46 protein-coding genes (1 of these 46 cut by a window edge) are annotated in these 42,567 nt (G+C 66.6%); 18 read left to right on the top strand and 28 right to left on the bottom strand.

What is annotated here, in order from left to right; genetic code table 11:
* Positions 1 to 343: 343 nt before the first annotated feature.
* Entirely contained in the window at positions 344 to 751 is a 408-nt protein-coding gene (locus H5393_RS05305) for an HNH endonuclease (protein WP_370585932.1), read from the bottom strand.
* A 147-nt stretch (positions 752 to 898) separates the two neighbouring features.
* Between H5393_RS05305 and H5393_RS05300 the strand changes: the two genes are divergently transcribed.
* Positions 899 to 1,282 (top strand): nuclear transport factor 2 family protein, encoded by a 384-nt coding sequence (locus H5393_RS05300; protein WP_182765722.1) that lies wholly within the window; start codon positions 899 to 901, stop codon positions 1,280 to 1,282.
* Positions 1,283 to 1,312: 30 nt separating this feature from the next.
* Here the strand turns inward: H5393_RS05300 and H5393_RS05295 are convergent, their stop codons facing one another.
* On the bottom strand, positions 1,313 to 2,626 hold the full coding sequence (locus H5393_RS05295) for an APC family permease (protein WP_182765721.1): 1,314 nt from the start codon (positions 2,624 to 2,626) through the stop codon (positions 1,313 to 1,315).
* A 140-nt stretch (positions 2,627 to 2,766) separates the two neighbouring features.
* Here H5393_RS05295 and H5393_RS05290 point away from each other — a divergent pair, with 140 nt between their 5' ends.
* Positions 2,767 to 3,636: a hypothetical protein gene (locus H5393_RS05290; RefSeq protein ID WP_182765720.1), complete on the top strand. Its 870-nt coding sequence runs from the start codon at positions 2,767 to 2,769 to the stop codon at positions 3,634 to 3,636.
* 4 nt (positions 3,637 to 3,640) lie between these two features.
* Here the strand turns inward: H5393_RS05290 and H5393_RS05285 are convergent, their stop codons facing one another.
* Positions 3,641 to 4,045 carry a four-helix bundle copper-binding protein gene (locus H5393_RS05285; RefSeq protein WP_220488165.1) on the bottom strand — a complete coding sequence of 135 codons (405 nt, stop codon included), beginning with the start codon at positions 4,043 to 4,045 and terminating at the stop codon, positions 3,641 to 3,643.
* Positions 4,046 to 4,293: 248 nt separating this feature from the next.
* Positions 4,294 to 4,794 carry a ferritin-like domain-containing protein gene (locus tag H5393_RS05280; RefSeq protein WP_182764656.1) on the bottom strand — a complete coding sequence of 167 codons (501 nt, stop codon included), beginning with the start codon at positions 4,792 to 4,794 and terminating at the stop codon, positions 4,294 to 4,296.
* A 395-nt stretch (positions 4,795 to 5,189) separates the two neighbouring features.
* Between H5393_RS05280 and H5393_RS14500 the strand changes: the two genes are divergently transcribed.
* Entirely contained in the window at positions 5,190 to 5,756 is a 567-nt protein-coding gene (locus H5393_RS14500; RefSeq protein ID WP_076058886.1) for an HNH endonuclease, read from the top strand.
* Here H5393_RS14500 and H5393_RS05270 read toward each other — a convergent pair.
* The gene (locus H5393_RS05270) at positions 5,750 to 6,256 is read right to left on the bottom strand and encodes an O-acetyl-ADP-ribose deacetylase (RefSeq protein ID WP_182765719.1); all 507 of its coding nucleotides are present in this window, start codon (positions 6,254 to 6,256) and stop codon (positions 5,750 to 5,752) included. The genes H5393_RS14500 and H5393_RS05270 overlap by 7 nt on opposite strands.
* Positions 6,257 to 6,320: 64 nt before the next feature.
* On the opposite strand from H5393_RS05270, the gene H5393_RS05265 reads away from it, so the two are divergent.
* The gene (locus tag H5393_RS05265) at positions 6,321 to 7,025 is read left to right on the top strand and encodes an alpha/beta fold hydrolase (protein ID WP_182765718.1); all 705 of its coding nucleotides are present in this window, start codon (positions 6,321 to 6,323) and stop codon (positions 7,023 to 7,025) included.
* 74 nt (positions 7,026 to 7,099) lie between these two features.
* On the opposite strand, the gene H5393_RS05260 is transcribed toward H5393_RS05265, so the two are convergent.
* The 3 genes from H5393_RS05260 to H5393_RS05250 all read right to left on the bottom strand — a co-directional run bounded on the left by H5393_RS05260 (position 7,100) and on the right by H5393_RS05250 (position 12,870).
* A complete protein-coding gene (locus H5393_RS05260) occupies positions 7,100 to 10,675 on the bottom strand; it encodes a family 20 glycosylhydrolase (protein WP_182765717.1) in 3,576 nt (1,191 codons plus the stop codon).
* A 192-nt stretch (positions 10,676 to 10,867) separates the two neighbouring features.
* A complete protein-coding gene (locus tag H5393_RS05255; protein WP_182765716.1) occupies positions 10,868 to 12,682 on the bottom strand; it encodes a putative Ig domain-containing protein in 1,815 nt (604 codons plus the stop codon).
* Complete coding sequence (locus H5393_RS05250; protein ID WP_182765715.1) at positions 12,658 to 12,870, bottom strand: hypothetical protein; 213 nt, start codon at positions 12,868 to 12,870, stop codon at positions 12,658 to 12,660. Before H5393_RS05250 ends, H5393_RS05255 begins: the two co-directional genes overlap by 25 nt.
* Positions 12,871 to 13,191: 321 nt before the next feature.
* Here H5393_RS05250 and H5393_RS05245 point away from each other — a divergent pair, with 321 nt between their 5' ends.
* Positions 13,192 to 14,472 carry an O-acetylhomoserine aminocarboxypropyltransferase/cysteine synthase family protein gene (locus H5393_RS05245; protein ID WP_182765714.1) on the top strand — a complete coding sequence of 427 codons (1,281 nt, stop codon included), beginning with the start codon at positions 13,192 to 13,194 and terminating at the stop codon, positions 14,470 to 14,472.
* On the opposite strand, the gene H5393_RS05240 is transcribed toward H5393_RS05245, so the two are convergent.
* Positions 14,469 to 14,663 carry a hypothetical protein gene (locus tag H5393_RS05240; RefSeq protein WP_182764652.1) on the bottom strand — a complete coding sequence of 65 codons (195 nt, stop codon included), beginning with the start codon at positions 14,661 to 14,663 and terminating at the stop codon, positions 14,469 to 14,471. The two genes, H5393_RS05245 and H5393_RS05240, sit on opposite strands and share 4 nt — an antisense overlap.
* Before the next feature lie 127 nt (positions 14,664 to 14,790).
* On the opposite strand from H5393_RS05240, the gene H5393_RS05235 reads away from it, so the two are divergent.
* Positions 14,791 to 15,921 carry a homoserine O-acetyltransferase gene (locus tag H5393_RS05235; protein ID WP_182765713.1) on the top strand — a complete coding sequence of 377 codons (1,131 nt, stop codon included), beginning with the start codon at positions 14,791 to 14,793 and terminating at the stop codon, positions 15,919 to 15,921.
* Complete coding sequence (gene metW / locus H5393_RS05230; protein WP_182765712.1) at positions 15,918 to 16,523, top strand: methionine biosynthesis protein MetW; 606 nt, start codon at positions 15,918 to 15,920, stop codon at positions 16,521 to 16,523. The genes H5393_RS05235 and metW overlap by 4 nt, the downstream gene beginning before the upstream one ends.
* Here metW and H5393_RS05225 read toward each other — a convergent pair.
* Complete coding sequence (locus H5393_RS05225; RefSeq protein ID WP_370585931.1) at positions 16,520 to 17,419, bottom strand: 5'-3' exonuclease H3TH domain-containing protein; 900 nt, start codon at positions 17,417 to 17,419, stop codon at positions 16,520 to 16,522. The genes metW and H5393_RS05225 overlap by 4 nt on opposite strands.
* A gap of 52 nt (positions 17,420 to 17,471) precedes the next feature.
* Here H5393_RS05225 and lnt point away from each other — a divergent pair, with 52 nt between their 5' ends.
* Genes lnt through H5393_RS05210 form a run of 3 tightly spaced genes read left to right on the top strand, consistent with a single transcriptional unit; the run spans position 17,472 to position 20,349 of the window.
* Entirely contained in the window at positions 17,472 to 19,037 is a 1,566-nt protein-coding gene (lnt, locus tag H5393_RS05220; protein WP_182765711.1) for an apolipoprotein N-acyltransferase, read from the top strand.
* On the top strand, positions 19,024 to 19,809 hold the full coding sequence (locus tag H5393_RS05215; RefSeq protein WP_182765710.1) for a polyprenol monophosphomannose synthase: 786 nt from the start codon (positions 19,024 to 19,026) through the stop codon (positions 19,807 to 19,809). Before lnt ends, H5393_RS05215 begins: the two co-directional genes overlap by 14 nt.
* Positions 19,810 to 20,349 (top strand): FxsA family protein, encoded by a 540-nt coding sequence (locus H5393_RS05210; protein WP_182765709.1) that lies wholly within the window; start codon positions 19,810 to 19,812, stop codon positions 20,347 to 20,349. It abuts the gene before it with no gap.
* 2 nt (positions 20,350 to 20,351) lie between these two features.
* Here the strand turns inward: H5393_RS05210 and H5393_RS05205 are convergent, their stop codons facing one another.
* Positions 20,352 to 20,693 carry an RNA polymerase-binding protein RbpA gene (locus H5393_RS05205; RefSeq protein ID WP_182764647.1) on the bottom strand — a complete coding sequence of 114 codons (342 nt, stop codon included), beginning with the start codon at positions 20,691 to 20,693 and terminating at the stop codon, positions 20,352 to 20,354.
* A 54-nt stretch (positions 20,694 to 20,747) separates the two neighbouring features.
* Positions 20,748 to 21,473 carry a glycerophosphodiester phosphodiesterase gene (locus H5393_RS05200; RefSeq protein ID WP_255436343.1) on the bottom strand — a complete coding sequence of 242 codons (726 nt, stop codon included), beginning with the start codon at positions 21,471 to 21,473 and terminating at the stop codon, positions 20,748 to 20,750.
* Positions 21,474 to 21,625: 152 nt separating this feature from the next.
* Between H5393_RS05200 and pdxY the strand changes: the two genes are divergently transcribed.
* Positions 21,626 to 22,477, top strand: a complete 852-nt coding sequence (gene pdxY / locus H5393_RS05195) for a pyridoxal kinase PdxY (protein ID WP_076058855.1) — start codon at positions 21,626 to 21,628, stop codon at positions 22,475 to 22,477.
* 65 nt (positions 22,478 to 22,542) lie between these two features.
* On the opposite strand, the gene H5393_RS05190 is transcribed toward pdxY, so the two are convergent.
* A complete protein-coding gene (locus tag H5393_RS05190) occupies positions 22,543 to 24,081 on the bottom strand; it encodes a UDP-N-acetylglucosamine 1-carboxyvinyltransferase (protein WP_182765707.1) in 1,539 nt (512 codons plus the stop codon).
* A 91-nt stretch (positions 24,082 to 24,172) separates the two neighbouring features.
* Here H5393_RS05190 and lpdA point away from each other — a divergent pair, with 91 nt between their 5' ends.
* Positions 24,173 to 25,573: a dihydrolipoyl dehydrogenase gene (gene lpdA / locus H5393_RS05185; protein WP_182765706.1), complete on the top strand. Its 1,401-nt coding sequence runs from the start codon at positions 24,173 to 24,175 to the stop codon at positions 25,571 to 25,573.
* Between the two features lie 106 nt (positions 25,574 to 25,679).
* Entirely contained in the window at positions 25,680 to 26,450 is a 771-nt protein-coding gene (locus H5393_RS05180; protein ID WP_182765705.1) for an SDR family oxidoreductase, read from the top strand.
* Between the two features lie 7 nt (positions 26,451 to 26,457).
* Here H5393_RS05180 and H5393_RS05175 read toward each other — a convergent pair whose 3' ends face one another.
* Positions 26,458 to 26,901 carry a PTS glucose transporter subunit IIA gene (locus tag H5393_RS05175; protein ID WP_182764641.1) on the bottom strand — a complete coding sequence of 148 codons (444 nt, stop codon included), beginning with the start codon at positions 26,899 to 26,901 and terminating at the stop codon, positions 26,458 to 26,460.
* Between the two features lie 92 nt (positions 26,902 to 26,993).
* Here H5393_RS05175 and H5393_RS05170 point away from each other — a divergent pair, with 92 nt between their 5' ends.
* The 4 genes from H5393_RS05170 (at position 26,994) to H5393_RS14830 (ending at position 32,347) form a co-directional block, all read left to right on the top strand.
* Positions 26,994 to 27,416: an HIT family protein gene (locus H5393_RS05170; RefSeq protein ID WP_182764640.1), complete on the top strand. Its 423-nt coding sequence runs from the start codon at positions 26,994 to 26,996 to the stop codon at positions 27,414 to 27,416.
* A gap of 263 nt (positions 27,417 to 27,679) precedes the next feature.
* Positions 27,680 to 30,745: a putative mucin/carbohydrate-binding domain-containing protein gene (locus H5393_RS14835; RefSeq protein ID WP_182765704.1), complete on the top strand. Its 3,066-nt coding sequence runs from the start codon at positions 27,680 to 27,682 to the stop codon at positions 30,743 to 30,745.
* A gap of 169 nt (positions 30,746 to 30,914) precedes the next feature.
* Positions 30,915 to 31,622: a DUF937 domain-containing protein gene (locus H5393_RS05160; protein WP_182765703.1), complete on the top strand. Its 708-nt coding sequence runs from the start codon at positions 30,915 to 30,917 to the stop codon at positions 31,620 to 31,622.
* Positions 31,623 to 31,780: 158 nt separating this feature from the next.
* Positions 31,781 to 32,347, top strand: a complete 567-nt coding sequence (locus H5393_RS14830) for a DUF4870 domain-containing protein (RefSeq protein ID WP_182765702.1) — start codon at positions 31,781 to 31,783, stop codon at positions 32,345 to 32,347.
* A gap of 4 nt (positions 32,348 to 32,351) precedes the next feature.
* On the opposite strand, the gene H5393_RS05150 is transcribed toward H5393_RS14830, so the two are convergent.
* The 4 genes from H5393_RS05150 to H5393_RS05135 are packed head-to-tail and all read right to left on the bottom strand — an operon-like array spanning position 32,352 to position 34,670.
* Positions 32,352 to 32,975 carry an L-threonylcarbamoyladenylate synthase gene (locus H5393_RS05150; RefSeq protein WP_076058839.1) on the bottom strand — a complete coding sequence of 208 codons (624 nt, stop codon included), beginning with the start codon at positions 32,973 to 32,975 and terminating at the stop codon, positions 32,352 to 32,354.
* A gap of 9 nt (positions 32,976 to 32,984) precedes the next feature.
* Positions 32,985 to 33,872, bottom strand: a complete 888-nt coding sequence (locus H5393_RS05145; protein ID WP_182765701.1) for an aldo/keto reductase — start codon at positions 33,870 to 33,872, stop codon at positions 32,985 to 32,987.
* Positions 33,873 to 33,882: 10 nt separating this feature from the next.
* Positions 33,883 to 34,305 (bottom strand): TadE/TadG family type IV pilus assembly protein, encoded by a 423-nt coding sequence (locus tag H5393_RS05140; RefSeq protein WP_182764634.1) that lies wholly within the window; start codon positions 34,303 to 34,305, stop codon positions 33,883 to 33,885.
* Positions 34,302 to 34,670: a TadE/TadG family type IV pilus assembly protein gene (locus H5393_RS05135; protein ID WP_182765700.1), complete on the bottom strand. Its 369-nt coding sequence runs from the start codon at positions 34,668 to 34,670 to the stop codon at positions 34,302 to 34,304. The genes H5393_RS05140 and H5393_RS05135 overlap by 4 nt, the downstream gene beginning before the upstream one ends.
* A 143-nt stretch (positions 34,671 to 34,813) precedes the next feature.
* Between H5393_RS05135 and H5393_RS05130 the strand changes: the two genes are divergently transcribed.
* On the top strand, positions 34,814 to 36,034 hold the full coding sequence (locus tag H5393_RS05130; protein WP_182765699.1) for a pyrophosphate--fructose-6-phosphate 1-phosphotransferase: 1,221 nt from the start codon (positions 34,814 to 34,816) through the stop codon (positions 36,032 to 36,034).
* An 84-nt stretch (positions 36,035 to 36,118) separates the two neighbouring features.
* Here the strand turns inward: H5393_RS05130 and H5393_RS05125 are convergent, their stop codons facing one another.
* The 10 genes from H5393_RS05125 to H5393_RS05080 form a co-directional block, all read right to left on the bottom strand.
* Positions 36,119 to 37,300 carry a YihY/virulence factor BrkB family protein gene (locus tag H5393_RS05125; RefSeq protein ID WP_182765698.1) on the bottom strand — a complete coding sequence of 394 codons (1,182 nt, stop codon included), beginning with the start codon at positions 37,298 to 37,300 and terminating at the stop codon, positions 36,119 to 36,121.
* A 58-nt stretch (positions 37,301 to 37,358) separates the two neighbouring features.
* Positions 37,359 to 37,907 carry a MerR family transcriptional regulator gene (locus H5393_RS05120; RefSeq protein WP_305791384.1) on the bottom strand — a complete coding sequence of 183 codons (549 nt, stop codon included), beginning with the start codon at positions 37,905 to 37,907 and terminating at the stop codon, positions 37,359 to 37,361.
* A gap of 153 nt (positions 37,908 to 38,060) precedes the next feature.
* Positions 38,061 to 38,540 (bottom strand): bifunctional nuclease family protein, encoded by a 480-nt coding sequence (locus H5393_RS05115; protein ID WP_182764630.1) that lies wholly within the window; start codon positions 38,538 to 38,540, stop codon positions 38,061 to 38,063.
* A gap of 14 nt (positions 38,541 to 38,554) precedes the next feature.
* Positions 38,555 to 39,229 carry a MerR family transcriptional regulator gene (locus H5393_RS05110; RefSeq protein ID WP_182764629.1) on the bottom strand — a complete coding sequence of 225 codons (675 nt, stop codon included), beginning with the start codon at positions 39,227 to 39,229 and terminating at the stop codon, positions 38,555 to 38,557.
* Positions 39,229 to 39,720 carry an FHA domain-containing protein gene (locus H5393_RS14825; RefSeq protein WP_182764628.1) on the bottom strand — a complete coding sequence of 164 codons (492 nt, stop codon included), beginning with the start codon at positions 39,718 to 39,720 and terminating at the stop codon, positions 39,229 to 39,231. The genes H5393_RS05110 and H5393_RS14825 overlap by 1 nt, the downstream gene beginning before the upstream one ends.
* Positions 39,721 to 39,817: 97 nt before the next feature.
* Complete coding sequence (locus tag H5393_RS05100; protein ID WP_182765697.1) at positions 39,818 to 40,597, bottom strand: DUF881 domain-containing protein; 780 nt, start codon at positions 40,595 to 40,597, stop codon at positions 39,818 to 39,820.
* The gene (locus H5393_RS05095) at positions 40,590 to 40,922 is read right to left on the bottom strand and encodes a small basic family protein (protein ID WP_076058817.1); all 333 of its coding nucleotides are present in this window, start codon (positions 40,920 to 40,922) and stop codon (positions 40,590 to 40,592) included. The genes H5393_RS05100 and H5393_RS05095 overlap by 8 nt, the downstream gene beginning before the upstream one ends.
* Before the next feature lie 10 nt (positions 40,923 to 40,932).
* Positions 40,933 to 41,679 (bottom strand): DUF881 domain-containing protein, encoded by a 747-nt coding sequence (locus H5393_RS05090; RefSeq protein ID WP_255436256.1) that lies wholly within the window; start codon positions 41,677 to 41,679, stop codon positions 40,933 to 40,935.
* A gap of 20 nt (positions 41,680 to 41,699) precedes the next feature.
* Positions 41,700 to 42,290 (bottom strand): CDP-alcohol phosphatidyltransferase family protein, encoded by a 591-nt coding sequence (locus tag H5393_RS05085; protein WP_182765695.1) that lies wholly within the window; start codon positions 42,288 to 42,290, stop codon positions 41,700 to 41,702.
* A gap of 52 nt (positions 42,291 to 42,342) precedes the next feature.
* Positions 42,343 to 42,567, bottom strand: the end of a protein-coding gene (locus tag H5393_RS05080; RefSeq protein WP_182765694.1) for a glycosyltransferase family 4 protein. The gene runs 798 nt beyond the window's last position; only the last 225 of its 1,023 coding nucleotides appear in the window; its start codon lies beyond the right edge, outside the window — the gene reads right to left on this strand; its stop codon occupies positions 42,343 to 42,345.

Below are 42,567 nucleotides of genomic sequence, written 5' to 3'. Positions count from 1 at the left end.
CCCGCCAAGACCGCCTCAATCACCAATCTGCGCTTCGCTGCTGCCATCCACGCAGACTCGCAGAGCCATTCCGATGACCTGAGACAGGGGTATTCCGATGACCCGAGACACCCTATTCCGATGTCCTGAGATCACACACTGTCAGCCCGACCAGCAAAGGGCCTTGTCAGACCGGAAATCCGGTGGACAAGGCCCTTTTACGTGCCTGTTGCTCACAGGGCCAAGCACGCCGGGCGTGTGAAGAGGACAGGCGCGATCGGCCACCGTTGGACCTGAGCCCGCCAAGGTGCGCCCACCCCGGTAAGGCCCCGCCCGCGGTGTGGTCAGAGCCCGTGCGAAAGTACTACTCCGGCATTTCTGAAGGCGGCGGTACGGGCGTGGGTTCGGCAAGGAGCGCGGCGCGGATCGTTGCGAGCCGGAGCAGGAATGTGCGCTCGTCGTACTTCTTCCGCCTGAGCCAACTCGTCACTTCACTGTGGTGTTTGCTCGCGTTGCAGGATCCGCACGCCGGGACCACGTTGTCGAGCGTATAGCGGCCGCCGCGTGAGATCGGGTGGATGCAGTCTCGCTGCAGCGGCACTCCGTGCTGTCCGCAATAGGCACAGCCTCCCCATGCGTCGACGAGATCGGCCCACTGGGCGGGAGTGAGGTCGTTGTCGACGCGGTCCAGCCTGCGCTGTCGTCTCTTCGCATAGCGTGCTCGGTTGGCCGCCGACCGTCGTGCGGCTGAGAACTTGTGGCGTGCGGGCACCGTCCAACGGTACTGCGACCACATGATTTGCGTCGGATTGCCCCGCGCGATCCGCGGATCACGGGGTGTGGCGCAATGGCTGGTATCGGCGGACCCTTGAAGAAACAGATCGCGACTCAGGCGATCACATGGAAGTAGGGAGGCGCTGTGTCCCACGAGTCACAGGTGGCGGCGTTGCATGAGGTTCTCGACGCGTTCAACAGGCACGATCTCGACGCCATCATGGGCCACTTCGCAGAGGACTGCGTCTTCGAGTCGCCCCGTGGAGAGGATCCCTGGGGGAGTCGGTTCGTCGGACGCGACGAGGTCCGGCGCGGCCTCGCAGCCCGCTTCGAAGGCATTCCTGATGTGCGGTACAGCGGCGGCAGCCATTTCGTCGCCGGCCATCGGGGCGCCTCCGAATGGACGATCACGGGCACAACCGTGTCGGGTGAGCGCATCGAGGTGCGGGGTTGTGACCTCTGGACGTTCGACGACGAGGGGCTCATCGTCCGTAAGGACAGCTTCTGGAAGTTGCGGCAGCAGGCTTAGCTGCCGTGCGGAGCCACGCGTGAGGGGCTGTCAGGCCTCGGCACGAGCGGTCGCACGCACGTTCCTCCGCGCGAAGAGGGCCAGCAGCCCACCGAGGGCGAGCATGGGGAGGCCGAACAACCATGTCTCTCCCTCCACCTGTGTGGCGAGCAGGACGCAACTGGCTATGCCCAGGACTGGCAGCACGCGCGGCACGCGGTAGTGCTTGTGCGCCACCGCGTCCTTGCGCAGCACCAGGACGGCCGCGTTGACGGCGGTGAACACCACCAGCAACAACAACACCAGCGTCGAGGCCAGCACCTCGATGGAACCGAGCAGCGCCAACACCACCGACAAGCCTGTGGTGACGACGATGGCGAGCCACGGCGTCTTCCGGCCGGGAAGCACCTTCGACAGGAACGACGGCAACAACCTGTCGCGGCTCATGCCGTAGGCCAGCCGCGAGCCCATGATGCCGGTCAACAACGCGCCGTTCGCGACGGCGACCAGGGCGATCACAGAGAACAGCACCGGAGGCACCCCGCCTGCAGCGCGCACCACCTCCAGCAGAGGACCGGTCGATGCCGCGAGCCGGTCGGTGGGCACGATCGCACTGGCGGCGACGCCGACGCCCACGTACACGAGGCCCGCCACCAGCAACGCCCCGAACAGTGCGCGCGGGTAGGAGCGCGCGGGGTCCTTGGTCTCCTCGGCGACGTTGACTGAGGTCTCGAAACCCACGTACGAGTAGTACGCCAGCACGGTTCCTGCGAGAACAGCAGCGAGCGGGCCGTTCTCGGTGGTGCCGAGCTGAGTGAGTCTCGACGGGTCCGCATCACCGCGGGCGATGACCATGAATCCCAGGACAACCACCAGCACCAGGCCGCCCACCTCGATGATGGTGGCGAGGATATTCGCGAAGAGGGACTGCTTGATGCCGAATGCGTTCAGGGCGGCGAGCAGCGCGAGGAACACGATGACGGTCAAGGGCACGGGCAGGGTCAGGAACTCCCCGAGATAGTCTCCAGCGAAGCCCAGCGCCAGCGCACCGACCGAGACGATCCCCGCCGCGAGCATGCAGTAGCCGATGAGGAAGCCCGCGAACGGTCCGAAAGCACGGTTGGCGTAGTGGGACGATCCGCCCGCCCTTGGGTACTTGGTGGCCAGCTCGGCGTAGGATCCGGCGGTCAGCAACGCCATGACCAGCGCAACCAGGAGCGGCACCCAGACCGCACCGCCGGAAGCGGCCGCGATAACGCCGACGAGAACGTAGACCCCTGCTCCGAGGACGTCCCCGAGGATGAACGCGAACAGTGCGGGGGTGGTGACGGAGCGGTTGAGCGCCGTGTGCGTGACGTTCGACATCCCCTGAGGCTAGCCACGGAGGGGGCCAACGATGGCGGCGTCGATGCAGAGTTGGCACCTGCCGCCCCTTGCTTCGCAGGCTCACCCGAGTTCTAGAATGTGGAGTGAAGGGCAATGTCGCCCTCATACGGGAGTCCACCATGGAAAGACCCAGACCGTCGTCCGCGACAGCGGAACCTGCGCTTGAAACAGCACTCCTGACAGGGGCGATTGAGAAGCGGACCCCACCCTCCGGGACGGCCCGCGTCGACCTGTCCTGGCGCCGCCTGTACAGCATCGGCGGCTACGCGGCACTGCTGTTCGTGGTGTTGGTGCTGGTCCCCATCGTCCTCGTCTTCGTGGCGCCCTTGCCGCCCAGCCAGGGGCGGCCTCTTCTGGAGTACATCGCCGAGCACAAGGCCGTCTATCTGGTCGAGCTGGTGTCTTTCGTCGGCTTGGCGGTGCCTGCGCTCCTGGTGTTCGCCGCATTGGGCGTCGCGCTGTCCACCGTCAACAAGACCCTGGCTCTGATCGGCGGCCTCCTCGGGATCGTGTCGGAGACCATCGCGTTGGCCTTGGGCAGCAGCCCACAGTCCCTGCATGGGGGCATGGTCGTGCTGAGCGACGCCTACGCCGGCGCGGATCAAGGCGAGCAGGCCGCGCTGGTGGCGGCGGCAGAGGCGTTGATCGCCGCGACGAACGCCGTGTCCTGGGCGGGCATCCTGACCGCCGGCGCGATCCTGGTGTTGTCCGTCGTGATGTGGCAGGGGCAGTGGGGCCGGGCCTTGTCCGTCGTCGGCATGGCAGCCGGGGCGATAGGTGTCCTCAGCGAGGCCCTGCGCCCCATGATCGGCTCCGCCTACCTCGTCTACGGCCTCCTGTTGCCGATCTGGTTCGCCTGGGTGGGCGTGAAGCTCTTCCGGGTTGGCGGCCTCAGCGACGGTCATCCGCAGGCTTGGGGTGAACGGCCTATAGCATCAGCGCACACACGCCCTCGAACAGCCGATGTTGTTCGAGGGCGTGGTGAGTGAGGGATCAGAGGGTGGCGAGGAGGTCCGCGCAGGCCTGTTCGCAGCGACGGCACGACTCCGCGCAGACGCGGCAGTGCTCGTGCATCGAGGCGTGCTTCTCGCACTCGTCAGCGCAGGCCCGGCAGACCGCTTCACATGCTTCGAGCAGGGCTCGGGTCACCTCGGTGTTGCGGGCCGTCTGGCGGGACAGGACCGCCGCTGTCGTCGCGCAGATGTCGGCACAGTCCAGGTTCGTCCGGATGCACTGCCTGAGTTCGGCCACCATGTCCTCGGCCAGGCAGGCGTCAGCGCAGGCCGTGCACGTCTGACCGCACTCCAGACAGGCACGGATGCACTCAACCAACTTCTCCCCGTCGACGCTCGCGAGCTCCTGGGGGTAGGTGTCGAGCATGGCTTCGATGGTCAACATGTCGTCCTCCTTCCGGCGCGCGCCGGGAGTCGCCGGCTGTGGACGCGCCGAGTTGCTCTGGTCTCCACGCTAACTGCGCAGATCGGTCAAGGCAGGCGATCCGCCGTGATCTAGCGTCCGGAGGCGTACTCGAACTCCGCCTCCAACGACGGTCCGTGGCGTGATGATCCGTTGACCGATGTGCTGAAAGACAACGGCCATGGGGCGCCCGGCTCGAGGGTGCCCCATGGCCGCCGATCAGCGGTGGGTCAGCTCTTCCCGCTCTTCGCGCGGGCGTTTGCTTCAGCCTCAGCCAACTTGGTGAGGAGCTCGTCGGTGCGCGACTCCTCGTCGAGCGACTCGCTGAGGAGCGACGCGCCGTCGCTCAGCCCGAGCATCGAGGCCCAGCGACGGAGGGTGCCGTAGCGGGCGATCTCATAGTGCTCGACGGCCTGGGCCGACGAGATGAGGCCGGCGTCAAGGGCCGGGCTCTCCTTGAAATCCTCCATGATTCCGTCGCCCTCGGCGATGAGGCCGTCAATCGCCTCGCAGCGCTTGGACGTGGGCTGACGGTCGATCATCTTGAAGACCTCCTCCAGCCGGGCGATCTGCTGCTCGGTCTCCTTCTGGTGGGTCAGGAAGGCCTCGGTCAACTTGTCCGAAACGGCGCTGTCGGCCAGCTTCGGCAGCGTCTTGGCGATGTGCCGCTCGGCGTAGTACATGTCGCGGAGCGTGTCGAAGAACAGGTTGTCCAGGGTCTTGTCGGCCATGATGGTCACCTTTCACTCAGGGGGATTTCTCCTTCCACCCGACGCTAATCGCTGCTCGGCGGAAGCACCTCACCCCGACGGACCAGAACGGAGCGTTCAGGTGAATTTGTGGCTACGGGTGCATGATTACTGCGCCGAGGACGACCGGGAATTGGGTAGAGGCTGTTATTTTTGTGCTGCACACTCACAGGAGAGGTCGCCCCGAATGATCCACATCGTGCACGCCCGTCACCGGCGCCACAGCGCGCACCCGGGGATAGCGGCCGGCCGAGAGACGATACGACCGTGAGCGATGTGCGAGGCGTGCGCGCCGTGCATCCGAGGCCCCGAGGGATTCCTGTCCCTGGGGCCTCTTTTCATTCCACCGGCAACCCACATGAAAGGAACCGTGTCGCATGGGACTTCGCCTGAGGCATCAGCCGCACCGCTACATCGCCGCCTGCCAGCTCGATGAACACTTCCGCACGGCCTTCGTCGTGGGGCTCGACTACGACGTCAAGGGGGAGGTGGAATGGACCTCGGCCGTGATCGGCATCCTGGAGGGCACCTACTCTCCCTTCAAGGTGCATCCCACCAAACGCGTCCGTTCCGCCGGCGGCACAGTCGACATGTCCTGGCCCATCATCGTGCGGCTCAATTACTGGATCGACATTCCGTGGCGCAAGAGGCCTGAACTGCACCAGCGCGCCACCCGGCTGGAGATCCTGCGCCGGGACGGGTGGACGTGCGCCTACTGTGGCGGGCATGCGCTCACCGTCGATCACGTGCACCCCGCCTCCCGCGGCGGCGGATGGACGTGGGGCAACCTGGTGGCGGCGTGTTCGCTGTGCAACGGACGCAAGGGCAACCGGACCCCGGACGAGGCGCAGATGAAGCTGCTGTGGGACCCGAGTTCCTCCACCCTGGAGTACTCAGGCGTCCAGGCCGAGGTCTGGCGGATCCTCGAGTCCGAAAGCTACTGAGCCTCCGCGACTGCCCGCTCGAGCTGCGCGAAGGTGGCCTCGTCGAAGGCCACCAACCGAACCTCTCCGACGGCGGTGTCAGCCCCGTTGACGGACTCGACGGCGGCCGCGATCGCATCATCCTTGGGCCAGCCGTAGATGCCCGCGCTGATCAACGGAAAGGCGACACTCCGGGCTCCCAGTTCATCGGCCACCTCAAGCGAGCGCCGGTAACAGGAGACCAACAACCCCCGGTCACGCTCGCCCGCGGCGTAGTTGGGACCGACGGTGTGGATCACCCAGCGGGCCGGCATGTCGCCGGCGGTGGTCCAGCCGGCGTCGCCCGTGGCCAGGCCGTGCGGAAACCGTGTGATGCATTCCTCGAGGACCGCCGGGCCGCCCGCGCGGTGAATCGCACCGTCGACCCCGCCGCCACCCCGCATGCGGTTGTTGGCGGCGTTGACCACCGCCTCGACGTCCTGTTGCGTGATATCTCCCCGGATGACCTTCAACTTGACCATGTCGACCATGGTGCCAGCACCTTAGGCTGGAGCTAGCAGGTCACCGAACCCGATGGAGCTCCCCATGGACATCATTCTCATTCCCGGACTCTGGCTGGACGGCTCCTCTTGGGAGCGCGTCACCCCCGCCCTGCTGAAGGCCGGTCACCGCGTGACCGCCATCACACCGCCAGGCCACGATGGCGCGGACCCCCGCCACGTCACCTACGCCGACCTCGTCGCGGCCATCGTCACGGAGATCGACAGCGCCAGCGGTCCCGCCATGCTCGTCGGTCACTCAGCCGCGTGCGCCGCCGCCTGGGCAGCAGCTGATCGCCGGCCTGACCGCACGGCCAGGGTGCTGTTGCTGGGAGGTTTCCCCATCCCGGATGGCATGATGCTGTTGGACGGCTTCGAAACCAACGACGACGGCGTCCTGCCCTTCCCCGGCTGGCAACCATTCGACGGCCCGGACATCGCCGACCTCAGCGAGGGGGACCGGGCCTGGCTCGAGGGCCACATGTCTCCGGCCCCTGCCGATTACGCCCTCGGCACGCAGTCGCTGGGCAACCCGAAGCGCTACGACGTGCCCGTTGTCATGGTGTGCCCCGAGTTCTCGGAGGCCGACGTGCGCAACTGGATCTCGCAGGGCTTCGCGCCCGTGTCGGAGCTGCCCAAGGTCCGGCACCTTGCGTACGTGGAACTGGATTCCGGCCACTGGCCGCAGGCCAGCCGCCCCGATGACCTGGCGCGCGTTCTTCTGGCGGAGGCCGACCCCACCCACAGCTGAGGGGAGTGGACGGCATGAGGAGGCCCCCGGCCGAGGAAACGACCGGGGGCCCAACTCTCAGGAGAGACTGGCCGTTACAGCTGCGCGGGCGAACCAAACATCACGATGTTGTTGAACACCCAGTCATTGCTCTGCGAGAAGGCGTAGCCGCCCGACTGCTTCGCAGTTGCGGCGTACACCGTCGTCATCGTGTAGGAACGGCACGCGCCCCGACCGGTGGCGGCCGTGTCGCACTCGGTCTTCCACTGACGCCCACCAGAGGTGAACACGCCAGCCGTGGTCGAGCTCGGATCACCCAGGGGGTTGCCCTTCCACGACTCACGGGTCATGTACGGCAGGTAGGTCAGGTTGTTGAACGCCCAACCCGACTCCCGCACGAACTGGCCGTTTTCCATCTTCACCACTGTCGCCCAGATCTCCGTGCGGCAACGCTCCGTCTGTGAGTACGGCTCACACGACGTGTTCCACTGACGACCGTTGAACGTATGTGCGCCCGGCAGCGTGTACGGGGCCGTGCGGATGAACTTGCCGCCGGGCGGCGTTGCCGTCCGTGTCGGCCGAGGGGAGGGCCGGGTCGGTGTCGGTGAAGGTGACGGCGACGCGGAGGGTGTCGGTGACGGCGAAGGAGACGCCTTCGGGGTGACCGTGAGCGTCAGCTCCACCGTGGTGCTCAGACCCTGAGCGTCAGTCACGGTGACCTGGACGGGATACGCACCTGCAGCTGTGGTCGTCGTACCCGAAATGAGGCCGTCGCCATCGATCTGGAGCCCGGTCGGCAGCCCGGTGGCGGCGAAGGTGACCGGAGAGGCGTCCGCGACCCTGACCGCCAGCGACAGGGGCTTGCCGCTCTCCACGGTGGCGGAGTCCACCATGACGACCGGCGCGTTGGTGTCCGCGCCTGCGACATCGACCGAGAATTCACCCAGCGTCGTCCAAGGATGGGCCGGGTTCTGCGCCGACTTCGACACCAGCAGGAGGTACTGGGCCCGAACCAATTCGGTGAAGGGGATCCACTGCGGCGACTGGCCGGCGGGCAGCTCACCCTCCGCAACCTTCGTCCAACCTGCGGGCACCGCGCCGGGAGTGCCAGTGGTCGTGGTGGCGACGGCGCGGTCGTTGGTGGCGTAGATCTCGAATCCCTTGATCTGGCCGTTGACCGCCCCGGATGAGACGCCCTGGCGGGGGGTGAGCGTCACCGCGCAGATGTCCGCTGCGTTCGCCACGCCGACGACCAGCTGATGCGGATGGGCGGGTTCGACGCCGTTCCACTGCGTGTGCCAGAACGTGTTGCCGTTGCCGTCGATGACATTGACAGCAGGCGCTCGCTCAGAAGAGTCATTCTGCTCACTCGAGACCCGCACCACCTCGCTGGGCGACGTGACGTTGGCCGTGCACGAGAAGTTGAGCGGCACGCTGGTGGTGCGTTGCCGCTCCTCACCGCTGCTGTCGGTCCACGAGGTCACGAACTCCAGCGCCTCGGCGCCGGAGGGGCCGGCGTTCGGGGTGATGCGGAAGGTCAGGTCACGCTCGCCCTGAGCGGCGAGGTCGCCCACCTGAGCCTCCTCGATGTCGACCAGCCAGCCCTCAGGCACGACGGGGGTGACAACGACGTTGCCGACCGCTGCGGCCTCAAGGTTGCGGATCGTGACGGGCACGCGTGCGGTGACACCTGCGAGCACTCGGCCGAGCGACCCAGCCGTGGTGGCGACGCCGTCGCCAACCAGGGCGAAGACGGTTGCCTCGTGGTGGTTAGGATCCTGCTGCGCCACTTCGGGGCCGTCCACCACGAGCGGCATGTTGGAAATCGCGTTGGCGATCGTGAAACCACCGTCGACCTGGCGGATCCACCACTTCTGCAGGTTGCCCGCTTCACGTGGCGTCGAGGTACAGGTGGTCATGGTGGGCACTTGCCCGAAGGTGTTAGGGGCCCTCAGGTTGAGCGAGTCACCCTCAGCCATCGCGAGGCATTGATCACCCTGGGCGATCTTGTAGTAGCCGTCCGCGGTTGAGGTGAAGTTCCACGTCGAGGCGGTGTCAGTCATGGTGACCGCGGAACCGGCGGTCAGGTTGGCATTGCCGACCCGGACCCCGTAGTCCCCGGGAACGAGGGGTGCGTAGTCGACCGACAGGGTGTTGGGGCCGTCGCCCAGCTCCTGTCCGAGCTGCTTGAACGCCGCGTAGGTGGCGGCCGGCCGATCGATGCTCCACGTGGCCTGAGCGAGGTAACGCAGGGTCTCGTGGATCTGGGCGAAGAGGGCGTTTTCGGTGGTGCCGGGACCGTTGTCCGGCCACAGCACCATCTTGCCGCCCAGTATCTTGCCCGTGGTCGCCGAGTCATCGATGGCGCGACCGTTGTAGATATGCGGGGTCCAGCTCTGGTTCCAGCGCGCCTCAGCGGAGCCCCATGCCCCGTTGCGGGTGAAGTAGAGGCTGCTGTCGGTATTGACGATGTCGTTTCCGTCGCTCAGCGTCTTTTCCATGGTGCGTCCGTAGGAGTACCAGTACTCGACCATGACGTCCTTGTCGAGGGCGACCAGGTTGTCCTGAGCGGGGATGCCGTCGTTCCAGATGCGCAAGTTCGCGCCCTCAGCCTTGACGTGTGCGTTGATCTGGTTGATGAACCAGACGACGAGATCGCTTTCCGTCGCAGTGGGACCGAACTTCTCCCGGGCAGCCGCGATGATCTGCGGATAGTTCTGGAACGAGCCAGAGCCGAGGAGGTACTCGTCAGCGCCCATGTGATACCAGTCCAGACCGAACTTCTCGATGTACTCGGAGGCGAGGTTCTTGACCACGTCGAGGGCTTCGGGCTTCGAGATGTCGAGCTGGGTCGGCTGACGTACGCCGCTGGCGTTGACGAGCTGGAGGTGGGGGAGGTTCTGCAGCCACGGGCCCATGTGGCCTGGGGAGTTGACCTCGGGGACCAGCTCTACGTGGTGCTGCGCAGCGAACTCGGCCAGGTGGGCCGCCTGCTCGTTGGTGTAGTACGACCAGAAGGTGGCCTCGGGGTAGGCCTCGGACTCGACCTTGAGCTCGATCCACAGTTCGTTCATCTTGTAGTAGGCCATCTCCTTGATGACCTGCTCGAACTTCTCCATGGAGATGTTGACGATGCATGCGCAGATGCCGACCGAGCGGATGGGGTAGGCGGGGATGTCCACGCTGCTGCCGGCCGGAATGGCCGACGTGGTGCCAGCCAGCACGGCCCATTGGACGGCGGTCTGCCCGCCGTAGAACAGACCAGCCTCGGTGGCGGCCGTGATGGCGATGCTTTCGCCCACTTCGATCCGATAACCTTCATCGCCGAGGTCGGTCTGCGAGGCATCCAGGGTCAGTGCGACGTCGCCGGTGCCGGCACTGCCGGTCGTCGTGACCACGTCAGTGTCGAGTGCTGTGCTCAGGTCTACGGCGATCTTGGCGGCCTCAGCCTCAGCGCCGGCGCCAGCCACGACCGTGGTGTCGGATGCGAACTGGAACGAGCCGGTGCCCGGCGTCCAGTCCGAAAGTCCCGGGATGGAAGCCGGGGACCCGTTCGGGGCGGCCTGGACGGGGTCTGCAGCGGCGGCTGGTGGAGCCACCGCGGTGACCGCCATGCCCGCGATGAGCGCGGTGGCGGCCAGAACCCCGAGGAACGGTCTGCGTTTCGTCATTGAACGACATCCTCTTTCGTCGACGCGAACCGGTTTGATAAACCGGTTTTGTTCCCCCATCGTCACGGCACCGGCCGTTCATCTGCAAGCAGCCGGCCCAATTTCACCGGATATGACAAGAGTGAGTGCTCATTTCGTGACGGAGCCCCCGGAGGACAAGTCCTCGGGGGGCTCCGACACCTCATCGCAGGGTTACCTCCAACTGGGGGCTCCGAACATCACGATGTTGTTGAACACCCACTCGTTCGACTGGCTGAAGGCGTAGCCGCCCGAAGCCTTGGGCGTCGCCGCATACACCGTCGTCCACGTGTAGGAGCGGCACGCGCCCCTGCCCGTCGCGGCGGTGTCACACTCGGTGCGCCACTGCCGGCCGCCGGAGGTGAACACCCCGTTCGTGGTCGAGCCGAGATCACCCAAGGGGTTGCCCTTCCACGCCTGACGGGTCATGTACGGCAGGTAGGTGAGGTTGTTGAAGGCCCAACCCGACTCGCGGACGAACTGCCCGTCCTCCATCTTGACCACGGTGGCCCAGATCTCGGTGCGGCACCGCTCCGTCTGCGAATACGGCTCGCAGGTGGTGGTCGTCCAGTTGCGGCCGTTGAGCAGGTGCTTGCCCTCAAGGGTGTACGGCGCCGTGCGGACGAACTTCGCCGGCTGGGTCGGGGTGGGGCTCGGGGTGGGAGCGGCCTTCTTCGCCACCGTGACCTTGAAGGACACCGTGGCCTCACTCTCCTGGGCATCCCGGACGGTGACGGTCACGTTGAACACCCCGTCGACGGTGGGCGTGCCGGAGATCACTCCGGTGGCCGCATTGATCTGCACACCAGGGGGAAGCCCCGCGGCGGAGTACGTCAACGGCAGTGAGTCGTCGGTGGCCTTCACCGCGATGGAGAGTGCGGTGCCCACCCTGCCGGAGGTCGCCGCGACGGCCTGGATGGCGGGCGCCGTCGTGTCCACGACAGTGAGGGCCGTCGACGCCGAGTTGGCACCGTCTGAGGCGGTGAGCGTCACCGCTCCCAGCGGCAGGTCCTCAGGCAGCACCAGAGTCGTGAAGAACAACCCGAGCTCATCAACCATGCCGAAAGCAACAGCCTCGTCCCCGAGGGTGACGGTGACAGTTTCCCCGGGCTCAAGGCCGCCCGCGCTCAGTTCCACGGAGGCTCCGGCGGCGGCTGCCGCGGGTGCCGCGACGAAGCGCGGAGTGGGCGCGAGGTCGGCCAGCTCAGGCGACGACCCGGTGAGCACGACGATGGCTTCCAGCTCCGCTGCGTGCGCCCAGGGCTGCCCCTCGGGGTAGTCATCGGCGCCGTTGGCGTTGTCGGGCACGGCGGTGCGCGAAACGAGCTTGAGATAGCGGGTCGTGACGGGTTCGTCGAACGTGACCGTCTTCGGCGTTGTGTCGGCGCTCGAGAAGGAACCAGCCTTGATGAGCGTGTAGGTCGCATCCGCCGGCTCAGCGAAGGAGTAGCCCCGGAGTTCGGCTTCGGTGCGCTCACCGAAGGTGCCGGCTCCGGCATAGAGCTCGAAGTCAACGATCTGCCCGTTGCACGCGGTCGCATTGTTGGGGTACTCGCACGTCGGGTAGCTGCGCGGCACATAGACGAGCGAGTCGACGGTCTGGACGGATCCCAGGTCCAGCACGATGAAGTGGGGGTGCGACGGGTTCACGCCGTCCCATTGGGTGTGCCAGGAGGTGGTGATGTCGCCGTCGATCGCCGCGGTCACCAGGCCATTTCCAGGAATGCTCGCGCCTTCGGCAGGTTCGGCCGAATCCCAGGCGACCACTCCGGGGATGTCCAGTGGGGCGAGGACGGGAGTCAGCGGGATGGATGTCGCCATCGCTGCGTAGTCGCCGGAGGCCGTGTAGAGGCCTACCGTGACCGTGGCGTCCGCGCCGCTGATGGGCGCGCGGAGGGTGACGGACTTGCTGGTCTCGCCAGGGGCGACCAACTGTCGGCTGGGGGAGACCTGCCAACCACTGTTCACGTCAACGGACAGGACGGCCATGGAGTGAGGTCGTCGATGGAGAAGGTCAATGTCGCATCTTCGCCGCCGACGAGCTGTTCGGGGACGCTGGTCAGCGTTATCGTGAGGGGCGGATCCTCAGCGGCCGCCTGAGGGGCCACGCCCGCGGCCAGGCCCAACGTCAGGGCGACGGCGGCGAGGATCCCGAGGAATGGTCTGTGTTTCATCATTGAAAACATCCTTCGCGTCGGAGGGAACGACCGGCGTATACCGGATGGCGCCATCGTCTCCCTCCTGACCCCTGATTGCGCGATTTCCGCGAACAAAGTCCCTTCTGGGAGCGCTGTGGAGCGCTGGTCCGCGTCCGCGGCGTGAACGCCGCGCCCAATCCGCTCACTACTTGTGAGCGCTCCGCCGATGCCGAAGTTAACTTCACCCTGTGCGCCACAGCGGTTGTCGGCCGGTGTCCGCTGACCGCGAACTGGGATGCCTTCACTGCCGGGAGAGTGGGCAGTAAGTTCACGCTCACACCCTCGACTGAAGGAACACCCATGAGCTACCGCCCGGAGACCTTGGCCGTTCATGCCGGCCAGGAAACGCCTGATCCCACCACCAACTCCCGCGCCGTCCCGATCTACCAGACCACCAGCTTCGTCTTCGACGACGCCGAGCATGCCGCAGACCTGTTCGCGCTGCGGAAGCCGGGCAACATCTACTCGCGGCTGATGAATCCCACCAGCGACGTGCTCGAGCAGCGACTCACGGCCCTCGAGGGTGGCGTCGGCTCACTGGTCACGGCGTCCGGTGCCTCGGCAGTGACGTACGCGGTGCTCAACCTGACCTACTCGGGCGACAACATCGTCGCCCTCTCCACGCTCTACGGCGGCACCTTCGCCCTCTTCGCGCACACGCTGGCCCAGTTCGGCATCGAGGCGCGTTTCGTGGACCCCGGCAAGCCGGAGGAACTGGCCCAGCACGTCGACGAGAAGACCAAGCTCGTCTTCGGCGAGACCGTGGGCAACCCCGCCCTCAACGTCGTCGACCTCGACGCCTGGTCCGCCGCCGCGCACGAACTGGGCCTGCCGTTCATCGTCGACAACACCGTCCCGACGCCGCACCTCACCCGGGTGTTCGACCATGGCGTCGACGTGGCCGTGCATTCCCTCACCAAATACCTCGGTGGCCACGGCACCTCGCTGGGCGGGGTCCTCATCGACTCCGGGAACTTCGACTGGAACGCGCACGCGGAGCGTTTTCCGGGGCTCACCGGCCCGGACGCCGCCTACCACGGGGTGGTCTGGACGGAAGCCGTGGGCAACCTTGCCTACATCATCAGGGCGCGCACCGTCCTCATGCGCAACACCGGCGCCACCATATCGCCGTTCAACTCATTCCTGGTCCTGCAGGGCGTCGAGACGCTCCACCTACGCATGGAGCGCCACAGCGAGAACGCCCTCAAGGTGGCGCGCTTCCTGGAGGAACACCCCAAGGTCGACTGGGTGAACTACCCGGGCCTCGAGTCCAGCCCCACCCACGAGATCGCGCTGCGCGTCCTCAAGGGCGGCTTCGGCGGTCTGGTCTCCTTCGGCATCGCCGGCGGCCGGGCGGCAGGGCAGCAGTTCGTCGAATCACTTGAGTTGTTCAGTCACCTGGCCAACATCGGCGACGCCAAGTCGCTCGTGATCCACAACGCCTCCACCACCCATTCGCAGTTGAGCGACGAGGAACTGGCCGCGGCGGGCGTGCCAGCTGAGATGGTGCGACTCTCGGTGGGGATCGAGCACATCGACGACATCATCGCCGACCTCACGCAGGCGCTGGACCAGATCTAAACGCCTTCGTTGCCCACCTGTTCGCGCGGTGCGTTTTCCTGGTGGACACGCGTCTCCTCGACGCTGTCCTCCGGGATCGCACCGTCGGCGGAATGGGCGTGTTCCTCGTCCATCTCCTCGACCTCGTCGGCCTGGGGGTCGACCAGGGGCACGGACTCCGAAGCGGGGTCAGGGCGGCGATCTTCAGACATCGGTCCTCCTCAACTGGGTGGTCTTCGTCAGGCTAGCGGCTCCCCGTGTCGCCGGGAAGGGTCGACGCCCCACAAGCACAGTGACCACACCTCGCAGTGGGTTGCCGGTTCCTGTAAGAATGGGCCGGTGACTTCCCCTCGCAGCGTCGGACTGGTCGAGACCCACTCGGCCCGCCTCTTCGACGACGGCTTCGCCACCCGCAGCGGCACCACGTTGCCCTTCGTGGATGTCGCCTACGAGACCTACGGCAAGCTGAACGCCCAGCGCAGCAACGCCATCTACATCTGCCACGCGTTGACGGGCGACGCCCATGCAGCAGGCTTCCACGAGGGCGACAGCAGACCGGGCTGGTGGGACAACCTCATCGGCCCGGGCAGGGCGATCGACACAGACCAGTGGTTCGTGGTGTGCTCCAACATGCTCGGCGGTTGCCAGGGCACCACCGGCCCCGCGTCGATCAACCCGGCCACCGGCGAACCGTACGGGCTCGACTTCCCCCTGCTCGACATGGGCGACTTCGTCGCCGTGCACCGGGGCCTCGCGCGCCATCTGGGCATCGAAAAGTTCGCGGCCGTCGTCGGCGGCTCCCTCGGCGGAATGCAGGTGCTGCAGTGGGCACTCGACCACCCCCAGGACCTCTCCCGGGCCATGATCTTCGCCGCGTCCTCACGCCTCACGGCACAGAACATCGCCTTCTCCGCGGTGGGCCGACAGGCGATCATGCGCGACCCGCACTTCCACGACGGTGCGTTCCTCTCGCGGGGAAGCGCGCCGGACATCGGCCTGTCCGTGGCGCGTATGCTGGCGCACATCACCTACCTCTCGGAGGAGGCGTTCCAGGAGAAGTTCGGGCGCAACGCCCAACGCGGCGAACTGTCGCCGAACTTCGGCATCGACTTCGCCGTCGAGAGCTACTTGGAGTACCAGGGCGAGCGGTTCCTCAGCCGCTTCGATGCGCTGAGCTACCTGTATCTCACGCGGGTCATGGACTACTTCGACGCCTTCTCGGATCCTTCGGCCCTCGACAGGCTGGTTGCGGATCCGGTGAAGTTCCTGTTGATCAGCTTCACCAGCGACTGGCGGTTCTCGACCGCGCACACCCGTCGCATCGTGAGGCATCTCGAGGGTGCACGGATCCCCACCTCGTTCCGGGAGATCGAATCCACCTGGGGCCACGACTCGTTCCTGCTCGAACTGCCCGACTACCACGCGACGGTGCGGGCGTTCCTGGACAGGGCCGCAGAGGAGACCGCGTGACCTCCAGCCTCTTCAGGCCTGACCTGGCCATCATCACGTCCCTGATCCCGGAGGGGAGCCGGGTGCTGGACCTCGGCTGCGGCAACGGCGATCTGCTGGCCATGCTGCACGCCAAGGGTTGCACCGGCACCGGCGTCGATGTTGCCCCGGACCGGGTGCTCAACTGCCTGCGCCGCGGCGTGGACGTCATCGAACTGGATCTGGACACCCAACTGGGGGAGTTCGCCTCGGACTCCTACGACTTCGTGGTGCTGTCGCGTACCCTCCAGACGGTGCACAGGCCCCGCGCCGTCCTCACCGAGATGGGCCGCATCGCGCTGCATTCGATCGTCTCCATGCCGAACTTCGCGCACTGGCGCAACAGGCTCCGGCTCATGCGGGGCCGCATGCCGATGTCGAAGGACCTGCCCTTCAAGTGGTACGACACGCCCAACGTGCACCACACGTCGCTCACGGATCTCGAACCGCTCTTCAGCAAGCTGGGCATGGTCATCGACCGCCGGATCCCGCTCGACGCCGAAGGCCACCCCCACAAGCTGGGGAACCTGGCGGCGAACTGGGCGGCCAGTTCGTCGCTCTACCTGTTGCACGCCCGCCGTTAGGCGTCGGCGGACAACACCTTCAGCAGGCGCTCCATCGAGCCGCCGAGGGCCAATTCCTCGCTCAGTTCAGTTGCCCGCTCGGTGTTGACGGCGCCCCGCTGGAGAAGTGGTAGATCCAGCGTGTCCACACAGGTGACCACCTCACGGGCCTTCACCAGGTACTCGACGTCTGCAAGGAGCTTGGACCGCATGGACGGCGACATCCCGGATCCCGGCTCGACGGCGGCCTCAACCATGGCCTCGAGGCTGGGATAGGTGTTCACCAGCGCGGCCGCACTCTTGTCACCGATGCCCTTGACTCCGGGAAGACCGTCGGAGGGGTCGCCGCGCAGCACCGCAAAGTCGACGTAGCGATCGGCGGAGAGCCCATACTTCTGGGCGAGCACCTCCGGCGTCACCAGTTCGTGCTTGGCCACGCCGCGAGCCACGTAGACGACGGAGGTCCGGGGGTCCACGAGCTGGAACAGATCGCGGTCGCCGGTGACCACCAGCGTTGTCCCCGCGTGCCGGCGGGCGAGCGTGGCCAGCACGTCGTCGGCCTCATGGTCCTCCGCGCCGATGATGGGAATTCCGGTGGCATCCAGCGCCGCCCGGATCATGGGGACCTGGATCGTGAGGTCGTCGTCGACCTGTTCGATCTCCGCTCCTGCCACCTCGACGACACGGTGGGCCTTGTACGAGGGGATGAGCTCCACCCGCCAGTCGGGCCGCCAACTGATGTCCCAGGCGCACGCGATCTCATCGGGGGAGTACTGCTGCACCAGCCGGGAGATGAAGTCGAGCGTGCCACGCACGGCATTGACAGGACGGCCGTCCGGAGCGTGGAAGGTGGCCGGGACCCCGAAGAACGCCCGGAAGTACAGGTATGAGGTGTCGAAGATCATCAGCGTGCTCACCCGGCCATGGTGGCACACCGGGGGAGTGGGGGACTGGGGGTAGGCTTCCCGCGTGATCTCGCGACCCGCACTGCCCGTCGGCGTCTCAGCATTGCTGGCCGTCTGCATCGGCCTGCTGATCGGTTCCGGCCAGGCACCTATGGGCGTGTGGCCCGCCACGATCGCGGGCCTGGCGCTGTTCACCTGGTTCATGGCGGCGCGCCGCCCGGGGCCGGCGTTCGGTTATGGCTATCTGATCGGTCTGGCCATGAACGTGCTGACGGTCTCGTGGGTGTCGGTGCTCGGCTTCTGGGTCGGTGTCGCGCTGGTCGCCTTCCTGTCGCTCTGGTGGGGCCTGCTCGCCTCGGCGGTGGCGCGGCTGGTGCGGCTTCGGTTCTGGCCGTTGCTGGTGCCCGCAGCCTGGGTGGCCATGGAGTTCGTGTCAGGCAAGATCCCGTTCGGCGGCTTCTCGTGGACCAGGCTGGGGTTCACAGTCGTGGACCAGCCGATGTCCGGGTGGCTGGGTTTCGTCGGCGTCACGGGGGTGTCCTATCTGGTCGCCCTGGTGGCCAACTCGCTCCTCTTCGCGGCTGTGGACCGCAAGCGCCGGGTCAGGGTGCTGGCAGGCGCCCTGGCCATCTTCGTCGTCGGCGGCCTGCTCAACCTGGCGCCGCACGCTGATCCCGAGACCACCGTCACGATCGCCGTCGTGCAGCCCAACGTGAACCGGCAGGAGCACGGCACGGGGTCGTACGCCCGCTCAGTCACCAACAACGCGCTGAGCGAAACCGTGTTCGCGCTGGCTGAGGCCCGCACCGGCGAGTGGCCCACGCTGGACTTCGTGCTGTGGCCGGAGAACGCGACGGACGTCGACCCCATCCTGGATCCGGAGACCCGGCGCATGGTGGAGGTGGCCGCGCTGTTGGCCGAGGTGCCGATCTTCGTGGGCGCGGTGATGAACGGCCCCGAACCGGACACCCGCCAGACGTCCAGCCTCTGGTGGGACCCGTTGGACGGGCCCGGAGACATCTACCACAAGCGCGACCTCGTGCCCTTCGGCGAATGGATCCCGTTCCGGGACGTGCTGCTGCCCAGGTTGCCCATCCTGCGTCAGATCGGCCGCCAGTCGATCCCGGGGGAGGGACCTGGGGTCGTCGACGCCCCCATCGCAGAGAACCCGCACCTCCAGGTGGGCACCATCATCTGCTTCGAACTCGCCTATGACGACACCAGTTACGACGCGGTGCGCGGCGGGGGCGAAATCATCGTGTCCCAGTCGAACACCAACACCTACGGTGGCACCTTCCAGCCCGCCCAGCAGTTGGTGATCAACCGGGTGCGGGCCATGGAGACCGGCCGCGAGGTGGTCGTCTCGACGCTCAACTCGCTCACTGGGCTCGTCGACACGCGGGGTCGGGTGCACGACCTCACCTCGGAGTTCGAGGCGGCCAACCGCATCCTGACCGTCCCGCTGCGCTACAGCATCAGCCTGCCGGTAAGGATGGGCTCTGCGCCGGCCTGGGCCGCGCTCATCGTCACGCTGGCGGCTTTGGCCTATGCCTACCGTCGCCGTGGACCGGAGGCCGGTAGCATTGCCGGGAACAACTCACCCCAAGGACAGCCACATGACCAGCACTGACGCGCTCGACCGGGTGCTCGTGATCATCCCGACGTACAACGAGTCGCAGAACATCGAGAGCATCACGAACCGGCTGCGCAAGGCCGTGCCGCACGCGCACATCCTTATCGCGGACGACAACTCGCCGGACGGCACCGGTGAGATCGCCGACAGGCTGGCAGGCGGGGACGAGAACGTCCACGTGATGCACCGCACCGGCAAGCAGGGTCTGGGGGCCGCCTATCTCGCCGGCTTCGAGTGGGGGCTGGAGCGCGGCTACGGCGTCCTCGTGTCCCATGACGCCGACGGCTCACACCAGCCCGAAGAACTGCCGCGCCTCCTGCAGGCCATCAATGAGGGTGCAGACATGGTGAAGGGCTCGCGCTGGGTGCGCGGTGGCTCGATCGTGAACTGGCCCGCGTCGCGCGTGCTGATCTCCAAGGGCGGCTCGCTCTGGACCAGGCTGATGCTGGGCATCCCGGTCAAGGACGCCACCGGCGGTTTCAACGCCTACCGCGCCACCACGCTGCGCGGCATGAACCTCAACGAGGTCGCGTCCGCGGGCTACTGCTTCCAGATCGATCTGGTGTGGCGGGCCATCAAGCACGGTTTCAAAGTGGTGGAGGTTCCCATCGAGTTCGTGGAGCGCGAGTTCGGCGACTCCAAGATGAACCGCAGCATCGTCGTCGAAGCACTCATCCGCACCACCCTGTGGGGCATCGACCACAGGCTCGGCCAGCTCGGCCGCGCCCTGTCCGGCCTCCTCGGGCGCGGACGACACAGGGACCGCTAAATGGCTGGCAGACGCGGCGCCATGGCGCTCAGCGTCACCGCCATCGTGCTGCTGCTCCTCGTGGTGGCAGAAGTCGCTGCCATCATCTGGGTCGCCGGCGAGATCGGCTGGTGGACGCTGGTCCTTATGGTGGGCACCACGTTCCTGGGTTTCTACCTGATGCAGCGGGAGTGGCGGAAGGCCTGGGCAGCACTGTCCGAGGCGATCCGCTCCGGCCAGCTGCCCACCGGGCGGATGGCCGACGCCAGCCTGGTGCTGGCGGGTGGCATCCTCCTGACGGTGCCCGGGCTTCTCACGGACGTCCTCGGTCTGTTGCTTCTGTTGCCTTTCACCCGGCCGTTCGTCAGATCAGCCATCACCTGGTGGGCGGCACGCGTGCTGAAGCCGACGTCGATCGTGGCGCCCACCGTCATCAAGGGTGAGGCCACCGCGGAGGGCCGCTCCGCCGAAACCCTCATCCCGGGCATCACGAGACGAAGCGACGAGGCCGCCGACGGAAACGTGATCCGCGGCGACCTCGACGATGAAGAGTCGGTCTAGTTCTAGTAGAGCCTGTCAGACTCGCGCAGCTTGGCCAGCTGCTCCTCGAGGATGTCTTCCAGCTCAGGGATCGAGCGACGTTCCCGCAGCATGTCCCAGTGGGTACGCACGGGCTTCTCGACCTTCTCTTCGCCCACGACGCCGTCGGAGCGTACGGCCATGAGGCCACACTGCTTGCACTCCCATTCGGTGGGGAGTTCGGCCTCTGCGGCGAAGGTCACTTCGAAGTGGTGTCCCTTTGGACAGTCGAATCCAAGGTTCTGACGTTCTGCGAACTCGATCCCCTGCTCGTCTTCAAAAGTCTTCGAGCCGAGACCGACGCCACGCAATGCACGATCAGCCATCTTCTTCCCTCCCTCGTCTGCCAATTTCAACGAACCGGGAACCGGAAAGGTTCCCTACTGAGTAGACCACATCCCCCGCGCACGGAGGACGTCTTTGAGCAAGTCCGGCCGGTCTGTGACGAGGCCGTCGACGCCCCAGTCGATCAGCCGGTGCATGGTGGTGGGGTCGTCCACGGTCCAGACGTGGATCTTCCGGCCGGCGGTGTGGATGCGCTCGATGTTCTTCGGGGTGACGATGTCCACGGTCACCGGGCCGATCGGATGCTGCAGCGGCACCTGATACACGTCGCCGCCGGGCGAGATGGCCCCCATGGTGAGCGCCGCCACCCCTGTCGGTGACACTGCCGTGGGCACTTGGGGGAGGAGGCTTCGGAAACGCCGGATGCGGGTACGGGCGAATGACCCGACGCATACCCGTCGCTCCGCGTTGTGTTTGACGATGGCCTGCACCAACGGGTCCACGGCGGTGACGGACTTGATGTCGATGTTGAAGTTGATGTCCGGGAACGTCTCGAAGAGTTCATCGAGCGTCGGGATGGGCTCGCGGTCGCCGACACGCAGCTCGCTCAGTTCCGCCAACGTGAGGTCACGCAGTGAGCCGGCGACATCTGTGACGCGGCCGAGGCTCACGTCGTGGAAGGCCACGAGGTGCCCGTCGCTCGTGGTGTGCACGTCGGTTTCGAGGTAGCGGAAACCCAGCGCCACGGCGTTGGCGAAGGCCCGTGTGGTGTTCTCGATCCCGTGATTGGCGGTCATGAACGACCCGCCTCGATGAGCCATCGCCACGAACTCGGGGGAAAGGTAGTCGGGATACACCGCCGCCATAATCGATCATCGTATGGGGTGACCACGTGTTTCGCCACCGGCTGATGCGATTGACCGCCAGTCGTGCCCAAATGGTTACGGAGGCCCCGGGATGTCAAAATGGGCCAATGACCACAGTCCTGTCCATCCAGTCAGCCGTCGCCTACGGCCACGCAGGGAACTCCTCAGCGGTTTTTCCGCTCCAGCGCCTGGGTGTCGACGTCTGGCCGGTCCACACTGTGAACTTCTCCAACCACACCGGCTACGGCAGTTGGAGGGGTCCGCTGATCCCGGCGGGCGACGTGTGGGAGGTCGTCCAAGGCATCAACGACAGGGGAGTCCTGGGAAGGGTCGACGCGCTGCTGTGCGGGTACATGGGTGCGCCCGAGGTCGGCAAAGTGATCCTGGATGCCGGTGCCCTCATCAAGGAGCAGAACCCCGAGGCGCTCTTCTGCGCTGATCCGGTGATGGGCGACGTCGGTCGCGGCTTCTACGCCCGCCCGGGCATCCCCGAGTTCTGGCGCGATCACGTCGTCGGGGCCGTGGATATCATGACGCCGAACCTGTTCGAACTGGAGTTCCTGACCGGGCGGCGGACCACGTCGATGGCCGGCGTCATCGAGGCCGCGCAGGAATTGCGGGCGAGGGGGCCGCGGGTGGTGGTGGTCACCTCTGTCGTCGGGGCCGACGCCTCGGCCGATGTGATGCGGATGGTGGCCGTCGACGATTCGGGCGCCTGGGAAGTCACCACCCCGGTCATCGACCGCACCTTCACCGGCTCCGGGGACCTCACCACCGCCGTGTTCTTGGCGAAGTGGCTGAAGACGCAGGATTCGGGCGATGCGCTGGGCCAGACGGCCTCCGTCGTCTACTCGGTGCTGGAGGCGACGGCGGCGGCAGACCACGCGGAACTGCGCCTCGTGGCCGCACAGAACGACCTGGTGGACCCCCGGTTCGTCTTCATGGCCACCCGCCTCTGAACGCCACCCCGAAAGACAGCGACGCCGGGCACCCTCGGCAGAGGGAGCCCGGCGTCGGGGTCTACTCAGACCTGGGCCGGTTCGCCCCAGAAGGTGTTGATGCTGGCGCCCAGCTTGTTGAGGCGCTGGGGAAGGTCCTCGTAGCCGCGGTTGATGACGTAGACGTCCATCAGGGTCGTGGTGCCGCGGGCCGCGAGCGCCGCGAGCAGGAGGCACACGGCCGGCCGAAGCGCCGGGGGCGATTCGATCCGACGGCCGCGCCACCGCGTCGGGCCGATGATCAGCAGGCGGTGGGCGTCCATCAACTGGATGTTCGCGCCGAACTCGGAGAGCTTCTTCAGGTGGATCGCCCGGTTGTCGTAGACCCAGTCATAGATGACGCTCTGGCCGGAGGCCGTGGCGCAGATAACAGCGAAGAACGGAAGGTTGTCGATGTTGAGGCCGGGGAACGGCATGGGGTGGATCTTGTCCAGCGGCGCCGTCAGGTCTGACGGGATGACCGTGACGTCGACGAGGCGGGTTTGACCGTTGCGGCTGCGGTACTCGGCAGAGCGCTGGAGAACCTGACCCATCTCGTCCAGGACGGCGAACTCCACCTCGAGGAACTCGATGGGGCAGCGGCGCACGGTGATCTGGGAGCGGGTCACGATGCCGGCGGTGAGCAGGCTCATGGCCTCGATGGGGTCTTCGGAGATGTGGTACTCCACGTCGGCTTCGATGCGGTCCACGCCCGTGATGGACAGGGTGGTGGTGCCGATGCCGTCGATCCGCACGCCCAGCATCTGCAGGTAGAAGCAGAGGTCCTGCACCATGTAGTTTCCCGAGGCGTTGCGCAGCGTGGTGACGCCGGGGGTCCGGGCGGCCGCCATGATGGCGTTCTCCGTCACGGTGTCGCCGCGCTCGATCAGCGTGATGCTGCGGTGCTCTTCAGTCCTGTCGCCGATGGTGGCGTGGTAGTGACCTTCCGTCGCCTCGACCGTGAGTCCCATCCGGCCGAGCGCCGACATGTGGGGGTGCACGGTGCGCGCCCCGAGGTCGCAGCCTCCGGAGAAGGGGAGGCGGAACTCATCGAACTCGTGCATCAGCGGCCCGAGCAGCATGAGGATGGAGCGGGTGCGGCGGGCAGCACGGGAATCGATGGTTTCGGGGGTGAGTTGGGTGGGGCGCTTGATCTCGAGGTCGTTGTCGCCGATCCAGGTCAGCTCGACGCCGATGGAGGTCAGCACCTCGGAGATCCTGTCCACCTCCTCGATGCGCGCGATGCCCCGCAGCACGGTGCGTCCGTGGTTGAGGAGGCTGGCGCAGAGGATGGCCATGGCTGCGTTCTTGGAGGTGCGCACGTCGATCTCGCCGGACAGCTTGTTGCCGCCCTCGATCTCGAAGTTGACCGTTCCCTCGGTCACGGTCTGGATCAGTGGCATCTCCAAGGCCTCCGCGAGGCGTCCGATCATGCTCAGCGAGAGGTTCTGCTGCCCGTTCTCGATGCGGTGCACGGCGCTCTGGACGGTGCCCAGTTCGTCGGCCAGCTTCTGCTGGGACCAGCCCCGCGACGATCTAGCGTCGCGGATCATCCGGCCGATGGACTCACTAGTAGCTGCACTCATCGACACAGGTTATCTCATCGATGAGATAATCGGAGTATCGCGAGGATGGTTTGATGTCACGGGAAGATCAAAGAGCACTAGAGTGGCACTCATGAGCTCTGAATTCGACGTCGTTGTCCTCGGCGCTGGACCAGGTGGCTATGTCGCCGCCATCCGCGCCGCCCAGCTCGGCCTGAAGGTCGGCATCATCGAGAAGCGCTACTGGGGCGGGGTCTGCCTCAACGTCGGATGCATTCCGACGAAGTCGCTGCTGCGCAACGCTGAGCTGGCTCACATCTTCAACCATGAGGCCGATGTCTACGGCATCGAGGGCGAGGTCACGTTCAACTACGGCAAGGCCTTCTCGCGCAGCCGTGCGGTATCGGAGCGGATGACCAAGGGCATCCACTTCCTCATGAAGAAGAACAAGATCACCGAGATCGACGGCTGGGGCACCTTCACGGACGCCAACACCATCGAGGTCGAGAAGGACGGCGGGGAGAAGCAGATCGTCTCCTTCAAGAACTGCATCATCGCCGCCGGCGCCGTCACCCGCATGCTGCCCGGCACCCAGCGCTCCGCCAACGTCGTGACCTACGAGGAGCAGATCCTCGCGGACTCGCTCCCCGGCTCGATCATCGTCGGCGGTTCCGGCGCGATCGGCACCGAGTTCGCCTACGTGCTGAGCCAGTACGGCGTCGATGTCACGATCGTCGAATACCTGGATCGGATGGTCCCGACGGAGGACGCGGAGATCTCCACGGAACTGGCGAAGGCCTACAAGAAGCTCGGGATCAAGGTGCTGACCTCCACCAAGGTCGAATCCATCGAGGACACCGGCTCCGGCGTGCGCGTCACGGTCAGCCCCGCCAAGGGTGGCGACCAGCAGGTGCTGGAGGCAGACCGCTTCCTCTCCGCGATCGGGTTCGCCCCCCGCACAGAGGGCTACGGCCTCGAGAAGACCGGCGTCGAGCTCACCGAGCGCGGCGCCATCGCCATCGACGACTTCATGACCACCAACGTGGCGCACATCTACGCCATCGGTGACTGCACCGCCAAGATGATGCTCGCCCACGCCGCAGAGGCCCAGGGCATCGTCGCCGCCGAGCAGATCGCCGGCGAGCACCCGCACCCGATCAACTACGAGATGATTCCGCGCGCCACCTACTGCCAGCCGCAGATCGCCTCCTTCGGCTACTCGGAGCAGCAGGCCAAGGACAAGGGCTATGACGTCAAGGTCGCGAAGTTCCCCTTCGCCGCCAACGGCAAGGCCTGGGGCCTGGGCGACGCCACCGGCTTCGTCAAGATCGTCGCGGACGCCACCTATGGAGAGATCCTCGGCGCCCACATGATCGGCCCCGATGTCACGGAACTGCTCCCGGAGCTCACCCTGGCCCAGGCGTACGACCTCACTGCTGAGGAGATCGCCCACAACATCCACGCGCACCCCACGCTGTCAGAGGCCATGAAGGAGGCCGCCCACGGCATCGCGGGTCAGATGATCAACTTCTGAGAGTGCGCAGGCTGCAACGAAACCCCCCGCCACCCCGGTGCCGTGGGGTTTCGCCTTTCTCCGGCTGGGCCGGGCTAGGCTCAAGGCAACGAGGGAGGGTCGGGAGATGACTGGATCGCCGGGATTTCGCGTCGACGGTGAGGTGGCCGTCGTCACCGGGTCGTCGAAGGGGATCGGCCAAGCGATCGCCGTGGCTCTGGCGGAGGCTGGTGCCCGAGTCGCTGTGACGGCGCGTCAAGAGGACTCCCTTGCGGAGACGGTCGCGTTGATCGAGGCCGCTGGGGGAGTGGCGCTGGCGGTGGCCTGGGATGTCCGTGATCCGGATCGAGCAGCCCACGCAGTCGCTGAGATCGAGGCGAAACTCGGGCCGCTCACGCTCGCGGTAAACAACGCCGGCATCGCGGGGCCCACACCGGCCTTGGACATCACGCCCGAGTTCTGGCGCTCTGTCCAAGGGACCAACTTGGACGGCCTGTTCTGGTGTTGCCAGGCAGAAGGCCGGGCGATGATCGCCAACGGGCGCGGCGCGATCGTCAACATCGCCTCGATCTCCGCCACCATCGCGAATCGGGACCACGATCAGGCCGCGTACAACACGGCGAAGGCCGGGGTGGTGCACCTGTCGAAGTCGTTGGCCGTCGAGTGGGTGCGCAACGGGATCAGGGTCAACGTGGTCAGCCCCGGCTATACCGCCACCCCGATGAACTCTCCGGAGCGCGTGGGCGACCTCCTGCCAATATGGCGGGACTCCACACCCATGGGACGACTGGCCGAACCCCGCGAGATCGCCCTGCCCGTCTTGTTCCTGCTCAGCCCTGCCGCAAGCTACATCACTGGTGCAGATCTGTTGGTCGACGGCGGCTACTGCTGCTGGTGACCGTGGATCAGACGGTGAACAGGGGATCGCCGACAGCCACGTCGGCCCCGACCGCCGCGCCCGTCACAGAATCCGGTGCGTGGTCCATGACGGCGACGACCACCGTCGTGGAGACTCCTGGCTGATCGATGTCATCCGGGTTCCAGGCGACAATGGGCGTGCCCGCGCTGACGGAGTCGCCCCTGGATGCGAGGACCTCGAAGCCGTCGCCGTGGAGTTGCACGGTGTTGATCCCGATGTGCACGAGGATGCCGACGCTGTCGTCGACCATCAGGATGAACGCATGGGGGTCGACCTTCAGCAGCCGTCCGTCGGCAGGAGCAAGGATCTGCGCGGGACCGGCGAGCGGCTCAATCCCCACGCCGGGACCGACGATCTGCTCACTGAAGACAGGGTCATCTACGTCGCGCATCGCGATCACATGGCCGGCACATGGCGCCAGAATCTGCATGGAAACTCCTCAGTTTCACATCATCTTCTCACGCAACTTCTTGGGGGGTCCGACGGCCCCGGCATCTCGTGGAGGTGGCTAGCATCGTCCCCATGACAGCATGCATCTTTTGCGGGATCGTGGCCGGGGCGGTCCCGTGCGCCAAGGTCGCCGAGGATGACACGACGTTCGCCTTCATGGACATCGATCCCGGTTCGGAGGGCCACCTGTTGGTGATCCCGAAGCGGCACACCGCCGATCTCATGGAGATCGCCGGAGACGATCTGGCGGCCACCACGCTCGCTGCGCAGCGGATCGCCAAAGTCATGGTGTCCGAACTCGGCGCCGACGGCGTCAACCTGCTGAACTGCAGCGGCGAGGCGGCCTGGCAAACCGTCTTTCATTTCCACCTGCACGTGATCCCGCGTTACCGCGACAAGAACAAGGACCGGCTGCAGTTGCCGTTCGAGCCCGGCAGGCCGGCAGACACTGATGCCATTGCACGACAGGCAAAGGTGCTGGCTGCATCGCTCTGAGCGGAGAAGCCCCCTCCCGGCGACCCCAACCCGTATGACCGATAAGCTACATTATGTCATTTCGCCCGGTACGACCCCCATCATCGGTCGTCCGATCACTAAACGTGAGCACAAGGAGAAAAGCTCTCGGACGTGACCGTTCGCTCCGTCTACTTTCGCGGTGCGGCACAACCCGGCCAACGTCGGACGGGAGCAGCTGCCGCCGTCACACCGCGACTGGTGTTGGAGATTCCTTGTCACATTCAGTTCGATTAGCGAGAACCGTGTCAGCAGTACTCCTGGCATGGGCCATGGCGATCACGTTCGCCATCAGCAGCACGGCCAACGCCGAGGCCGCCGTCACCCATACCCGCACCCTGGCTCCCCTCACAGCAGGAAACAACGTCATCACCCAAGTAGGCACCAACCGAGGTCGCGGAATGATGCGCGAATCACTCGGGATCTCCGTGAGTTCCGGTGCTGTCGTCGAAGCACGCGTGACCAACGGTGTGGGCGACGTCACCATCGCGCTCACCACCGACGACCACCAGCAGGACGTCCAACTCGCCTTGCCCGTGGACGGATCGTGGCTGCCGCTCACGGCCAAGAAGGACAGCGCCGTCTTCGCACGGTCGAAGCAATGGGCCACCGCGCCGCAGATTGAATACCGCGTCGCGACGGGGACCGAGCACGTCATGCCCGAGTTCCGACTCAACAACTCTCAAGCGACCTTCGTCCAGCAGTGGGCCGGAGGCACCTCGCCCTTCGCGCTCATCGTTGACCAGGCGTTCACGATGCTGATCCCCCGCGTGGATCTGCCCAAGATCCAGGACTTCTCGTGGTCGGACTACACCGACCTGAATCACGTCATCCAGAGCTACCGCCACCTGCTCGGCACCTACAACGGATGGCTCGGCATCGACGACGCGCACAGCAACCCCGTGCACCACGACCTCCCGCAGGCGTACTTCATCCGCCCGGACATCAACGGCCCGGGCCTTGCCTACTACGGTCCCAACAACGCCATCGGCACGAACAACAACTCGGTGAGCTACTACCTGCAGGGCCCCGGCTCGTGGCTGATTCTCCATGAAGTCGGCCACGGCTACGACGGCATGATGACCGGGTCGAGCGGTCCCCTGGACATGCAGTTGGGCGAGGTGTGGAACAACGTCTACGCCTACCAATACCAAGCGCACGTGCTCGGCCATACGAGTAACTGGCTGTACAACAACGGCCGCGCGGCAGACCAGAAGGTGTTGGACGACGCACGCCGTAGCACCAACGGCCAGAACTTCGGCGCCATCAACGTGCGGCTCCGTCTCGACGTGCTGGCGCGAATCGCGGAACTCACCGGCGCAGACGGATTCAGCGGCTTCAACCGCTCCCTCCGCGAGTTGCGCGCAGACCCCTCCTTCACCGGATGGCCGAGCCGCACCGACCTGATCGCGGAGCACTGGGGAGCCAAGCAGGGCTATGACCTCCTCCCCTGGTTGGCCCAGTTCGGACTCCCGGTCAGCCCTAGGGTCGAGACAGCGATTCGTGACCACGCGCAACTGCCGTCGGTCCTGCCTCTGGGCGATTACTTCACCGACTATGCGATGGCGACGGCAGCGGCGAACACGTTGGGGCTGGCCTCCCCCGGCCAGCTCGTCTCCACCCTCGACCTCCAGACGCTGAGCTACGCAGGTAGCCTCAAGGCCCAGGCGAGCATCGGCGACCCGAACCGGATCAAGGGCCGTAGCGCCACGGTCTGGGCCGGTTCCCGGCTTGTCGGCCAGGCGGCGTTCGTCAATGGTGTGGCTGACTTCGGACAACTGCCGATCGGCACCTACACCGTGCGCTTCCCGCAGGACTCCGCCACCGGGACGGTCCCCCAGCGTCAGAGCGTCAAGGTGAGCCAAGGCGGTAACACCGTTGCGTCTGTCGCGTACCCGGCAACGGCAGCGCGCAGCGCCGTCAACGCGACGCAGCTCAGCCTGCTGGGACTGGGCGACGGCAACTTCGCCAATGTCGTGCACGACCCCGCCACCGCTACCTTCACCGTCAACGATGGGCTCGGGGCACCCCACTCGTACTTCACGGACGAATACGCCCGCATCACGGTGACATCCGGCACGACCACGCTGTTCGACCGCAGCTTCATCGGCAACGCCGGCCGCAGCGGCATGGCTCGCTCCACCACGGTCCCGGCCTCTGCTGGAAACATCGTCACCATCAAGCACCGCGAACACAACAGGCTGGTTGAGACCGACGCCAACACGGGCGCGGCCAAGCCGAGCCTCAACGCGACGGCGATGACCACGCAGTATCAGGTCACCGACCACGGCTTGATCAAGGTGGGCGGCACGGGCAATGTCCAAGCGGAGTTTGCCGCCGCGCTCGGGGTTGCCTTGAGCGACCTCCGCGACACCGCCGACGCACAGCCCGGCACGCGACTTGACGTCGTCGCTTCCCAGCTGCGCAACGCGATCAACGAGGTGACCGACGCCAACCAACGCACCGCGCTGCTCAGCGGCTACGGCGCACTTCTCGACGGGCTCCTTCGGCCCGCCACCGTGTCGGCCGCACCACTGACGTTGACCAGTGCGCTGGCATCCCAGCCGGGTCAAGAGAGCTCACATCTCTTCGACGGTGATCTCACGACCGCGTTCCACTCGCCGTGGAACACGGCCGTGACACTCCCCTACAACATCGACGTGTCCCTGGGAGCGGCGCCTATCGAGTTGAGCTCGCTGGTGCTCACCCCGCACACCGGGGGCGGTTCCGGCGCAGCCAACGGCCGACCTGGTCAATACCGGGTGCTGATCGGCAACGACGCATCCTCCGTGGTGGAGGTGGCTACGGGTACCTGGGCCAATGATGCCAACACCAAGCTGGTCTCCCTGCAGGGGCAGGCCAAGTTCGTGCGGCTGCAGATCCTCAGCACATATGGGGCTCCCGCCAACACCTACGTCGCGGCTCGTGAGTTGCAGATCTTCGGCCGAGCGCCTGGGTCCCTCACGGTCACGATGGCTCGCACCGACAACATCGCCACGCCCACCGTCGGGAATGTGCTGACGTTCCGCGTCACGTACCGCAACAACACCGGGTCGGCGCTCACTGCGTTCCCTCGCTCCAGCAATCTCGCCGGGGCATTGACCACAGGCACTCCGAACTGTCGTTACTCCAACCTCGCAGCCGGTGCGACGCAGGCGTGCACGACCGCGAAGTACACGGTGACTGAAGCGGATGTCGCCGCCGGTCTCTTCCGGCCCGCCCTGGTGTTTGACGCCGCCGCGGATTCGGCTGGGACCAGCGTGCTTCAAGCGGCTTTCGTCGCCACGCTGCCCGCCGTGGAGGTCGGCTGATGTGAAATGGCGCCCGGCGCCCCCCGTTGGAGGCTCAACGCCACAGCGAGGACGCCGGGCGCCTTCGTCTGGCGACGCTGCTTCGCCGCTTTCCCCTTGACGAGCCGTGCCCTTGGGTAGCGTGGGGCATCTGCACCCCCTGCGTGCCGAACAGAGAAGGAGCACTGACATGTTCAACTACGAAGAGATCCTCGACGACCTCCCCATGGATCAGATCGCGCACGAGGTGGGAGAACCGCGCGCCGAGGTGGAGAACGCCGTGCGCAACGCGCTTCCGGCGCTCCTGATGGGACTAGGCGCAAACGCGCAGGACCCCGCCGGTGAGGCCTCCCTGGCCCGGGCGCTGCAGGACCACGACCCCGCGTTGCTGCGCGGGGGCGTCAACCTCTCGCAGGTGGACACCGCTGAGGGCGCCAAGATCAGCCACAACATCTTCGGTCGCAATGAAGAGGCGGTCGTGAACCAACTCGGCGGGCTGGGCGGCGGCAGCGGCCTCATCCAGAAGCTCATCCCGATCCTCGCCCCCATCGTCATGTCCTGGCTCGCCGGCAAGTTCATGGGCCGTGACGAGCGCCAGGGCCAGCCGGAAGCGACACCCACAGGACGTGGCGGTGGCGGTCTCGGCGACATCCTCGGTCAGGTGTTGGGCGGCGGCCGAGGCGAGCAGGCTCCCCCGCCGTCGACCCCTCAGACCGATCCGCAGTTCCGGGCACCCGCGCCGACGAACACCCCCGGCGCACCCACCATGCCGTTCCCGGACGAGGACGAAAACCCGCTCCCGCAAACGCAGCAGACCAACCAGCCCAGCGGCGGCGGCCTCGGTGGCGGTGTGCTCGGGCAGATTCTGGGAGACCTGCTGGGTGGCGGGCGCCGCTGACAGGGATCACCTCAGGACCTCCGTGGCCGGCCTCGCGCTCCCCCTCCTCGCGCGGGGCCGAAGGCCGGCCGCGAGCATCTCTTGCTGATCGGAGATCCCGCCCCACCCTGACGGAGGGTACGGGGTTACGCTGGTCTGGTCGTCCATGAGGAGGCATCGTGAGCCAGAATCAGCATGATTCGGACGCATCGTACGACCCCTACATCCGGCCACCGGCCACCCCGTCACCGCAGGCCGATGAAGCCTTCCTGCGGAGCTTCGGTCGCACGCCACCACCGGCTCCGCCGAGGAGCCCGAACGCCCCCTACTCGCCTCCCCGCGGGTACCGCGGCTACGACCCGGGTGCGCAGAATCTCTACGAGCCGCCGATGGCCTATCCCCTGGTGCCGAGACAGGGCTACCTCCCGGCCCGGCTGCCGGCCCAGCTGGAGCAGAACATGCTCCTCAACTACTGGCTCTCAGCTCTGTTCGGAATCGTGCCTGCCCTGATCTTCTTCGTGGTGGACAAGGGGAAGCACCCGTTGCAGGACGAGCACGTCAAGGAAATCCTCAACTTCGCCATCACCCGCTCGCTGGCGTCTCTGTTGGCGTTCATCCCGGTGATCGGCTGGTTCATCGCGGCGGGATACTTCGTGCTGGCGATCCTCGGCGCGCTGCAGGGCACCGCCGCCTACCGCCAGGGCCGGACCTACCGCTACCCCGCCACCATCCGCTTCCTGACCTGAGGCCTTACTCCTCGAACGGCGCCGGGTCTCCGGCGCCCACCCGGGCGACCTCCGGCACATCGCCGGTCATGTCGATCACCGTGGTGGGTTCGACGCCGCAGTCACCGCTGTCGATCACCGCTTCCACCTGGTGGTCCAGCAGTTCCTTGATGGCCCACCCGTCGGTCTGCGCCTCCTCATGGCCGGGCAGCAGGAGGGTCGAGGACAACAGGGGCGCACCGTAGGTGGCCAGCAGATCCAGCGTGGTGCGATGATCGGGGATGCGGACGCCGACGGTGCGCTTCTTGGGATGCATCATCATCTTGGGCACTTCCCGGGTGGCCTGCAGGATGAACGTGTACGGCCCGGGCGTGGCCGCCTTCACGGCGCGGAACACCCGGTTGTCCATCTGCACGTACTCACCCAGCTTGGCGAACTCGTCGACGACGAGCGTGAAGTGGTGCTTGTCATCCAGGTTGCGGATGCGCCTGATCCGCTCGATGCCCTCCGCGTTGCCGAGGGCGCACCCGAGCGCAAAACAGGAGTCCGTGGGGTAGACGATCAGCCCACCGTCGGCCAGGATCCGGGCAGCCTGCGCGAGCGTGCGCGGCTGGGGGTTGTCAGGATGCACATCGAAGTACTGAGCCATTGATCCAGGCTACCCACGGGCCAGGAGTTCATGGCTGATCCTGGCAACTTCATCGCCTGTCAGAGTGAGGTTCATGGCGGCCGCCGAGTCCGCGATGGTCTCCGGCCGTGAGGAACCGGGGATGGGGATGAGGTGCTCGTCGAGCGCCAGCATCCAGGCCAGCAGGGCGCGCTGGGCACTCACACCGTAGGCCTCACCCGTCTCCGCGAGCACGGGGTAGTTCTCGCCCACCTTCGCGGCAGGTCCGCCCGTGCCACCCAGGGGCGAGAACGGCAGGAAGGCGATGTCGCGGGCGGAGCAGTAGTCGAGTTCCTGCTTGCTTGTGTGGTTGAAGCGAGGTGAGAACTCGTTCTGGACGGCGGCGAGCCCACCGTCGCCCAGCACTTCGAGGGCAATGGCGATCTCCTCGACGTTGGCGTTGGAGATGCCCACCTCCGCCACCAGGCCCTCACGCTTGAACTGGGCGAAGGCCTCCACCTCTGCGGCGTACGTGATGCTGCGGTCCGGCCGGTGGAGGTAGTAGAGGTCGATCCGGCTGACACCGAGATTCTCGAGCGACGCCTCGAGCCGGCTGCGCAGGTAGTCGGCGGAGCCGTTGCGGCCCCACTTCTCCCCCTCGGCGCGGGTGATCCCGGCCTTCGTCGCGACCACCACCTTCGAGGTGTCGCCGCCGTAGGCGCGCAGGGCCTCGGCGATGAGTTGCTCGTTGTGGCCCATCGTGTCCCACGAGGGTGCGTAGATGTCGGCCGTGTCGATCAAGGTGATCCCGGCGTCCAGGGCCGCGTGGACCATAGCGATCCCCCTGTCGCGCGGCGCCCCCTCGAACGAGGCGGGCATCCCGCCCAGGCCGATCGGTGAAACGGAGAACTGTCCAATGCGTCGTTGCTGAGCTGCCATGTCTCTGATGCTACTTGCCCCGGAGTGGGTCGACCGGGGAAGCACGTTCAGCTGTCACCGAAATCGTGCCCGGAATGAACGGCAGCGAGATGTCGGCCAACTCGACGGCGCAGGTGATCGACACCGTGACCGCCGCCTGGGTGCCGAGCGCCCGCGCAACCCCGGTCGCGTCGGTGTCCACGGCCGTGTGCCGGCACGCGACGTCGCGCTGCAGCAGAGCCTGTTCGATGGCCGAGCGGGCCTCCCGCTGGGCCGCCGGCACGCTCCGCTCCAACGATGCGGCCCTCGCTCCGGCCGCCGCTGCGGCACCGACGTGCTGTTCCGCCAGGACCCCCCGCGCCAACGTCAGCAACAATCCGATGAACAGCACCAGCGCAGGCAGCACGACGGAGGCCTCCACCGAGACCGCGAGGCCCCGCTCCCCTCGGATCATGACTGCGTCACCCGCTCCGTCGTCACGACGACGGTCCGGCTGATGTCCCGGGGCCACACCACCACGACCGCCCGCCCGGTCACCGTGGCCGTGGTCAGCCGGGCGCCGCGGGTGACGTCTGCCGTGACGCCCGTCAGGGAGCCGTTGGCGGCGGCCTGCAGGGCGGCGGCCCGGCCCTCCCCCGCCGTGTTGCCCTCCACAGCTGCGACGGAGGCGCCCTGCTGCGCTGCGGCGATGGCGCTGCCCTCCGCCCACGACACCATCGCCCACTGGAGCAGGGCGAGGAACAGGCCGAGACCCACGGGGAATAGCAGGGCGGCCTGCACCGAGTTGCTCAGCCCACGCTCGTCTCTATGTCGCCCCATCCCGCCATCCTTCCAATGGGAGGGGTCAGGTTCCGCGTCCGCGGACGGCCTGTGGACAAAGCCCCCATGAGGAGCCCCATTCGACGGTGCAATAGGCTGGCCTCTGACGCGCTACGCGTCGCACCACACACGAAAGGACACTCATGGTCAAGAAGGTAGCCATCCTCACGGCCGGCGGCTTCGCTCCCTGCCTTTCCTCGGCGATCGGCGGACTCATCGAGCGCTACACCGAGGTCGCGCCGGAGGTTGACATCATTGCCTACCGCCACGGGTACCAGGGCCTGCTCCAGGGCGACTTCCTTGTCGTCGACGACACCGTCCGAAAGAACGCCGCTCTCCTGCACAAGTTCGGCGGTTCCCCCGTCGGCAACTCCCGCGTCAAGCTGACCAACACCAAGGACCTCGTCAAGCGCGGCCTGGTCGAAGAGGGCGCCAACCCGCTCCAGGTGGCCGCTGACCGCCTCGTCGCCGACGGCGTGGAGGTGCTGCACACCATCGGTGGCGACGACACCAACACCACGGCCGCAGACCTGGCCGCCTACCTGGCCGAGCACGACTACGGCCTGACGGTCGTGGGCCTGCCCAAGACCATCGACAACGACGTCATCCCGATCCGTCAGTCGCTGGGCGCCTGGACCGCGGCCGAGCAAGGCTCGATCTTCGCGCAGAACGTCGTGGCTGAACACAACTCCGGCTCGCGCATGCTGATCGTGCACGAGGTCATGGGCCGCCACTGCGGCTGGCTGACCGCCGCCACAGCGCAGAAGTACCGCGAATGGCTGAACGAGCAGGAATGGCTCCCCGAGATCGGCCTCTCGAAGGACGCGTGGGACGTGCACGGCGTGTACGTGCCGGAAGGCGAGATCAACATCGCCAAGGAGTCTGAGCGCCTGAACAAGATCATGGATGAGGTCGGCAACGTGACCATCTTCCTGTCGGAAGGTGCCGGCCTCGACTCGATCGTCGCCGAGATGGAAGCAGCGGGCGAAGAGGTGCCGCGCGATCCCTTCGGCCACGTCCGCCTCAACGACGTGAACCCCGGCGCCTGGTTCGCCGACCAGTTCGCCAAGAAGCTCAACGCAGAGAAGGTGCTGATCCAGAAGTCCGGCTACTTCAGCCGCTCCGCCGCTGCCAACGACGCCGACCTGGCGCTGATCAAGCAGTGCACGGACCTGGCGGTCGACAAGGCCCTCGCCGGCGAACCCGGTGTCATCGGCCACGACGAGGAGAACGGCGACGTGCTCACCGCCATCGCGTTCGATCGCATCAAGGGAGGCAAGGCCTTCGACATCAACCAAGACTGGTACAAGGAGATGCTGGCGGCCATCGGCCAGGAGTTCCCGGCTCCGGCCCACGCCCACTGAGCACCCAGCCTTACCCGCCCGCTCGTCTGAACGGACGCTGAGGGCACAGACCGGCCGCCCGTCAGGGCGGCCGGTTTCCGGTTCTCAGCCGCGCACCACGAAGCGCACGAGACCGACGAGCAGCGCGCCGATGCCGAGGCCCGTGGCGGCGCCGACGCCGTAGCCGATCCCCAGGTTGGTCTTCATCCCGCGGGCCGCGACGTCCTGGCGTACATAGGTCTCCGGGTCCGGTTCCGGGAGCGCGGCGGCGGCGCCGCGGAGATCGTCGAGGGTCTTGGTAGCCGCCCAGCGCTGGCTGGCCCGTCGAGCGGAGAGGACCGGCTCGACGTCGGTGTCGATGTCGATCTCGTTGGCCAGCCCGGAGTGCTCATCGGCGTACTTGCGGGCGTTCTCGGCCTGCCAGACGTGATCGGTGCCCACCCAGGCGGCGGTCATCAGGATGATGGTGGCCAAGAGGTTGAACACGAGCATCATCACGATGATGGGGCCGAACACCCCGACAGCCGCGTTGCCGCGGAAGACGCCCATGATGAGCCCAGCCACTGATTGCAGGATCGTCAGGAACGTGGCGCCGATCAGCGTGCCGATGAGCCAGGCGCGGGGCCGCGCGGCCCTGCGCGGCATCACGATGAACAGGAACGCCATCAGCAGCCAGCTCACCACGAACGTGAGCCCGACGGTGATGAGTCGCCACAGGATGCCGATCCCCGGGACGTCCTCCCAGCCCAGCCAGCCGATGACCTGTTGGCTGAGCCCGTGGCCCACCTGGGACACGCCCACGCCGATGCCCATGGCGATGAGCAGGCCGACGAAGATCGCCAGGTTGATGAGCAGCTCGACGAAGAAGTTGGACTTGACCGTGGCGTCGGAGAACTTGTCCGCCCACATGACGCGCACGGCGCGCTTGAGGTTGCCCACCCAGTTGGTTCCCGAGTAGGCGGCGGTCAGCAGGCCGATTCCGAAGATGCCGCGCCAGCCGGAAAGCGTCTCTGTGATGAACTCCCCGATGTCCTTGCCGACGCCCTCGTCGCCGAGTTGTGCGGTGATGGCGTTCTGGACCTGTTCCAGGAGATCTGGGCGCAGCACCGTGAGCGTGAGGCCCAACATGGCGAAGGCGAACATGAGGATGGGCACCATGGACAGCACGGTGAAGTAGGTGACGGCGCCGGCGAACTGTGGCCCCATCCGCTTGCCGTAGCGCTCGTTGGCCGCCATGGCGTGGGCGACCATGGGCTTGCTGGTGACCTTCTTGATCCAGTCCTTCACACGAAGGACACTACCGGGAAGCGGTTGCTACGGGCAGACCCTTTGGTCAGGCAGGTGCTCAGACGGCCCTGGTACGGCGGCGCATGGCCAGCTCGTCCGCCGGATGATCCTCGGGGGTCGCGTCGGAGATTCGCTCCCCGGGCAGTTCGGCGAGGGTGCCCTCGAGCTCGCGCCAGACGCTGCTGACGGAGATCATGAACATGCCCTGGCCGCCGCGGGACAGGTCGAACAGCTCGTTCGCGGACGTCACTTCGTAGACGCTGAAGCCGTCTGACACGAGTGTGAGTTCCGTCAGGTCGTCGACGCCGCGCTCACGCAGGTGCTCGATGGCCAACCGGATCTGCTGCAGCGAGATGCCCACGTCCAGGAACCGCTTCACCACGCGCAGGAGCAGGATGTCGCGGAAGGAGTAGAGGCGCTGGGTGCCGGAACCCTCGGCGTTACGGATGGAGGGGACGACGAGCCCGGTGCGGGCCCAGTAGTCGAGCTGCCGGTAGGTGATGCCGGCGACGCGGTGCGCGATGGGACCCCGGTAGCCCGTGTCGCTGGGCACAGGGGCGAAATCGCCGTCAAAGAGCACTTCCTGCAGCGCTGCCTTCTTGGTCACGATTCCTCGCTTTGCTCACCGCGCCGGTGGTGGATCACCGACGACTCTTATGACGCTAACCGTCCCTCTGGCCGCGGGTCAACGACACGCCCAACACCGGTGATATTTACACCGATGTGGTTCGACCTCAGCTTGAGGGTTGCGCGTCGATGGTCAGTGCTCCGGGTTCCCATCGTCTTCGAAATCCTCAGGGGTGACTCGGTCCAGGAACGCCCGGAAGGCCTCCACCTCGTCTGTGGGTGCGGTGTCAACCTCGACGCCCACCCGGTCCATCAGCGCCCGCGGGCACTCGATGCGCCAGCCGAGCCGGACAGCAACAGCCACCAGGTCACTGGGCCGGGCGTCGATCTCGTGACCACCTGCGTGCATCGAGGCCTGGTACACCCCGTCGTCGACGGACTCGATCACGACGATGCCCTCCCCCGGTTCCAGGAGTTGGAGGACGGCACCGAGCAGATCATGCGTCATGGGTCGCTCCGGCTGCCGGCCCTCCATGGCCACCGCGATGGCCGCCGCCTCAGGGGCGCCGATCCAGACAGGCAGGCAGCGGGTACCGCCCTCCTCCTGCAACAGCAGCACGGGCGGGTCCTCCGGAGAAATGATCCGGATGCCGAGCACTTCAAGGCCGATCATGGACACACATTAGCTCAGTGGATCTGGCCGTGAAGCAGCGCGGCGTGCGCCTGGAGCACTGATCTGTAGAGGTCGCGCACCACCTCAGGGGGCGGTCCCTGCCTGCGCCGGTACTGCTCGAGGATCTGCTCGACCAGGGCAGCCTCCATCGCGGCCGCCTGCTGCAACACGCGCATCTGGCGCAGATCGACCCCGTAGTCTGCGAGCTTCTTCGCGGAGCGGGCCAGCGCGACCGCCTCCGGGCCGTACAGCTGGGAACCCCGCCGCGGCTGGATGATGCGCAGCCGCTCCAACTGGATCAGCGCGGCCTCGCCGAGGCCGGACTCCGCGAGCACCTGTCGCCGGGCCATGAGCCCGACCCCCGTGTTGGGAACGCGCCGCTGCTTGGGTTCCGACGACTCCTCCACCGGGTGGGCATCGTGGTCCGGCGGCTCTTCACCGCGGTCGATCGCCTCCAGTTCCTCACGGATCACTTTCAGCGGCAGGTAGCGGTCGCGCTGCGCACGCAACACGTACAGCAGCCTGTCCACGTCCTGTTGGGAGAATCTGCGATAGCCGGACGGCTGTTGGCGATCCGGTGAAATCAGTCCCTCTGCCTCGAGGTACCTCAGCTTGGATACGGAGATGTCAGGGAACTCGGGACGGATCATCTCCAGTACGACGCCGATGGTCCGCGCCGCTCCCGACATCAGCCCAGTCCGGGCTCACTCAGCGAGATCGTGGCCCGGTACTTTCCGATCTGGATCTCGTCACCTTCGCGCAACACGGTGCGCCCGTCAAGGAGCGTGCGGTTGACGTACGTGCCGTTGAGGCTCCCCAGGTCCTCAAGGTACAGCTTGCCGCCGCTGCGGACGAACTTCGCGTGGTGCCTGGAGACGGTGATGTCGTCGAGGAAGATGTCCGATTCCGGGTGACGACCAACATTGGTGATGTCCGAGTCGATGAGGAACCGGTTCGAGTTGCCGGGGCCACGGTTGACGATCAGCAGGGCGTTGCCGGCGGCCAGGGTCTTGGCCGCTGCCCGCTCCTGGTCTGTCAGCTGTACGGACTCAGTGGGTTCTTCGGCGGTGACCGGGAACATCGTGGTGGTGTCACCGGTGGGGTCAGTCAGCGAGGCGCCGCAATTGCTGCAGAACCTTGCCTCGACCGGGCTCTCAGATCCACAAGTGCGGCACTTCATCGGAGTCACTTCCTCGTCTCAGCGGGGTGGGCTCATTCCCCTGTCCAGGCCATGTGAAAGGCTACGTGAGGAAACTTATCACCCGTGGGCAAGCCTGTTAACGGGGGCGCGCGAACTGCGGCTCGGCAATTTCCACCACGGAGGAGATGTCCACGTCCTCCAGCTGCTCGATCGCCACCCTGCCGCCGACCCGTTCTCCCTCGATCTCGCTCACCAGTCCGCCGCGGAACCGCGCGCCGGCCTCCAGGGTGGCCGGATCACCGATCGCATCAATGACGTAGGGCTCAGCCAGAGCGACCCCGTCGGCCGTCACCGCCCCGCTCTCGTCCGCCGCGAAGTAGGAGTTCATCACCAGCCGGACGGCGTCATTGAGCTCGATCACCTCGGCGCCGGCGTCGCGCAGTTCCTCGACGGCGTTGAGCAGCAGCTCGGCTGTGACGCGCTCCCCCGGGTCCTGGATCTCGATGCGGATCCCGGGACCCGCTGCAGGGACAGTGCCGGCGATGATGCGGGCCTGCTCCAGACGCCGGGCCGCCTCCTCGCGGGCCGCTTGGTCTCGGTCCGCGCCGCTCAGCAGTTCTGTGCGCGAGCGCTCCAGCTCTCGCACCTGTTCCTCCAAGCGGCGGGTCTCGCCGGTGACATTGTCCAGCAACTGGATGAGGTCTGCCTGCCGCACGTTGGCGAACTCCGGCTGGGTGGCCTGCGAGCGCAGCGTCAACACGACGATCAGCGCGGTCAGGAACAGCGCGAGCCCGACGACGAACTGGCCCCTGCTGGGCCGGAAAAAGTCGCGCAGCAGACTGCGTTCCTTCCTGGCGGCGGCCCGACGCGGCTCCCGCGCCTCGTCCACCTGCACCTCGTCCACGGGCTCAGGCATGCAGGACCGCCCTCCGGATGGCCGCGGCGTTGGTGAAGATACGGATCCCGAGGACGACCACGACGCCGGTGGAGAGCTGGGACCCGACGCCGATCTGGTCGCCCACGAACACGATGAGGCCTGCGATCACGACGTTCGACAGGAAGGACACGAGAAACACCCGGTCCGAGAAGATGCCCTCCAGATAGGCGCGGGTGGCGCCCAGGATGGCGTCGAAGGCCGCGACGATCGCGATGGGCAGGTAGGGGGCGAGGACCGGCGGCAGCGTGGGCTGGAGGACGACGCCGAGCACCACGCCCGCGATGAGTCCGAGAATCGCGTACATTGAATGTCCCCTACTTCTCTTTGGCGTAGCGCACCGTCATGCCGGGGTCAGCCGGAAGGATGAGGTCGTCGTCGGCCTGGGTGATGGTCAAGGACAGCCCGTAGTTCTGCACGATGAGGTGCCACCACGCTGCCCCGGTGGTTTCGTTGAATCTGGCCTGGAGCGTATCAGGATCACCAATAACCTCCAGCCGGTACGGCGGGCTGAGGGACACGTAGTCAACCGTGATTGCGGCACCGGCGCTGCGGATGGGGGTGAGCACACTGAGCCGCCGACCGTTGACGCTGATGGCCTCCGCCCCGGCCTGACGCAGGCCGTTGACGAGGCGGGTGAGGTCGCCGTCGAGCACCATGCCCTGGGCCGAGGTGGCGTCGTCGGCGTCGTCCACGGTCACGATGATGCCGGGACCCGTGACCGACGAGGCGCCGGAGAGCCTGTCCAGGAGGAGGAGCAGATCCCGCTCTGCTGGGTTCCCGAGCGCTTCGGCTCCCAGCTGGCGGACCTCGTCCTCGAGTTCCGAGGCGGTGTCGCCGAGGATGGCCTGCCGCTCCCGCGCGCCGGCCACCCTGTCGAGCAGTTCCTGGCGCTGCTCGGCCGCGCTGCCTGTGCTCCGGGTGGTCTGCAGGAGGGCGACGGTGAGCAGGATCACCACGAGGGCGACCACGACGGCCAGGCGCGCCGGCCGGTTCCGGGGGGCGGTTGTGCTGCGGTACTCCGGCTCCAGCGCCTCAGCCTGCAGGTCTGTGAGCAGGCTCATGCTGGCATCGGGGCGACGCCTCACCGGGCCTCCCGCCCGAGCAGAATCGTCTCGCGCACGTACAGCGAACCCGCTGCCCAGTACGCGACGGCGCCGGCCCAGCCGAAGCTCCACCCCGTCCAGTGCGCCCATTCCCAGCCGAGGGAGGACCCGGCGCCCAGCAGGATCAGGGGGAAGGCGAGGAGCAGCAGCATGGTGCCGGTCTTCCCCACCCAGTTGACGGGCAGGGCAACCAGGCCGTGGCGCTTGAGCGCGGGCACCAGGAGCGCCAGCATCACGTCGCGGGCCACGAGCACGACCACGAAGTAGACGGGCACGATGTCGCGCACCAGCAGCGCCACCAGCGCGGCGAGGATGTACAGCCGGTCTGCGACGGGGTCCAGCTTGGCTCCGAGCGGGCTGCGCTGCCTGAGGCGGCGGGCGAGGAAGCCATCGACCCAGTCTGTGGCCCCGAACCCCGCCAACAGCGCGACGGCCGCGACATCCTGCCCGGCGATGATCAGCCACGTGAACAGCGGAACGCCGAGGAGCCGGATGAAGCTCAGCACGTTGGGCAGGGTGAGCACCGCGTCGGTGTCGAACTCCTGAGGAGGAACCAGCGATGCTTGCACATTGCCAGCCTAGGCCATCGCGCAGACAGGCCCGCCGGTTTCGACGCGTCGCCTACGCGCCTGCGAGTGCCCTGGCGTAGACGTCCTCGATCTGGGGTCCGACCACATCCCAGGAGAAGCGTCTCGCCGACTGCCAGGCAGTGACCGGATCCGCCGGGGAGGCGAGCCTCGAGCGCAGCTGCGCCGACGCCACGGCCAGGTCGTCAGGTGGGAAGAAGGAGGCGACGGCATCGTCATCGACGACCGCTCGGAAGGCGGGGAGGTCGCTGGCCACCAC

The organism is Tessaracoccus sp. MC1756 (assembly GCF_014164735.1).
Lineage (GTDB): Bacteria > Actinomycetota > Actinomycetes > Propionibacteriales > Propionibacteriaceae > Arachnia.
The sequence above is the reverse complement of the archived record's forward strand: the minus strand, read 5'-3'. Positions and strand labels throughout refer to the sequence as shown.

Excerpts from the sequence above, each read along its gene's own strand:
- H5393_RS05110 (WP_182764629.1), bottom strand. The coding sequence starts at position 39,229 with ATGTCGGGAGCGGCGCGGACCATCGGCGTCGTACTGGAGATGATCCGT.
- H5393_RS05200 (WP_255436343.1), bottom strand. The coding sequence starts at position 21,473 with ATGGCTCATCGAGGCGGGTCGTTCATGACCGCCAATCACGGGATCGAG.
- H5393_RS05295 (WP_182765721.1), bottom strand. The coding sequence starts at position 2,626 with ATGTCGAACGTCACGCACACGGCGCTCAACCGCTCCGTCACCACCCCC.
- H5393_RS05140 (WP_182764634.1), bottom strand. The coding sequence starts at position 34,305 with ATGATCCGAGGGGAGCGGGGCCTCGCGGTCTCGGTGGAGGCCTCCGTC.
- H5393_RS05250 (WP_182765715.1), bottom strand. The coding sequence starts at position 12,870 with ATGATGAAACACAGACCATTCCTCGGGATCCTCGCCGCCGTCGCCCTG.
- H5393_RS05245 (WP_182765714.1), top strand. The coding sequence starts at position 13,192 with ATGAGCTACCGCCCGGAGACCTTGGCCGTTCATGCCGGCCAGGAAACG.
- H5393_RS05170 (WP_182764640.1), top strand. The coding sequence starts at position 26,994 with ATGACAGCATGCATCTTTTGCGGGATCGTGGCCGGGGCGGTCCCGTGC.
- H5393_RS05145 (WP_182765701.1), bottom strand. The coding sequence starts at position 33,872 with ATGGCAGCTCAGCAACGACGCATTGGACAGTTCTCCGTTTCACCGATC.
- H5393_RS05265 (WP_182765718.1), top strand. The coding sequence starts at position 6,321 with ATGGACATCATTCTCATTCCCGGACTCTGGCTGGACGGCTCCTCTTGG.
- H5393_RS05255 (WP_182765716.1), bottom strand. The coding sequence starts at position 12,682 with ATGGCCGTCCTGTCCGTTGACGTGAACAGTGGTTGGCAGGTCTCCCCC.
- H5393_RS05130 (WP_182765699.1), top strand. The coding sequence starts at position 34,814 with ATGGTCAAGAAGGTAGCCATCCTCACGGCCGGCGGCTTCGCTCCCTGC.
- pdxY (WP_076058855.1), top strand. The coding sequence starts at position 21,626 with ATGACCACAGTCCTGTCCATCCAGTCAGCCGTCGCCTACGGCCACGCA.
- H5393_RS05215 (WP_182765710.1), top strand. The coding sequence starts at position 19,024 with ATGACCAGCACTGACGCGCTCGACCGGGTGCTCGTGATCATCCCGACG.
- H5393_RS05115 (WP_182764630.1), bottom strand. The coding sequence starts at position 38,540 with ATGATCGGCCTTGAAGTGCTCGGCATCCGGATCATTTCTCCGGAGGAC.
- H5393_RS05205 (WP_182764647.1), bottom strand. The coding sequence starts at position 20,693 with ATGGCTGATCGTGCATTGCGTGGCGTCGGTCTCGGCTCGAAGACTTTT.
- H5393_RS05260 (WP_182765717.1), bottom strand. The coding sequence starts at position 10,675 with ATGACGAAACGCAGACCGTTCCTCGGGGTTCTGGCCGCCACCGCGCTC.
- H5393_RS05290 (WP_182765720.1), top strand. The coding sequence starts at position 2,767 with ATGGAAAGACCCAGACCGTCGTCCGCGACAGCGGAACCTGCGCTTGAA.
- H5393_RS05135 (WP_182765700.1), bottom strand. The coding sequence starts at position 34,670 with ATGGGGCGACATAGAGACGAGCGTGGGCTGAGCAACTCGGTGCAGGCC.
- lpdA (WP_182765706.1), top strand. The coding sequence starts at position 24,173 with ATGAGCTCTGAATTCGACGTCGTTGTCCTCGGCGCTGGACCAGGTGGC.
- H5393_RS05090 (WP_255436256.1), bottom strand. The coding sequence starts at position 41,679 with ATGAGCCTGCTCACAGACCTGCAGGCTGAGGCGCTGGAGCCGGAGTAC.
- H5393_RS05285 (WP_220488165.1), bottom strand. The coding sequence starts at position 4,045 with ATGTTGACCATCGAAGCCATGCTCGACACCTACCCCCAGGAGCTCGCG.
- H5393_RS14500 (WP_076058886.1), top strand. The coding sequence starts at position 5,190 with ATGGGACTTCGCCTGAGGCATCAGCCGCACCGCTACATCGCCGCCTGC.
- H5393_RS05100 (WP_182765697.1), bottom strand. The coding sequence starts at position 40,597 with ATGCCTGAGCCCGTGGACGAGGTGCAGGTGGACGAGGCGCGGGAGCCG.
- H5393_RS05175 (WP_182764641.1), bottom strand. The coding sequence starts at position 26,901 with ATGCAGATTCTGGCGCCATGTGCCGGCCATGTGATCGCGATGCGCGAC.
- H5393_RS05180 (WP_182765705.1), top strand. The coding sequence starts at position 25,680 with ATGACTGGATCGCCGGGATTTCGCGTCGACGGTGAGGTGGCCGTCGTC.
- H5393_RS05280 (WP_182764656.1), bottom strand. The coding sequence starts at position 4,794 with ATGGCCGACAAGACCCTGGACAACCTGTTCTTCGACACGCTCCGCGAC.
- H5393_RS05190 (WP_182765707.1), bottom strand. The coding sequence starts at position 24,081 with ATGAGTGCAGCTACTAGTGAGTCCATCGGCCGGATGATCCGCGACGCT.
- H5393_RS14825 (WP_182764628.1), bottom strand. The coding sequence starts at position 39,720 with ATGAAGTGCCGCACTTGTGGATCTGAGAGCCCGGTCGAGGCAAGGTTC.
- H5393_RS05270 (WP_182765719.1), bottom strand. The coding sequence starts at position 6,256 with ATGGTCAAGTTGAAGGTCATCCGGGGAGATATCACGCAACAGGACGTC.
- H5393_RS05150 (WP_076058839.1), bottom strand. The coding sequence starts at position 32,975 with ATGGCTCAGTACTTCGATGTGCATCCTGACAACCCCCAGCCGCGCACG.
- H5393_RS05240 (WP_182764652.1), bottom strand. The coding sequence starts at position 14,663 with ATGTCTGAAGATCGCCGCCCTGACCCCGCTTCGGAGTCCGTGCCCCTG.
- H5393_RS05095 (WP_076058817.1), bottom strand. The coding sequence starts at position 40,922 with ATGTACGCGATTCTCGGACTCATCGCGGGCGTGGTGCTCGGCGTCGTC.
- H5393_RS05160 (WP_182765703.1), top strand. The coding sequence starts at position 30,915 with ATGTTCAACTACGAAGAGATCCTCGACGACCTCCCCATGGATCAGATC.
- H5393_RS05210 (WP_182765709.1), top strand. The coding sequence starts at position 19,810 with ATGGCTGGCAGACGCGGCGCCATGGCGCTCAGCGTCACCGCCATCGTG.